Source organism: Holophagales bacterium, from assembly GCA_016719485.1.
Lineage (GTDB): Bacteria > Acidobacteriota > Thermoanaerobaculia > UBA5066 > UBA5066 > UBA5066.
In genome coordinates this window covers 57,672-115,342 of the sequence record JADJZB010000007.1, presented here as the reverse complement: position 1 = coordinate 115,342, position 57,671 = coordinate 57,672, and the positions used below count along the sequence as shown (strand labels likewise).

Annotated in this window: 44 protein-coding genes and 1 tRNA gene (2 of these 45 cut by a window edge); 19 read left to right on the top strand and 26 right to left on the bottom strand. The window is 71.2% G+C overall.

Translation table 11 applies throughout. The annotated features are described in order from the left end of the window. A protein-coding gene (locus IPN03_06360) for a cupredoxin domain-containing protein (GenBank protein ID MBK9373349.1) crosses the window boundary here: on the bottom strand, positions 1–379 show its 5' portion. Its footprint begins 14 nt before the window's first position; only the first 379 of its 393 coding nucleotides appear in the window; its start codon is at positions 377–379; its stop codon lies beyond the left edge, outside the window. A 147-nt stretch (positions 380–526) separates the two neighbouring features. Here IPN03_06360 and IPN03_06355 point away from each other — a divergent pair, with 147 nt between their 5' ends. The 4 genes from IPN03_06355 (at position 527) to IPN03_06340 (ending at position 7,120) form a co-directional block, all read left to right on the top strand. Further along, a complete protein-coding gene (locus IPN03_06355; protein ID MBK9373348.1) occupies positions 527–1,906 on the top strand; it encodes a TolC family protein in 1,380 nt (459 codons plus the stop codon). Next, the gene (locus tag IPN03_06350) at positions 1,906–3,201 is read left to right on the top strand and encodes a copper oxidase (protein ID MBK9373347.1); all 1,296 of its coding nucleotides are present in this window, start codon (positions 1,906–1,908) and stop codon (positions 3,199–3,201) included. Before IPN03_06355 ends, IPN03_06350 begins: the two co-directional genes overlap by 1 nt. A gap of 90 nt (positions 3,202–3,291) precedes the next feature. Further along, a complete protein-coding gene (locus IPN03_06345) occupies positions 3,292–5,496 on the top strand; it encodes a copper-translocating P-type ATPase (GenBank protein ID MBK9373346.1) in 2,205 nt (734 codons plus the stop codon). A gap of 49 nt (positions 5,497–5,545) precedes the next feature. Further along, on the top strand, positions 5,546–7,120 hold the full coding sequence (locus tag IPN03_06340) for an MFS transporter (GenBank protein ID MBK9373345.1): 1,575 nt from the start codon (positions 5,546–5,548) through the stop codon (positions 7,118–7,120). 154 nt (positions 7,121–7,274) lie between these two features. Here the strand turns inward: IPN03_06340 and IPN03_06335 are convergent, their stop codons facing one another. The 8 genes from IPN03_06335 to IPN03_06300 form a co-directional block, all read right to left on the bottom strand. Continuing rightward, on the bottom strand, positions 7,275–7,982 hold the full coding sequence (locus IPN03_06335) for a dimethyl sulfoxide reductase anchor subunit (protein ID MBK9373344.1): 708 nt from the start codon (positions 7,980–7,982) through the stop codon (positions 7,275–7,277). Further along, positions 7,979–8,596 (bottom strand): dimethylsulfoxide reductase subunit B, encoded by a 618-nt coding sequence (dmsB, locus tag IPN03_06330; GenBank protein ID MBK9373343.1) that lies wholly within the window; start codon positions 8,594–8,596, stop codon positions 7,979–7,981. The genes IPN03_06335 and dmsB overlap by 4 nt, the downstream gene beginning before the upstream one ends. Further along, positions 8,593–11,070: a molybdopterin-dependent oxidoreductase gene (locus IPN03_06325; protein ID MBK9373342.1), complete on the bottom strand. Its 2,478-nt coding sequence runs from the start codon at positions 11,068–11,070 to the stop codon at positions 8,593–8,595. The genes dmsB and IPN03_06325 overlap by 4 nt, the downstream gene beginning before the upstream one ends. Positions 11,071–11,125: 55 nt before the next feature. Further along, positions 11,126–12,544 (bottom strand): FAD-binding oxidoreductase, encoded by a 1,419-nt coding sequence (locus IPN03_06320; protein MBK9373341.1) that lies wholly within the window; start codon positions 12,542–12,544, stop codon positions 11,126–11,128. Further along, positions 12,541–13,566: a DUF1338 family protein gene (locus IPN03_06315; protein ID MBK9373340.1), complete on the bottom strand. Its 1,026-nt coding sequence runs from the start codon at positions 13,564–13,566 to the stop codon at positions 12,541–12,543. Before IPN03_06315 ends, IPN03_06320 begins: the two co-directional genes overlap by 4 nt. Before the next feature lie 93 nt (positions 13,567–13,659). Then, positions 13,660–16,806, bottom strand: coding sequence for an efflux RND transporter permease subunit (locus IPN03_06310; protein MBK9373339.1), 3,147 nt, complete (start codon positions 16,804–16,806; stop codon positions 13,660–13,662). Continuing rightward, complete coding sequence (locus IPN03_06305; GenBank protein ID MBK9373338.1) at positions 16,803–17,813, bottom strand: efflux RND transporter periplasmic adaptor subunit; 1,011 nt, start codon at positions 17,811–17,813, stop codon at positions 16,803–16,805. The genes IPN03_06310 and IPN03_06305 overlap by 4 nt, the downstream gene beginning before the upstream one ends. Positions 17,814–17,955: 142 nt before the next feature. Continuing rightward, complete coding sequence (locus IPN03_06300; protein MBK9373337.1) at positions 17,956–23,622, bottom strand: DUF3516 domain-containing protein; 5,667 nt, start codon at positions 23,620–23,622, stop codon at positions 17,956–17,958. A 207-nt stretch (positions 23,623–23,829) separates the two neighbouring features. Between IPN03_06300 and IPN03_06295 the strand changes: the two genes are divergently transcribed. Further along, complete coding sequence (locus IPN03_06295) at positions 23,830–25,281, top strand: IMP dehydrogenase (protein MBK9373336.1); 1,452 nt, start codon at positions 23,830–23,832, stop codon at positions 25,279–25,281. A gap of 23 nt (positions 25,282–25,304) precedes the next feature. Then, positions 25,305–27,131, top strand: a complete 1,827-nt coding sequence (locus tag IPN03_06290) for a M61 family metallopeptidase (protein ID MBK9373335.1) — start codon at positions 25,305–25,307, stop codon at positions 27,129–27,131. On the opposite strand, the gene IPN03_06285 is transcribed toward IPN03_06290, so the two are convergent. The 4 genes from IPN03_06285 to IPN03_06270 all read right to left on the bottom strand — a co-directional run bounded on the left by IPN03_06285 (position 27,092) and on the right by IPN03_06270 (position 30,473). Then, the gene (locus IPN03_06285) at positions 27,092–28,627 is read right to left on the bottom strand and encodes a B12-binding domain-containing radical SAM protein (GenBank protein ID MBK9373334.1); all 1,536 of its coding nucleotides are present in this window, start codon (positions 28,625–28,627) and stop codon (positions 27,092–27,094) included. The two genes, IPN03_06290 and IPN03_06285, sit on opposite strands and share 40 nt — an antisense overlap. Further along, positions 28,602–29,405, bottom strand: a complete 804-nt coding sequence (gene uppS, locus IPN03_06280) for a di-trans,poly-cis-decaprenylcistransferase (protein ID MBK9373333.1) — start codon at positions 29,403–29,405, stop codon at positions 28,602–28,604. The genes IPN03_06285 and uppS overlap by 26 nt, the downstream gene beginning before the upstream one ends. A gap of 77 nt (positions 29,406–29,482) precedes the next feature. Further along, positions 29,483–29,872, bottom strand: a complete 390-nt coding sequence (locus IPN03_06275; protein MBK9373332.1) for a transcriptional regulator — start codon at positions 29,870–29,872, stop codon at positions 29,483–29,485. Continuing rightward, positions 29,862–30,473: a hypothetical protein gene (locus IPN03_06270; protein ID MBK9373331.1), complete on the bottom strand. Its 612-nt coding sequence runs from the start codon at positions 30,471–30,473 to the stop codon at positions 29,862–29,864. Before IPN03_06270 ends, IPN03_06275 begins: the two co-directional genes overlap by 11 nt. Before the next feature lie 106 nt (positions 30,474–30,579). On the opposite strand from IPN03_06270, the gene IPN03_06265 reads away from it, so the two are divergent. Continuing rightward, entirely contained in the window at positions 30,580–31,515 is a 936-nt protein-coding gene (locus IPN03_06265) for a glycyl-radical enzyme activating protein (GenBank protein ID MBK9373330.1), read from the top strand. A 4-nt stretch (positions 31,516–31,519) separates the two neighbouring features. Then, the gene (locus tag IPN03_06260; protein MBK9373329.1) at positions 31,520–33,880 is read left to right on the top strand and encodes a glycyl radical protein; all 2,361 of its coding nucleotides are present in this window, start codon (positions 31,520–31,522) and stop codon (positions 33,878–33,880) included. A gap of 26 nt (positions 33,881–33,906) precedes the next feature. On the opposite strand, the gene IPN03_06255 is transcribed toward IPN03_06260, so the two are convergent. The 8 genes from IPN03_06255 to IPN03_06220 form a co-directional block, all read right to left on the bottom strand. Next, on the bottom strand, positions 33,907–34,299 hold the full coding sequence (locus tag IPN03_06255) for a type II toxin-antitoxin system VapC family toxin (GenBank protein ID MBK9373328.1): 393 nt from the start codon (positions 34,297–34,299) through the stop codon (positions 33,907–33,909). Beyond that, on the bottom strand, positions 34,296–34,502 hold the full coding sequence (locus IPN03_06250) for an AbrB/MazE/SpoVT family DNA-binding domain-containing protein (GenBank protein ID MBK9373327.1): 207 nt from the start codon (positions 34,500–34,502) through the stop codon (positions 34,296–34,298). Before IPN03_06250 ends, IPN03_06255 begins: the two co-directional genes overlap by 4 nt. Positions 34,503–34,929: 427 nt before the next feature. Then, positions 34,930–35,005, bottom strand: a tRNA-Thr gene (locus IPN03_06245). Between the two features lie 79 nt (positions 35,006–35,084). Then, positions 35,085–35,507 carry a hypothetical protein gene (locus tag IPN03_06240; GenBank protein MBK9373326.1) on the bottom strand — a complete coding sequence of 141 codons (423 nt, stop codon included), beginning with the start codon at positions 35,505–35,507 and terminating at the stop codon, positions 35,085–35,087. A gap of 131 nt (positions 35,508–35,638) precedes the next feature. Continuing rightward, positions 35,639–36,667, bottom strand: a complete 1,029-nt coding sequence (locus tag IPN03_06235; protein MBK9373325.1) for a hypothetical protein — start codon at positions 36,665–36,667, stop codon at positions 35,639–35,641. After that, complete coding sequence (locus IPN03_06230) at positions 36,664–37,263, bottom strand: sigma-70 family RNA polymerase sigma factor (protein ID MBK9373324.1); 600 nt, start codon at positions 37,261–37,263, stop codon at positions 36,664–36,666. The genes IPN03_06235 and IPN03_06230 overlap by 4 nt, the downstream gene beginning before the upstream one ends. A 120-nt stretch (positions 37,264–37,383) precedes the next feature. Next, a complete protein-coding gene (locus IPN03_06225; protein MBK9373323.1) occupies positions 37,384–37,830 on the bottom strand; it encodes an SRPBCC family protein in 447 nt (148 codons plus the stop codon). A gap of 13 nt (positions 37,831–37,843) precedes the next feature. After that, entirely contained in the window at positions 37,844–38,494 is a 651-nt protein-coding gene (locus tag IPN03_06220) for a hypothetical protein (protein ID MBK9373322.1), read from the bottom strand. A gap of 83 nt (positions 38,495–38,577) precedes the next feature. Here IPN03_06220 and IPN03_06215 point away from each other — a divergent pair, with 83 nt between their 5' ends. Together IPN03_06215 and IPN03_06210 are read left to right on the top strand one after the other, a co-directional pair. Beyond that, positions 38,578–39,261, top strand: coding sequence for a LysE family transporter (locus tag IPN03_06215; protein ID MBK9373321.1), 684 nt, complete (start codon positions 38,578–38,580; stop codon positions 39,259–39,261). Positions 39,262–39,377: 116 nt separating this feature from the next. After that, positions 39,378–40,505: a DUF11 domain-containing protein gene (locus tag IPN03_06210; protein MBK9373320.1), complete on the top strand. Its 1,128-nt coding sequence runs from the start codon at positions 39,378–39,380 to the stop codon at positions 40,503–40,505. Positions 40,506–40,618: 113 nt separating this feature from the next. On the opposite strand, the gene IPN03_06205 is transcribed toward IPN03_06210, so the two are convergent. The 4 genes from IPN03_06205 to acs are packed head-to-tail and all read right to left on the bottom strand — an operon-like array spanning position 40,619 to position 46,992. Continuing rightward, positions 40,619–43,069: a GNAT family N-acetyltransferase gene (locus tag IPN03_06205; GenBank protein ID MBK9373319.1), complete on the bottom strand. Its 2,451-nt coding sequence runs from the start codon at positions 43,067–43,069 to the stop codon at positions 40,619–40,621. A gap of 48 nt (positions 43,070–43,117) precedes the next feature. After that, positions 43,118–44,251 (bottom strand): acetoin utilization protein AcuC, encoded by a 1,134-nt coding sequence (locus tag IPN03_06200; GenBank protein MBK9373318.1) that lies wholly within the window; start codon positions 44,249–44,251, stop codon positions 43,118–43,120. Next, positions 44,239–44,868, bottom strand: a complete 630-nt coding sequence (locus IPN03_06195) for a CBS domain-containing protein (protein MBK9373317.1) — start codon at positions 44,866–44,868, stop codon at positions 44,239–44,241. The genes IPN03_06200 and IPN03_06195 overlap by 13 nt, the downstream gene beginning before the upstream one ends. A gap of 12 nt (positions 44,869–44,880) precedes the next feature. Next, positions 44,881–46,992, bottom strand: a complete 2,112-nt coding sequence (gene acs / locus IPN03_06190) for an acetate--CoA ligase (GenBank protein MBK9373316.1) — start codon at positions 46,990–46,992, stop codon at positions 44,881–44,883. A 129-nt stretch (positions 46,993–47,121) separates the two neighbouring features. Here acs and IPN03_06185 point away from each other — a divergent pair, with 129 nt between their 5' ends. Together IPN03_06185 and IPN03_06180 are read left to right on the top strand one after the other, a co-directional pair. After that, positions 47,122–48,957 (top strand): cyclic nucleotide-binding/CBS domain-containing protein, encoded by a 1,836-nt coding sequence (locus tag IPN03_06185; GenBank protein MBK9373315.1) that lies wholly within the window; start codon positions 47,122–47,124, stop codon positions 48,955–48,957. A gap of 14 nt (positions 48,958–48,971) precedes the next feature. Continuing rightward, positions 48,972–49,568 (top strand): 3'-5' exonuclease, encoded by a 597-nt coding sequence (locus IPN03_06180; protein ID MBK9373314.1) that lies wholly within the window; start codon positions 48,972–48,974, stop codon positions 49,566–49,568. A gap of 177 nt (positions 49,569–49,745) precedes the next feature. Here the strand turns inward: IPN03_06180 and IPN03_06175 are convergent, their stop codons facing one another. Beyond that, positions 49,746–50,165 (bottom strand): hypothetical protein, encoded by a 420-nt coding sequence (locus tag IPN03_06175; GenBank protein ID MBK9373313.1) that lies wholly within the window; start codon positions 50,163–50,165, stop codon positions 49,746–49,748. Between the two features lie 34 nt (positions 50,166–50,199). Here IPN03_06175 and IPN03_06170 point away from each other — a divergent pair, with 34 nt between their 5' ends. The 7 genes from IPN03_06170 to IPN03_06140 form a co-directional block, all read left to right on the top strand. Then, positions 50,200–50,853 carry a hypothetical protein gene (locus tag IPN03_06170; protein MBK9373312.1) on the top strand — a complete coding sequence of 218 codons (654 nt, stop codon included), beginning with the start codon at positions 50,200–50,202 and terminating at the stop codon, positions 50,851–50,853. 25 nt (positions 50,854–50,878) lie between these two features. Next, positions 50,879–51,136, top strand: a complete 258-nt coding sequence (locus IPN03_06165) for a DUF4212 domain-containing protein (protein MBK9373311.1) — start codon at positions 50,879–50,881, stop codon at positions 51,134–51,136. 10 nt (positions 51,137–51,146) lie between these two features. Continuing rightward, the gene (locus IPN03_06160) at positions 51,147–53,060 is read left to right on the top strand and encodes a cation acetate symporter (GenBank protein ID MBK9373310.1); all 1,914 of its coding nucleotides are present in this window, start codon (positions 51,147–51,149) and stop codon (positions 53,058–53,060) included. Positions 53,061–53,155: 95 nt separating this feature from the next. Further along, positions 53,156–53,422 carry a hypothetical protein gene (locus tag IPN03_06155; protein ID MBK9373309.1) on the top strand — a complete coding sequence of 89 codons (267 nt, stop codon included), beginning with the start codon at positions 53,156–53,158 and terminating at the stop codon, positions 53,420–53,422. Continuing rightward, positions 53,419–54,888 carry a HAMP domain-containing protein gene (locus tag IPN03_06150; protein MBK9373308.1) on the top strand — a complete coding sequence of 490 codons (1,470 nt, stop codon included), beginning with the start codon at positions 53,419–53,421 and terminating at the stop codon, positions 54,886–54,888. The genes IPN03_06155 and IPN03_06150 overlap by 4 nt, the downstream gene beginning before the upstream one ends. A gap of 10 nt (positions 54,889–54,898) precedes the next feature. Continuing rightward, on the top strand, positions 54,899–56,281 hold the full coding sequence (locus tag IPN03_06145; GenBank protein MBK9373307.1) for a sigma-54-dependent Fis family transcriptional regulator: 1,383 nt from the start codon (positions 54,899–54,901) through the stop codon (positions 56,279–56,281). Between the two features lie 87 nt (positions 56,282–56,368). After that, positions 56,369–57,671: the 5' portion of a magnesium chelatase gene (locus IPN03_06140; protein ID MBK9373306.1), read on the top strand. The gene runs 173 nt beyond the window's last position; only the first 1,303 of its 1,476 coding nucleotides appear in the window; its start codon is at positions 56,369–56,371; its stop codon lies beyond the right edge, outside the window.

The window sequence follows — 57,671 nt, the reverse complement described above, 5'->3', positions numbered from 1 at the left end:
TTCCCCCCTTCATCATCCCCATCCCGCAGGTGAACGGAACGATTCCGGCGGCCTGGGGCGGCAGGTCGATCGAGACCCTCTCCCCCGTCGGGAGCGCCCTGCGAATCCCGAGGCCCGGGAAGACCACCTCCTTCGAGCAGCCGGAGGTCTCGTTCCGGAAGAACGTGATGCGCACGGGCGCGCCGGCGCGCGCCGTGAGCCGGGCGGGGCGGTAGCCCTTCTCAACGGTCACTTCGAGCTGCTGCGTCGGCGCGGGGCCGGAGGCGCCGCTCGGGCGCTCGCAGGCCTCGTCGCCGTGGCAGCAGGAACCTCCGGTTTCGGGCGCCTTCGTGTCGGTCCTGGTGCCCAGGAGGGAACGGAAGCTGTCGGCGATCTTCATGTCGGTCTCCTTTCGTCGGTCGCAAGAGGAGACGACGGGCCGGACCGGACCTTACAGGGCGGCCCGGGCCCGGCCCGCGAGGGGTTCGCGGAAAGGGCGCTGTAAGGCCCCGGCCCGGCCCGCGTCTCCGGGTCGGAGGCCAACGACATGCTCCGACGACCCCTGCTCTCGCTTCTCGCCCTGGCGCTCGCCCTCCGTCTCGCGCATGGCGGGCTGCTCGCGGGCGCCCCCGCCCCCGCCTCCGTGGGTGCCTCCGCGAACGTCCCCGTTGAGATCCGGGCCCTTCTCGCTGAGCCGCTGACCGCCGGGAGCGCCGTCCGGCTCTCCTTCCTCGCCGAGCCGTCGCTTCGCGCACGGCTCCTCGAGACGGGCGTCGACGAGGGCCGGCTCGAAGAGGCCCGGCGCCTTCCGAACCCGACGATCGAGGTCGAGTTCTGGGGGCCTTCCGGAAAGGGCGACGACGAGGCGCGCACCGAGGCCTCGATCGAATGGGACGTGACGACCGCGCTCCTGACGGGCCGGCGGACCGCCGCCGCGAGCGCCGCCCTCGGGGCCGCGCGGCTGCGTGCCGAGGCCGCGACCGTCGCCCGGGCGTTCGAAGTGGAGAGTGCGTTCCACTCCGTCCGCGGGGCGAAGAGGAAGCTCGCGATTGCGCGGACCCGCGCGGAGCTGGCCGCGGTCGTCGCGGACACCGCGCGGGCGCTCGTCGACGCCGGGAACGCCGCCGCGCTTTCCGCGCTCCGGGAAGACGCCTCCCGAGAGAGAGCGGCGCTCGCACTGTCGGAGGCGGAGCTCGTGGCCGTCGATGCCGAGGAACGCCTCTCGATCCTCCTCGGCGCCGGCAGCGTCGAGGGCGTCCGCGAGGCCGTCGCCGCGATCGGAGACGAAGCTCCTCCCCTGCCCGCCGCGCTTCCCGCGACCTCCACTCTCGAGGATGCCGCTCTCGCGTCGAACCTCGAGCTGCGCGAGTTGGACGCCCGTCTCCGCGCCGTCGCCGCCCGGATCCGGCTCGCGAAGGCGGAAGGCCGCTGGCCCGACGTGAGCCTGCGCGTCCGCACGGAACGCGAGGAAGGCTCATGGCGGATCGGCGGGGGCGTGTCGATCCGTCTTCCGCTCGTCGATCGCGGCCAGGGTCGCCTCGCCTCCCTCCTCGCCGAGCGCCGCTCCCTCGAGGAGCGCCGGAGGGCGACCGAAGCGGCGGTGGGCTCCGCGGCCCGGAGGGCGGCGAGCCGGCTCTCCCTCGCCCACGCCCGCGCCGCGCGCTACGGCGCCTCCATCCTCCCCCGGCAGGAACGGATCACGGCGGAGACGCTCCTCCACGCCAACGCGATGCAGGTCGGGATCCCCGCCCTCCTCGCCGCCCGGGACGCCGAGCTCGCCGCCGCGTCGGCGGCCGCCGACGCCGACCGCGACTACGCCGTCGCCCTCGCCGCGACAGTCGCGCTTCGAAGCGGGCTGCGCGTCGACGCGCCCGCGAGTCCCTCGCTCTCCGGCAACGAACCCGCTTCGCCCGAAGGAGGTCACTGATGGACCGTCGCTCGCTCCTCCGCTTCGCCGGCCTCGCCGCCCTCGGCAGCGCCCTGCCTCTCTCCGCGAAGGAGCCGAACACGGCCTCCCGTCCGCTCGGTGCGCCGCGCCGCACGACCCGTTCCGCGCGCTCCGGCGTCGGCTCCGTCGTCACACCGAACGGCTCCACGCTGCCGCTGCGCCGCTCCGGCCGCGTCCTCGTGGGCCACCTCGTGGCCCAGGTCGTCGACCACGAGTTCGCCCCCGGCCTGAAGGCCCTCGTCTGGGGCTACAACGGCGGCACGCCGGGCCCGACGATCGAGGCGACCGAGGGGGACCGCCTCCGGATCTACGTCACGAACCGGCTCCCCGAGCCGACGACGGTCCACTGGCACGGGCTCGTCCTGCCGAACGGGATGGACGGCGTCTCGGGCCTCAACCAGGCGCCGATTCCGGTCGGCGAGACGTGGGCCTACGAGTTCGACCTCCACCGCCCCGGGACCTTCATGTACCACTCGCACTACGACGAGATGACGCAGGTCGCCCTCGGCCTCGTCGGAATGATCGTCGTCCACCCGCGCGTCCCGACGGGCCCGCCGGTCGACCGGGACTTCGTCCTGATGACGCACGAGTGGAGCCTCCCGGTCGGCGCCCGCCGCCCCGACCCGGGCGCCATGAGCGACTTCAACCTCCTGACGTTCAACGGGAAGGCGTACCCCGGGACGGCCCCGCTCGTCGTCGGGACCGGGGAGCGGGTCCGCATCCGGATCGGGAACCTCTCGCCGATGGACCACCACCCGATCCACCTCCACGGCCTCTCCTTCGAGGTGACGGGGACCGACGGCGGCGACGTGCCCCCGTCCGCACGCTGGCCCGAGACGACGGTCCTCGTCCCCACCGGCTCGGCGCGGGTCATCGAGCTGGTTCCGACCGAGCCGGGCGACTGGGCCGTCCACTGCCACATGACGCACCACGTCATGACGCAGATGGGGCACGGCCTCCCGAACGTCGTCGGCGCCGACCTCGCGTCCGTCGACGAGCGCCTCTCGCGTCTCGTCCCGGGGGCGATGGTCATGGGCACGACCGGGATGGGAGGGATGGGCGAGATGGCGATGCCGATTCCCCCGAACAGCCTCCCGATGAAGGGGGCTCACGGCCCGTTTGGTTACGTCGACATGGGCGGGATGTTCACCGTCCTGAAGGTGCGCGACGACCCGGGGTCTGCCGACTCCGAGGGCTGGTTCCGTCATCCCGAGGGGACCGTGGCCGGACCTGCCGACCCGGCCCGGCTCGCTGCGGACGGGATCGAGCCGTAAGGCGTGACCTGGCGGCGGAGCGAGGCGGGCCGGACTGTAAGGTCCCGGCCTGCCTCACGTCTCCTCCTGTGAAACCGACAGGAGGCGAGCATGAGAGCCCACGCAACCGCCCACACCCACCCGAGCCCGTCCGACACACCCGCCCCGGCCGCCCCCGCCCCCGCAGCCGGCGGCGCGGTCCGGTGGATCTGCCCGATGGACCCCGAGGTCGTCTCCGACGGCCCGGGCGACTGCCCGGTCTGCGGCATGGCGCTCGAGCCCGAGATGCCGACCTCGGACGTCGAGTCGCCCGAGCTCGCCGACATGACGCGGAGGCTGAAGGTCGCGACCGCGCTCGGCCTGCCGGTCCTCGTCCTCGCGATGTCGGACATGGTCCCGGGCCAGCCGCTCCAGCACGCCGTCTCGCCCTGGCTCCTCACGCTCGTCCAGGCCCTCCTCGCGACGCCGGTCGTCGCCTGGGCCGGGGCGCCCTTCTTCCGGCGCGCGTGGGCCTCACTCGTCAACCGCAGCCCGAACATGTTCACGCTCATCGGCCTCGGCGTCGCGGCCGCGTGGCTCTACAGCGCCGTGGCGCTCGTCGTCGCCGCGCTCCGGCCCGATCTCGTTCCCGACGTCTACAGGGGGCACGGCGGCGCGCCCCTCGTCTACTTCGAGGCGGCGGCCGTCATCACGGCGCTCGCCCTCCTCGGCCAGGTCCTCGAGCTCAAGGCCCGGAGCCGGACGAGCTCGGCCATCCGCGCCCTCCTCGACCTCTCGCCGAAGACGGCGCGGAGGATCGAGGCCGAGGGCCGCGAGGTGGACGTCCCCGTCGAGCACGTCGCGGCAGGCGACCGCCTCCGCGTGCGGCCCGGCGAGCGCGTCCCGGTGGACGGGACGATCGAGGACGGGACCTCCTGGATCGACGAATCGATGATCACGGGCGAGCCGATCCCGGTGGAGAAGACCCCGGGGAGCGCCGTCACCGGCGGGACTGTGAACGGGGCCGGCGGCTTCGTCATGGCCGCCGAGCGGGTCGGCGAGGGGACGACGCTCGCGCGGATCGTCCGGCTCGTCGCCGAGGCCCAGAGGAGCCGCGCCGCGATCCAGCAGCTCGCCGACCGCGTCTCGGCCTGGTTCGTCCCGGCGGTCGTGGCTGCGTCGTTCGTGACCTTCGCGCTCTGGATGGTCCTCGGACCCGAGCCGCGATTCGTCCACGCCCTCGCCTCGGCGATCGCGGTCGTCATCATCGCCTGCCCGTGCGCCCTCGGCCTCGCGACGCCCCTCTCCATCATGGTTGCCACCGGGCGCGGCGCCCTCTCCGGCGTTCTCGTGAAGAACGCCGACGCCCTCGAGCGCCTCGCTGCCGTGGACGTCCTCGTCATCGACAAGACCGGCACGCTCACCGAGGGGCGGCCCGCCGTCGCGGCTCTCGAAGCCGTCGCGCCGTTCACGAAGGACGAGGTCGTGCGGCTCGCCGCCGCCCTCGAGCGCGCGAGCGAACACCCTCTCGGCGCGGCCATCGTGGCCGCCGCGGGCGCGGGCCCGCTTCCCCTCGTCTCGGAATTCCGGTCCGTCACGGGCCGCGGCGTCGCGGGCCGCGTCTCGGGGCACGACGTCCTCGTCGGGAGCCTCCGGTTCCTCGAGGAGGCGGGCGTCGAGACGTCGGCTCTCGTCGCACTCGCGACGGCCCACCAGGAAGAGGGACGCACCGCCGTCACCGTCGCGATCGACGGCCGCCCCGCGGGCCTCGTCGCCGTCGCCGACCCAATCAAGGCTTCGGCCGCGGCCGCCCTCGCGGCCCTCCGCGCCGACGGCATCGAGATCGTCCTCCTGACGGGAGACGCCCGCCGGTCGGCCGCCGCCGTCGCGAAGACGCTCGGCATCAGCCGGTACGAGGCCGAGGTCCTCCCCGAGGAGAAGGGGGCCGTCGTCGAGCGGCTCCGCGCCGAAGGGCGCGTCGTCGCGATGGCCGGAGACGGCGTGAACGACGCCCCCGCCCTCGCCCGCGCCGACGTCGGCATCGCGATGGGCACCGGGACCGACGTCGCCATCGAGAGCGCCGCCGTCACCCTCCTCAACGGCGACCTCGCGGGCCTCGTCCGCGCGCGGCGCCTCGGTCGCGCCACGATGCGGAACATCCGCCAGAACCTCGCGTGGGCGTTCGGCTACAACCTCCTCGGCGTTCCTCTCGCGGCCGGCCTCCTCTACCCGTTCTTCGGCGTTCTCCTCTCGCCGATGGTCGCCGGCGCCGCAATGAGCCTCAGCTCGGTCTCCGTCATCGTGAACTCTCTCCGACTCCGCAAGCTCGAGCTCTGAAACGCCTCCGGCGAGACGGGGCCGCGCCTCCCCGTACAATCCGCCGGCCATGAGCGAGCCGGTTGCGGTGGCGCCAGAGGGCGTAAGGCGAGGGACGCTGTCGCGGGTGGCGGCGGTCGTGGCGCTGTCGTTCTCGTCGGGGTTGCCGCTCGGGCTCGTCTGGATCGCGATCCCGGACTGGATGCGCTCGATGGGTGTCGACATCCGCGTCGTCGGGCTCTTCACCCTCGCGCAGGCGCCCTGGTCCTTCAAGTTCCTCTGGTCGCCGCTCATGGACCGTTTCCGGCTGCCGTTCTGGGGCCGGCGGCGGGGATGGATCGCGGTGGCGCAGGTGGCGCTCGCGCTCTCGGGGCTGGGGCTCTCCGGCGTCGGGAGCCGTCCCGAGACGCCGTGGGTCGCGCTCGCCCTGACGCTCGCCGTCGCGCTCTCGGCCGCGACGCAGGACATCGCGATCGACGCCTACGCGGTCGACGTCCTCCGGAAGGAAGAGCACGGCGTCGCGGTCGGCCTGCGCACGGCCGTCTACCGGGCGGCGATGACCCTCTCGGGGGGCCTGGCGATCTGGGCGGCGGCGAGCCTCGGGTGGGGCGCGGTCAATCTCCTCCTCGGCATCGTCTACCTGCCGCTCATCCTCGTCACGTGGCGCTCGCCGGAGCCGGAGGAGCCTCCCGCCGGGCCGAAGACGTTGCGCGACGCGATCTGGCTGCCGTTCCTCGAGTGCCTCTCGCGTCACCGTGCGGTCGAGATCCTCGTCTTCGTCGTCCTCTACAAGCTGGCCGACGCGCTCTCGCAGTCTTTGCTCCGGCCCTTCCTCATCGACATGGGATACGGCGGGTTCGACCGCGGGTTCGTCCTCGGCACCGCGGGCGTCGCGCTGACGATCGCCGGCACGTTCCTCGGCGGCGTCGCGTGCACCCGGATCGGCCTCGGGCACTCGCTCTGGATCTTCGGCTTCTTCCAGATCTTCTCGAACATCGGCTACGTCCTGATCACCTACTGGCCCGGCGGGCGGCCGGTGATGTACGGCGCGATGGCCTTCGAGATGATCACGAGCGGCCTCGGCATGGGGGCGTTCGGCGTCCTCCTCCTGCGCATCACCGAGAAGAGGTTCTCGGCGACCCAGTACGCGCTCTTCTCGTCGCTCTTCGGCCTCCCCCGCATCCTCGGCGGCCCGATCACCGGCCTGATCGTCGACGCCGCCGGCTGGCGGACGTTCTTCTGGTTCACGATCGCCGCCGGCGTGCCGGGGCTGATCCTCCTCCAGCGCTTCGCGCCGATCGGCGTGCGCGAGCCGCGCTTCACGGCCGAGACGGTCGCCGTCCGGCGGCGGATGACCGGGCGGCAGATCGCCCGGCGCGGGGTCGTCGGCGCGCTCGTCTCGGCGGTCGTCGGCGGCGCCTGGATGATCGGGCTCGTCGCGATCAAGGCGTATCGCAAGGACCCGGCCGCCGGCTTCGACCTCGGCGGGGCGGCCGCGGCCTTCTTCCAGCCCACCACGGTCGGAGGGTGGACGCAGCTCGTCGCCATCCTGGTGGTCGGTGTCCTCGGCGGACTCGGCACCGCGGCGCTCCTCACCGCGCGCCACGGGGACCGGGAACCGGACGGCGGGAAAAGCGGCGCGTAGACGCCCGCTCAGAGCCCCGAGCGGACCCGCGCCTCGTAGAAGAGCACCCGGCCCGCCGCCTCCGCGGCGAAGGCGAGGACGAGGGCCGAGACGACGGGCCACGCCGCGTCCGGGGCGATCCGGGTCGCGAGGCCGGCGCCGACGGCGAACGCCGTCAGGGTGATCCGCGCCGCGACGAGCCCGCGCTGCTCGCGGCCCGTCCGCGCGAAAGCCTCGCGCTCGGCTCCGCTCCTTCCCGCGAGCCGCCGGAGCCAGAGGAGCCCGGAGACGAGGGCGACGACGAGGACGACGAGCCCCGTGGCGAGGAGCGGGATCGGCCCCGGGCAGGGTCCGTCGAGGCGGGCCCGCGGAGCGCGAGCCCCGCCGCGACGGCGAGGGCACCGAGCGCGACGGCCGTCGCGAAGAAGGCGACCGGCGTCGCGCGCTGATCCCAGGAGGGGACCGTCCGGAGACGGTAGGCCCGCACCATCGTCACGACGAGGCCGAATCCCGCGACCGCGGCGAAGCCGTGCGCGAAGCCGGCGGCGGAGCCCGCCGGGCCGGGCCGGAACCGGAGGAGGACCGTCGCGGCGAGGGCGGCGGTGAAGAGCGCCGCGAGGAGGATCTCGCGGCTCAGCCACGAGGAGCCCAGGTTCCCGAGAGCGCGGACCGCGTTGCGGGGGCTCCCGAGGTGGAGGAACGACGCCGCAAGACCGAGTAGGGCGGCGACGAGCGCGAACGAGAGGACCGGCAGCGCGGCCGCCTCCACGGAAGCGCCCGCGCCCGCGCGGACCGCGCGCCATTCGAACGCGAGGAGGAACGCGCACGCCCCGGCCGCCGCCTGCGTCAGGAGCGTGAAGGCGACGAGCGAGCCTTCCCTCACGGCTCCACCTCCTCGACGTTCGCGATCTCGCCGTCCGCCTCCGAACGCGGCGCGGCCGGGTGCGGCGTCAGGCGCAGCGCCGGCTCCGTCAGCCGCGGGTCGGGGAGCGGGAAGCCGGCGGCCTCCCCGTACCTTCCCACCATCTCTTCGCGCGGCCCGAAGTCGAGGGCCCGCATCGGGCAGGCGGCGACGCACGACGGCGCGAGCCCCTCCTCGAGGCGGTCGGCGCAGAGGTCGCACTTCGTCATGACGCCCCGCGCCGCGTCGAACCGCGGGGCGCCGTACGGGCAGGCCCACTCGCAGTAGCGGCACCCCATGCACTTGTCGGAGTCGAGGAGGACGACACCGTCCTCGCGCCGGCGGATGGCCCCCGTCGGGCAGACCTCCGCGCAGACGGGCCGCTCGCAGTGGTTGCAGGAGAGGGAGAGGTTCCAGGCGAAGACGTCGTGCGTCCACGCGGCTCCCGCTCGCATCCACCCGCCCCCCGAGACCTCGTAAACCCGCCGCCAGAGAATGCCGGCAGGGAGGTCGTTGTGGTCCTTGCAGGCGGCCTGGCAGGCCTTGCAGCCGGTGCAGGACGAGGCGTCGAAGTGGACGACGAAGGGGCCGTTCACCGGGACCCCTCCCGGCGCCGGAACGCCGCGGCCGCGGGGCGGGGCCGCTTCGCCCGGGCCGGCGTCTCGTTTCCCGTCTCCGCCCGCTCCACCTCTGCCATCGCCGTGTGCTGCGCGGTGCCGAAGGCGAGCGGCGTCCAGCGCTCGCTCGTCAGGACGTTCACGTTGCCGCGGCGGTCCTCGCCCCGCTCGTCGGGCGTCCACCACGCCCCCTGCGGGATGTCGATCACGCCCGGCAGGATCCGCGGCGTGACGCGGCAACGGAGGACCACGGCGCCACGGGCGTTGAAGACGCGGACCTCGTCGCCGTCGGCGACACCGCGCGCCTCGGCGTCGAGCGGGTTGAGGAAGACGCGCTGCGGGAAGGCCTCCTCCAGCCAGTCGTTGTTGTCGTGCGTGGAGTGGACGCGGTGGAGCGTGTGGTGCCCGATGACCTGCAGCGGGTACGCCGCCGCCTCGGGGCCGAACGGGCTCTCCCACTCCTCGACGTACTTCGGGACGGCCGGGATCTCGTCGGGCCTCCCCTTCTCGAGGAGCGCCTTCGAGAAGATCTCGATCTTCCCCGAGGGGGTGTCGAGCGGGTGTCCTTCCGGGTCGCGCCGGAAGTCCTCGAACGCCACCGCGGGGCGCGTCACCGGATTCGCCCAGACGCCGACGTTCTTCTCGAGGAGGTCGTCGAGCGGCGGCAGGTCGGGAAAGCGCGTCTCCCTGTAGCGGTCGAGGACCCACTCCACCCAGCCCCGCTCGTCGCGCCCTTCCGTGAAGGCCTCCTCGACGCCGAGGCGCCTGGCGAGGTCGGCGCAGATCCGGTAGTCGCTCCGGCACTCGCCGGGCGGCTCGACGACCTTCGGCATGAGGATGACCTCGTCGCCGTACTTCCAGCCGTCCTCGACGCCCCACGTCTCGAACTGCGTGCAGGCGGGGAGGACGACGTCGGCGAAGCGCGCCGTCGGCGTCAGGAAATTGTCCTGGACGACGAGGAACTCCACCTTCGACGCGTCGGCGAGGATCCGCGCCGTGCGGTTGACGTTCGCGTGCTGGTTGACGAGCGCGTTCGTGGCGACCGCGTAGATCAGCTTCACGTCGGTCCCGAGGCGGCGCGACGGAGAAGTTGCCTCCTCCTCACTGCTGGGGGGTCCGGGGGGTCGCGAATAGCACCCCCCGGCGCGCGCCGCGGCGTCGCGCCCCCGCGCGACGGTCCCCGAGAAGACGACGCCGTCCTCTTCCCCCATCTCGCGGCCCCTCAGGACCGCCTCGGTCCAGAGGAAGCACGGGATCGCCGCGCCGAACGGGTTCTCGCCGGTCGGGAAGACGGTCCAGAAGGGGCCGCCGTCGGGCGCCTGGTTCCCGAGGCCCGAGGCCCAGCCGCCCGGGATCCCGACGTTCCCCGCGAGCGCCGCGAGGACGCAGCCGGCCCGGACGACCTGCTCGCCGTACGCCCGCCGCTGCATCCCGTAGCCCTGGTAGAGGACGCCCGGGACCGTCGTCGCGTACTCCCGCGCGAGGCGGGCGATCGTCGCGCGCGGCACGGTCGTGATCGGCTCGGCCCACTCGGGCGTCTTCGGGACGCCGTCCCTCGCGCCGAGGAGGTAGTCGCGGTAGCTCTCCTCCCCCTCGCACCCCGGCGGCATCTGCGAGGCGTCGAAGCCGACGCAGTGGGTCCTGACGAACTCCGCGTCGTAGAGCCCCTCGGTCACCATGACGTACGCCATCGCGGTCATGAGCGCCGCGTCGGTGCCGGGGCGGATCGGGACCCACTCGTCGGCGAGCGAGGCGGCCGAGAGGCTGTGCCGCGGGTCGATGCAGACGACGCGGGCGCCCCGCTCCCGCGCGAGCTTCAGGAAGAAGTCGCTGTTCGTCCCGTCGCGCATTTCCGCCGGGTTCCAGCCCCACATCAGGATCAGCTTCGCGTTCAGCCAGTCCTGCCGCTGGTTGCCGGTCGTGAGGGTGCCGTAGACGGTCGGCGTCGCGACGTTGATCGCGGCCCAGGAATAGCTGTTCCATATTCCGAGGCAGCCGCCGGCGACGTTCATCAGCCGCCGCGCCACGTGCGAGCCGTTCGTCTGGTTGTACGAGCCGGTGCCGTACGGGACGAAGAGGGCGCCGGGGCCGTGCGTCTCCCGCACCCGCCGCATCTGCGTGGCGACGAGGTCGAGCGCCTCGTCCCAGGAAATGCGCGCGAATCTCCCCTCCCCGCGTTTCCCGACCCGCTTCAGCGGGTGGAGGAGCCGGTCGGGGTGGTACTGGCGGCGCAGGTAGGCCCTCCCGCGGGCACAGGCCCGCAGCTGCGGGGCTTCGAGGACGTCGGGACGGTCGTCCGCCTCGAGGCGGACGATCCGCCCGCCTGACACCGTCGCGAGGAGGACGCAGCGTCCGCCGCAGTTGTGGGCCGGGCAGCCGACCCGGACCATCGACTCCCCACGACTCGCCCCGTTTCGCCCTTCGCGGCCCGTCCGGGCCGGACCCCAGGTCATAGGCGCCGACCTCCGACCGGCCATGGTACTTCGGACGGGCCTGGCCCTCGCGCGCTCAGCCCAGCCGGACCGTCCCGAGAAGCCCCACAGGGTCGAGCCGCTGCTTGAGCAGGCGGCAGACCTCCTTCACGAGCTCCGGCGTGTAGAGGTCGTAGAAGGCCTGGTTGTGCGGGCCGACCCCGTGCTCGGCGCTGTAGCTGCCGCGGAAGCGGGTGACGGCGAGGTCGTAGAGCCGCGGCTGCAGCTCCGCTTTCAGCTCGGAGGTCGGCCGCGGCGCGTCCTCGGAACTCCAGACGAGGTTCACGTGGACGCCGCCGTCCCCCCAGTGGCCGTAGTCGCAGAAGCGGACGAAGGGCCAGCCGGCGGCCACCGTCTCGCGCGCGGCGTCGACGAAGGCGGCCATCGAGGAGCGCGGGACGGAGATGTCGAAGGCGAGGACCTCGCCCTCCTGGCGGAGGCTCTCGGAGACGTGGTGGCGGATCTCCCAGAGCTCCGACGGCTTCCCCGGGAAGACGTCCGTCATCTCGCCGCCGTCCGCGGCCTCGAGCTGCTCGGAGAGGGCCGACTCGAGGAGGTCGTCGAGCGCGAGGCGCGACGGGTCGAGCGTCGAGGAGAGCTCCACGAGAACCGTGTAGGCCGGGGGCCGTCCGCCGAACGGGTCGCGCAGGCGCGGCTGGTGGCGGAAGACCGGGGCGAGCGCGGCGGCGCCGATCGCCTCGAAGGCGGTGAGCACCTCGCCGAGCTGCGCCTCGAGGCGCGCAAGGAGGCCGAGGACGGCGGCCCCCGAGGAGAGCCCGACGAGCGCCGTCACCCTCTGGACGGGGCGCGGGACGACGCGCATCACCACCTTCGTCACGACGCCGAAGACCCCCGAGGTGCCGACGAAGAGCTGGCGCGCGTCGAATCCCGTGTTGTTCTTGCGGAGCGGCCGCATCAGGTCGAGGACCGTGCCGTCGGCGAGGACCGCTTCGAGACCGAGGAGGTTCTGGCGGACGTCGCCGTAGCGGAGGAGTCGGGTGCCGCCCGTGTTCGTCGCGACCATGCCGCCGATCGAGGGGTCGGCCCCGAGGTCGATCGGGAAGAGGAGGCCGTGCCCGGCGAGGGCGGCGTCGAGACTGCTGAGGAGGACGCCGCCGTCCGCAGTCACCGTCCGATCCACGGGGTCGACCTCGATCGTCCGGCTGAGCCTTTCGAGGCTCAGGACGAGCATCTCGCCGCTCCCGTCCGGCGTGGACGCCCCGACGAGGCCCGTGTTGCCTCCCTGGGGCACGACGCGAAGGCCGGCCACGGAGGCGTGGCGGAGGAGGCGCGAAACCTCCTCCGTGCTCGACGGCCGCACCGCCGCCAGCGCCTTCCCCCGGCCGTAGCGCCAGCCCTTCTCGTAACGCTCGAGCTCGTGCGGCTCGACGACCACGGCGCTCTCGCCGAGGAGGGCACGGAGAGAGGCGAGGACCTCTTCGCGCTGCACGGTCACGCGAGGACCGGCGCGGTCATCTGGAAGATCGCCTGCGCGTTGCTCGTGTCGAACCCGAGGTCGAGCCGGCCGTCGGCGTGGCGGTGCCTCGTGATGAACTCGAAGAAGGAGCCGGGCACCGGCCGGAGGACGAGCGCGCCCTCCGGCCCCACGAACGGCCGCTCGACGGGGGCGGCGCGGTAGGCCGTCTGGAGGACGCGTCCGCTCGCCGAGACCTCGACGCGGTCCTTCATCGGGCGCCCGAGGGCGAGCTCCTCGGCGGAGAGGGCCGCCACGTCGGCGACACGGTCCGTGGCGTGGTTGAAGGCGTTCCCCTCGGTGGCGATCCAGGCGGCCTCGGCGCTCTCCTCGAGGAGCCGTTCGTAGTCGGCGAGGGCCGGGACGCGGTGCGCGCGGTCGAAGGCGCCGGCGAGGTCGGGGAGGATCCGCCGTGCGGTCTCGGCGGGGAGCTCTCCCGCCGCCGAGAGCTCCTCGAGCCCGGCCAGCGTCGCGGCGGGCAGCGGGTCGCGCGAGGCGCCGAACACCCGCTCGGCGCTCTTTGCGAAGCGGGGCGAGAAACGGTCGACGTGGAGCTCGCTCACGAAGAACTGGGCGATCGATTCCGGGAAGTCGCGGTGGCGCCAGGCCCGGCCGGTCATCCCGAGCCGGTCGAGCGGGTAGACCTCGCCGACCTCGTAGCCGAGGGGAGCGAGGACGCGGGTCAGCGCGCGCTCGCCTGCCGGCAGCGCCCCGGTCTCGCCGAGGACGGTCCGGACGGCCCCGTGGTCGTGGACGACCTTCTCCCCGCGACGGACGCGGTCGAGGACGTAGAGCGCGCCCGCGGGGACCCGCCGGAGGAGGTCGTCGAAGAGGAGGAGGTTCAGCGCCTGCGCGAGCTCGGCGCGAGAGACCGTTTCGGAGGGCGCCCGGAGGAGCGCCGCGTCGATCTCGACCGCCGCCACGAGCGCCTCGGTGCGCGCCCGCCCCAGGATCCCCTCGACCAGCCCGATCACCCGCGACTCCGCCGGCCTCGTCGTCTCCATCGCGTCCTTCCTCCTGGCGGGGCCGCGCCGGGCCCCGCACGGATTATTGCAGCGCAGCAGGCCAGGCGTCCCGGGCCGCGGCGGCAGCCCGGGTCAGCCTTTCGCCCCGTCCACCAGGAGCCTCCGCCGCATCCGGTCGGCGAGGCCGGAGAGGGTCAGGTAGAGGCACGGGACGACGAAGAGGGTCAGGAGCGTCGAGAGCGTCAGGCCGCCGATCACGGCGACCGCCATCGGGTTCATCAGCTCGCCGCCCTCGGCGTGGTTCAGGGCGAGCGGGAGCATGCCGACGACCGTCGTGAGGACGGTCATGACGATCGGTCTCACGCGGAGCGGCGCGGCGGCGAGGACGGCCTCCATTCGCGGCGTGCCGCCGGCCCGGCGGATCTCGAAGTACTCGACGAGGAGGATGCCGTTGTTGACGACGATCCCCGCGAGGAGGATGACGCCGAGCATGACCGGCGCCGACATCGGCAGCCCGGTCAGCGTCAGCGCGAGGACGACGCCGACGAGGGCGAGCGGGATCGCCGCCATGATGACGAGCGGGTTGACGAGCGACTCGTACTGGATGGCCATCACCGCGAAGACGAGGAAGACCGCGAGGAGGACGACGGTGACGAGGACCCGGCGGTTCTCGTCGACCGCCTCCTGCTGGCCGCCGAAGCGGACCGTGTAGCCCTCCGGCAGGACCATGTCGGCGAGGGCCTTCCGTGCCTCCTCCGTCGCCTCGCTGATCGACCAGACCTGTGGGAGGACCGAGGCCCCGACGGTGACGAGCCGGTTCTGGTTCTCGCGCTGGATCGTCTGCGGCGCCGAGCTCTCGCGCACCTCGGCCACGTCGCGCAGGCGCAGGGCGGCGCCGCTCCGCGGGAAGAGGGGGAGAGAGGCCATCTCGGCCGCGTCCCTCACCTTGGCCGGGTCGAACCGGACCCTCACGTCGAACTCCCGGTCCCCTTCCGTCAGGCGCGTGGCGACCGAGCCGCCGACGGCCGTCCGGACCGTCCGCCCGACCTCGCCGACGTCGAGGCCGAGGTCGGCGGCGCGCCGCCGGTCGACGACGACGCGCAGCTCGGGGGCCGTCTCCTTGAGGCTCGTCTCGACGTTCGAGAGCCCCGCGAGCTTCCCGAGCCGCGCCTCGACCTCCTCGCCGAGCCGCTGGAGCGTCGGGAGGTCGTCGCCGAAGACCTTCACCTCGAGGTCTTCGGTACCGGTGGAGGTGCGCAGGCCGCGGATGCGCGGCGGCTGGACCCTGACGCGGGCGTCGGCGAGCTCGGGCAGGGCGGAGAGCTCGGCCTGGGCGCGCTGCAGCCACGCGGAGGCCGTCATGCCGCGGCTCCGCCGCGGCATGACCTCGACCTCCATGCTCGCGAAGCGGGGCCGGACCCACATGCCGCGCCCCCAGATGCCGCCGCCGGCCGCCGCGAAGACGTGCCGGACGGCGGGGAGCTCGCGGACGACCTTCTCGGCCGCCAGGGTCGCCCGGTTCGTCACGTCGACGGGCGTGCCGACCGGCAGCTCGATCGAGACGCGGAAGCGCCCGTCGTCCACCTGCGGGAGGAACTCGTTCCCGAGGCGGCTGGCGAAAACGGCGCTGCCGACGAACGCGAGGACGGCGGCGACGAGGACGACCGTCCGGTGCCGGAGGACACCGGGGAGGACGGCGCCGTAGGCCCGGGTCACGGCGTCCATCGCCGCGGGGACCGCCCGGAGGAGCCGCACGCGCTCGAGCCCCGAGGAGGCCTTCAGCTTGAAGAGCTGGGCCGCGAGCATCGGCACGAGGGTCAGGGCGACGACGAGCGAGACGACGATCGCGAAGGAGATCGTCAGGAGGAGCTCGCGGAAGAGGAGCGCCGCCAGGCCCGTGATCAGGAGGAACGGCGCGACGGAGGCGAGGTTCGTGATCGTCGAGGCGACGACCGCCGAGGCGACTTCGCCGGCGCCGACGTGCGCCGCCTCGACCGGGTCGGGGTGCTCCCGCTGGTGCCGGTCGATGTTCTCGAGCATGACGATGGCGTTGTCGACGAGCATCCCGATGCCGAGCGCGAGCCCGCCGAGCGACATGATGTTGAGCGTCAGGCCGGAGGAGCCCATCAGGGCCACGCAGCCGAGGATCGAGATCGGGATCGCCGTCCCGATGATGAGCGTCCGCCGCACGGACCGCAGGAAGAGGAAGACGACGAGCATCGCCAGGCCCCCGCCCAGCGCCGCCGCCTGCCCGACGCCGCTCACCGAGGCGCGGACGAAGAAGGCCTGGTCCTGAGTGACCTGCGTGATCACGTCGGGCGGGAAGAAGCCGTCGCGCTTCAGGCGCTCGAGCACCCGGTTGCAGCCGTCGACGACCTGCACCGTGTTGGCGTCGGGCTGCTTGGAGATGGCGACCTGGACGGCCGGCTTGCCGTCGAGGCGGGCGAAGACCCGGTCGTCGAGGTGGGTGTCGCGCACGTCCGCCACGTCGGAGAGGGCGACGTCGCCTCCGCCCGGCAGCGGCAGGCGGACCGCTGCGATGTCGGCCGGGGAGGTGAACTTCCCCTTCGTCTTCGACACGACGTCCCGGCTCGTCGACTGGAGGCGCCCCGCCGCGATGTCCTGGTTCTCCTCGCGGACACGCGTCAGGACCTCGGAGACGGTCAGCCGGTAGGAGCGGAGGCGCTCGGGGTCGAGCCGGACCTGGATCTCCCGGTCGAGGCCCCCCGCCACGTCGACCGAGGCGACCCCCTCGACGGTGAGGAGCTGGCGGGCGAGCTGGTCCTCGCACCAGCGCTTGAGCCACCCCTCGTCCCGGGTCGGCGAGGAGACGGCGAAGTTCAGGACGGGAATCTGCGAGGGGTCGCGCTTGCCGATCGTCGGCGGGTCGGCCTCCTCGGGGAGCGCCGAGCGGGCCTGGTCGAGCTTCGTCGAGGCGTCGCGCAGGGCGATGTCGACGTCGGTCCCGTAGGAAAAGTGGATGTCGACGTCCGTCTCCCCCTCGGACGACTCGGAGGTGATCAGGATCGCGTTCTCGGTCGTCGCGAGCCTGCGCTCGAGGAGCTTCGTGACCGTCTGCTCCATCACCTCGGGGTCGACGCCCGGGTTGCGGACGCCGGCCCCGATCTGCGGGTAGACGATCCGCGGCAGGAGGTCGACCGCGAGCCGGCCCACCATCGACACGCCGACGATGCAGATCGCGAGCGCGATGATCGTCGTGCCGACCGGGCGGGTGATCGACCAGTGGACGAGGCCCCGGCGCTCCCCGTTCCCGCTCACGACCCGCTCCCGCCGGCTGCGCGCTGGACCGGGCCGCCGTCGCGCAGGCGGACGAGCCCTTCCACGACGACCTCGTCGCCGGCCGCGAGGCCCTTGCGGATCACGACCCGCCCGTCCACCCGCTCGCCCGGCTCGACGGGACGGACCCGCGCCGTGTCGCCGTCGAGGACCCAGACGAAGTGGGGCACCTCCGACCCGCGCTGCAGCGCGGCCTCGGGGACGAGGAGGACGCCCTTCCGGTTCTCGAGGACCATCCCGGCCCGCGCGAGGAAGCCCGGCCGGACCGCGGCCGGGGGATCTGCGAGCGTGAGCTCGACCGTCACCTGCCGCGTCGTTCCCTCCGCGGCCGGGAAGATCCGCGCGATCCGGGCGGCCATCGAGACGTCCGGGAGGGCGTCGACCCGCACCGTCGCCGTGTCACCGGGACGGAGGTGGACGACCTCCAGCTCGGAGACGGGGACCCTCAGCATCAGGCCCGGACCGGCCGCCAGCTCGACGAGCGGCGTGCGGGGCGAGGCGAGGTTCCCCACCTCCACGTGCCGCGCGAGGACGACGCCGGCGACGGGGGCCGTGATCCGCGTGAAGGAGGCCCGGGTCCGGAGGAGATCGGCTCGCGCCTCCGCCATCGCCTCGGACGCCCGGATCGTGTCCGCTTCCGACGTCGAGATGAGGCCCTCTCCCTCGAGGGCCTTCGCGCGGCGCGCCTGGGCCTGGGCGTCGAGGAGCCGCGCCTGCGCCTCCGCAAGCTCGGCCCGGATCCGCCGGTCGTCGAGCTGGACGACGAGGTCCCCCGCGGCGACCCGGTCTCCCTCGCGGACGGCCACGGCGGTGACGACACCCTCCTCCTGGGCCGCGACGACCACGCGCGCCGAGGGTTCGAGCGTTCCGACGACGATGGTGGAGAGGACGACGTTCTCCGGGACGAGGCGGATCGTCCGGACCTGGGGCGGACCGGCGGCGGGCGCGGTCGCGCCGGCATCCGGACCACAGCCGGTCTGGAGGGACACGGCAGCAATCAGAGGGAGCAGTAGGGATCGGCGGGTCATCAGGCCTCCACGCCACTCCGTGCTGCACCCCGAAACGGATGCTGCCCGGCCGAAGCGTGAGGCGAGGCTAGCAGGGCGTCCGGAAGGTGTCGAAGCCGCAGTCTCAGCGATCGATCCGGGTGAGACGGAGGATCGGTCCGTCCGCGGCCGTCTCGTCTCGCAGGTCGATCCCGGCGACGACGGCCCAGGTGTTGTCCCCCTCGGGGTCGAGGAGCGTCTGGGTGACGGTCCACTGCCGCGGGCCGGCCGGGCGCAGGTTCGTCCACTGGTGGAGACGCGATTCCGGGCCCGCGACGAGCTCGGCGTGCTCCTCGAAGAACGGTGTCAGCACGGCCTCGAAGCGCTCGGGCGTCCAGGCCGTCTCCGCGGCTCCTTCCGTCCCCTCCAGCGGCTGCCAGACCCGCTCGGCGGCGTCCTCCCAGTCCCTGCGCGCGAGAGCGCGGACGAGCAGGTGCATCTCGGAACGGACACGCGCCGCGAAGACGCGCGGGTCGGAGAGGAGCTCGCGGAGCCAGGCGGCCTGCCTCGGCTTCTCCGGCTCGGCCTTCGCCTCGAGCAGCTCCTCGGGGTGCCGGAGGCTCTCCCACTCCTCGAGGAGGCTCGCGTCGGTCTCTCCGACGAGAGCGCGGAAGAACCCGAGGACGTCCCAGAGCGCGTCGGTCTTCGCCGGCTCGGGCACCGTCTGATCGAGCGTCCTGTAGAGCTGCGAGAGGTAGCGCAGGAGTACACCTTCGCTCCGCTCGAGGCCGTAGCTCTTCACGTAGTCGGAAAAGCCCGCGAAGGTCTCGAACATCTCCCGCCCGATCGACTTCGGCTTCGGATCGGTCCCCCCGGCCCAGGGATGCGCCTCGCGGAATGCCTCGAAGGCGCCGAAGAGGAAGTCGGCGAGCGGCTGCGGGTACGTCACCTCTTCCAGCTTCGCCATCCGCTCCTCGTACGGAACGCCCTCGGCCTTCAGCTCCTCGACGAGCTTCCCCTTCGCCCGGTCCGTCTGCTTTCGAAGAATGATGTCGGGGTTCTCGAGGATCGACTCGACGACGGTGACGACGTCGACGGCGTAGGTCGGCGAGGCGGGGTCGAGCCGCTCGAGCGCCGTGACGGCGTAGATCGAGAGCGCCTGGTGGAGGGAGAAGTCCCACTGCAGGTCGTCGGCGACGACGACCCGGCGGAAGCCGGTCTCCTCGACGGACATCCCGACGATCCCGGCCCGGGAGAGCGAGCGCACGAGGAGCGCCGCGTGCTTCAGGAGGCGCGCCTTCGCCGCGTCGTCCTCGTGGCAGCGGGCGACGAGGTCGCGCAGCGCCGAGAAGTTCCTCTCCGGCGGCGGGGCGTCGCGGTTCGTGTCGGCGTCGCGCTGCACGAGGTCGAGGACCATCCCGTGCGTCAGGTGGAAGCGCGACTTCAGCGTCTCCGGCGGCCGGGTGATGAGCCTCTGGAACGTCTCCTCGGTCCAGGAGATCTCTCCCTTCGCCGGCCCGCGGAACGTCTTTCCGACCTTCTTCCCCGAGGCGTCGGACTTCTTCGTCGCCTGCTTCTTCTCGACGATGTGCTCCGGCGCCTGCGCGACGACGCTCCCCTCGGTGTCGAAGCCGCGCCGCCCCGCGCGCCCCGCGATCTGCTTGAACTCGCGGACCGTGAGGAGGCCGACCTTCGTCCCGTCGAACTTGGCGAGCTTGGAGAAGAGGACGGTCCGGATCGGGATGTTCACGCCGACGCCGAGCGTGTCGGTGCCGCAGATGACGTGCAGGAGCCCCTTCTGCGCGAGCTGCTCGACGAGGAGCCGGTAGCGCGGGAGGAGCCCGGCGTGGTGGACGCCGACGCCGAACGAGAGGAACCGACGGAACTCCTTGCCGTAGGGGGTGACGAGGCGCCGCCCCGCCACGACCTCCCGGATCGCCTCCCGCTCCTCCTTGCTTCCGATCTTCACGCTCGTCAGCGCCTGCGCCAGCTCGGCGCACTCGCGCTGCGTGAAGTTCACGACGTAGATCGGGCTCTTCCCCTGCTCGAGGAGCTTCTCGATCGTCTGGTGGAGCGGTGTCTCGGCGTACGCGAAGTCGAGCGGGACGGGACGCTCGTCCGACGTGACGAATGCCACCTCGCGCCCCGTGTCGTGCTTCAGCCGCTCGGCGATCGCCGACGTGTCGCCGAGCGTCGCCGACATGAGGAGGAACTGCGTGTTCGGCAGGACGAGGAGCGGCACCTGCCAGGCGACCCCCCGCTCCTTGTCGGCGTAGTAGTGGAACTCGTCCATGACGACGTAGGGCGCGTCGAGCTCCTCGCCGACCCGGAGCGCCATGTTCGAGAGGACCTCCGCCGTGCAGCAGACGACGCCCCCCTCGGGGTTGATGCTCGCGTCGCCCGTCCGCATCCCGACGTTCTCCGGCCCGAGCTCGCCACAGAGGGCGAAGAACTTCTCGCTCGCGAGGGCCTTGATCGGGCTCGTGTAGAACGAGACGCGCCCCTCGCAGAGCGCCTTGAAGTGGAGCCCGAGCGCGACGAGCGACTTCCCCGAGCCGGTCGGCGTCCCGAGGATGACGTGCTTGCCCGCCATGATCTCCAGGAGCGCCTCTTCCTGCGCCGGGTAGAGCGTGAGCCCGGTGTCGGCCACCCAGTCGAGGAAGAGGCCCAGGATCTCGTCGGCGTCGCTCGTCCCGCCGGGCGGGATCCGGTCCGCGAGGGGGGTGACGATTCGCGTCTCGTTCGGGGGCTGCTCGGCGTTCGCCATGGCGTGCAGCCGGGGAGTTTCCCACTTCCCGGCAGCGACGGGCGAAACGCCTTTCAGGCGGTCAGAGCCCCTCCGGAATGCCCGCTCCCCTGGTCCGGAGCAGGCGGCGCCGCAGCCCCGGGCGGGCGCGACCTCGACGCGGTTTCGCCCTCCCCGCTTGGCGCGGTAGAGCGCCGCGTCCGCCGCGGAGACGAGCTGGTCCGGACCACCGGCCACCTCGGGAAGGGACCTGTCGGGGACGAACGTCGCGACGCCGAAGCTCGCCGTCACGGAAGGAGACGCTCCGTCGGGATGCGGGATCCCCAGCGCCTCGATCTGGGCACGCGCCGTCTCGGCGACGATCGCCGCGTCGGCGGCACTGGTGGCCGGGAGGAGGAGCATGAACTCCTCTCCCCCGTAGCGGGCCGCGAGGTCTCCCGCTCGCCTCGCCAGCGACTGAAGGACCCCCGCGACCTCGACGATGCACCGGTCCCCTGCCGGGTGGCCGAGCGCGTCGTTGTAGCGCTTGAAGAAGTCGATGTCCGCCATGACGAGCGACAGGGGATGGCCGAACCGGACGCCCCGTTTCCACTCCGATTCCAGCGTCTCGTCGAACCTTCGCCGGTTCGCGATCCCGCTCAGGGCGTCGGAGAACGAGAGCTCCGACAACCGCTCGTTCGCGCGGCGCAGCGCCTCCGTCCTCTCGGCGACGAGCCGCTCGAGCTTCGCCTGACGCCCCCGCAGCTGAACGGTGCGGCGCCGGATCGCGACGACGATGAGGGAGACGCCGAGGACCAGGGCGAGCACCCGGAACCATGCGGTCTGGTGCAGGGCTGGCAGCACCTTCACCGACAGGACGTCCCCCACCTCGCCCCACGGTCCATCTCCGATCCGGCTCGCGACCCGGAACCGGTAACTGCCTGGCGGAAGTCCGGTGTAGAAGGCCGACCGCCGCGTCTCCACCTCGACCCAGTCCCGGTCGAATCCGTCGAGCTGCGATCGGAAGCGGATCAGCTCGGGGGGCTGCAGCGTCGTCGCGGCGTATCGGATCTCCACCATCAACCGGCCGGGGCCGATCTCGATCCCATTCCGTGCGTCGCGCGGCGTCCCGTCGACGAGCAGCTCCTCCAGTCGGACCCCCGGGGGAGGAGGAGAAGGCGGGATCCGCTCGGGATCGACGACGACGACGCCGCGGTAGGACGGGAGCCAGATCCGCCCGTCGGGGCCGATCGACCCGGCCGGCTGCTGCCCGCTGGCGAAAGAGGCGCTCCGGAGGCCGTCGGCCAGGCCGAACGCGTGCGGGCGAATGGAGCCGGGGCGCCCCTCGGAGACGGCGATCAGCTCCCGCTTCAGGAGTCGCTGGAAGCCTTTGTTGCCGGTCAGCCAGAGCCCGCCGAGCCGGTCTTCGAGTATGACCTGCGCCCGCCCCTCGGCGAGGCCGTCCTCCGGCCGGATCGCGGTGAGCACCCCGTCCTTCATGCGGTTGAGGCCGCTCCACGCGCTCCCGATCCAGAGATCGCCCTCTTCATCCTCGTGCAGCGCGGAAATCCTGTCGCTCACGAGCCCGTCGCGGGTCTTCAGCACGCGGAACCCCGCGGCGTCGTACCGGACGAGACCGTCCCCCGATGTCCCGAACCAGAGGACGCCGTTGCGGTCTTCCAGGAGACAGACGACGGCGCGCAGCGACACGCCGTCGGGCGTCGCGAGCGGCTCGAACCTGCGACCGTCGCGCGACGTCGCGACCCCGGAGGTCGTCGCGACCCAGATCGTCCCACGCCGATCCTCGAGGATGACCCGAACGTCCAGGCCGGGCAGCCCCTCGGCCTTGCCGAAAGTGTCTATCCGGCTTCCACGAATCCTCGCGAGGCCCGACGTGTACGTGCCGACCCAGAGAGCGCCGGACCGGTCCTCGCACAGCCCCGAGATCTCGTCGCTCGGAAGGCCGTCGGCCTTCCGGAGGACTTCGATCCGCCCCTCGCGCAGGCGGTTGAGCCCGCCCCCGGCGGTTGCGAGCCAGACGCTTCCGTCGCGCCCGTGAAGGACGGAGCGGACGTTGTCGTTCGAGAGGCCCTCGGGGACGCCGAACGCGGGAAAGCCCCGGTCGCGCAGCCGGTTCAGGCCCCCTACCCACGTCCCCACCCACACGAAGCCCTCCACGTCCGGAAGGACCGACCAGACCTTGTCGTTCGAGAGAGGAGGCGACCCGAGACAGGAGAAGGCGTCCTCCCGCAACCGGCAGATCCCGCTCCCCCACGTGCCGACCCAGAGCGAGCCCGCCGCGTCGAGCGCGAGCGCCGTGAGCTGGTCGGTCGGCAGACCGTCCGCTTTTCCGTAGACGCGCCGGGACTCTCCGACGATCCGGACGAGACCGGCACCCGCCGTCGCGGCCCAGACGCCGCCAGCCGGATCGGGGAGGACCGTGATGATCTGGTCGCTCGGAAACCCGGTCCGGGTCGACCACGACGTCACGCGGCCGTCGCGCATCGCGACGAGTCCGGCGCCGCTCGTCCCGATCCAGAGCGTTCCATCCGTATCGACGCAGGTCGATCGCAGCCGGACGGCGGGAAGGCCGTCGCGCTTCGTCAGGAGGGTGGCCTGGCCGTCCTTCCAGCGCACGAGACCGTTCCCCGCGCCGGCCCAGACCGTTCCGTCGGGCGCCTCGGAGAGAGACCAGACGGTTCCCTGCCCCAGCTCGTCCCCGAGGACCTGCCGGAAGACGCCGTCCCTGTACTGAACGACGTTCTCGCTCCGGCCGATCCAGAGGGTCCCGCTGCGGTCCTCCATCAGGGCGAAGGCCGATCCGGTCGCCAGGAGGGGCGTCGTCTTTCCGTCGAAAACCGTGAACCGGGCCCCGTCGAACCGGACGAGGCCGTCGTAGGTCCCGAACCAGAGGTGGCCGTCGCGGGTCCTCAGGATCGACGTGACCGTGTTCTGGGGAAGTCCGTTCTCCGTCTGCCAGACGTCGACCTGGGCCTGGCTCAACGGCCGTTCCGGGCGAATCGCCGCCGAGGGCGCCGGCAGGAAGAGGGGCGACAGGAGCAGCGCGAACCGCAGGAGCCTTCCCATCGGTCGAACCGGGTCCTGTCCGTTCACTCCGTACTCTCGCCCTCGGTCCTGTCGTGGGGCTCGCTCGTCGGCCGCCTCTTCATGCCTCAGACCGCGGAAACGAGCTCAATTCTACGCGCCGAAATTCCAGGCTCGGGACCGTTCCCGACGGCGCGACCGGCGCCGGCCCTCGGCAGATCGGGGCGCGGGGTGGAACAATCCCCCACGATGCGCGAGCTGGAACCCCTCTTCCTCGGCCGTACCTTCGACGACTTCCTCTTCCGGCCCCAGCGGAGCCCGGTGACGAGCCGGCGGGCCCTCGACCTGACGATGCCGCTCGTCGAAGGGCTCGGCATCGGCCTGCCGATCGTCGGCGCGAACATGGACACCGTCGTCGGAGAGGAGATGGCGCGGGCGCTCGCCCTCGAGGGCGCGTTCGGCTTCCTCCACCGGAGCTCGCCGATCGACGTCCAGGCGGCGCGCGTGAAGTACGTCAAGACACGCCACTCCTACGTCATCGAGAGGCCGCTCGTCCTTCCGCGCCGCGCCACGATCGCCGAGGTCCGCCGCCTCATCGAGCGCCACCGCTCGAGCGGCATCCTGATCGAGGAAACCGAAGGCTCCGGGCTCCTCGCGGGCCTCCTCTCCCAGCGCGACCTGCCGCTCGGTCCCGGGAGCGGCGAGCGACTCGTCGAGGAGCTGATGACGCCCGTCGCGCGCCTCGTCACGCGCCCCCCCTCCGTCAGCATGGAGGAGGCCGAGCGGACGATGTGGGAGCGGCGGGTCGAGAAGCTTCCCCTCGTCGACGAGGGGGGGCTCATCCGCGGTCTCGTGACGATGCGTGATCTCCACCTCTTCAAGAGGAAGCCCTACTCGGTGAAGGACGAGCGGGGCCGCCTGCGCGTCGGCGCCGCGATCGGCGCCGCCGGCGACTACCTCGAGCGCGCCGCGGCGCTCGCCGAGGCGGAGGTCGACGTCATCCTCATGGACGTCGCCCACGCCCACTCCGAGATCCTCGCGAAGGCGGTCCCCGCCTTCCGCAGCCGCTTCCCGAACGTCCCGCTCGTCGTCGGCAACGTCGCGACGGGCGAGGGGGCGCGCTTTCTCGCCGACCTCGGCGCCGCCGCGATCAAGGTCGGCGTCGGCCCCGGCCGCGGCTGCCGGACCCGTCTCGAGACGGGCGCAGGGGTCCCGCAGCTCCAGGCGATCCGCGAGGTGTGGCTCGCGACGGAGGGAAAGGTCCCGATCATCGCGGACGGCGGCGTCCGCAACGACAAGGACGTCTTCCTCGCCCTCGCCGCCGGCGCCTCGACCGTGATGCTCGGGTCGCTCCTCTCGGGCACCGACGAGTCTCCCGGCATCGTCGTCGACGACCCGGCGACGCGGCAGAAGATGAAGCTCTACCGCGGCATGACGTCGCCCGAGGCGGTCGTCGACGGCGCGACGGACGAGGGTGTCGCCGACGCCCTCGCGACGCCGGCAGAGGGACAGTCCCTCCGCGTGCCTTACGTCGGGAGCGTCGTCGACGTCCTCGCGCGCATCGCCGGCCACCTCCGCTCGGCCGTCAGCTACGCCGGAGAGTCGACGCTCGAGGCGGCGCACCGCAAGATCGCCGCCGACCCCGGGCGCTACCTCGTCCCGCTCTCGGCCGCGGGGCGGGCCGAGTCGTTCGACCGCTGACGAGACGCGAGGCGGAACGAGCGATGCCGAAGAGTCGTCTCATGGTCCTCGCCCTCCTCGCAGGTCTCGCCGGACCCGCGGGTCTCGCGGCCCCGGCCGCCCCGGCGGCAGGCCCGGCCCGTGCGGCCTTCACCGTCTCCATGCCGAGACCCGAGACGCGCTACCTCCACGTGGAGGCGACGTTCGAGGGGCTCGGCGGGCCGACGGTCGAGCTGAAGCTGCCCGCCTGGTCGCCCGGGTACTACGTTCTCCTCGACTACGCGAAGAACGTCGGATCCTTCTCGGCGCGCGACGCCTCGGGCCGGCCCCTTGCGTGGAAGAAGAGTGCGAAGAACGCCTGGCGCGTGAGCACGGACGGCGCGAGCTCGTTCCACGTCGCGTACGACGTCTACGCCGCGGGCGGCTCCATCGCCGAGAGCGCGCTCGACGAACGTCAGGCCTTCCTCTCCCCGACGGGACTCTTCGTCCACCCCGCGGGGCGGATCGAAACGCCCACGACGCTCACCGTCGAGCGGCCGAAGGAGTGGGCGCGGATCTCGACCGGCCTCGACCCGGTCGAGGGGCGGCCGGGGACCTACTCCGCCCCGGATTTCGACGTCCTCTACGACAGCCCGCTCCTCGTCGGGAACCAGGAGATCCTCTCGTTCGAGGTGGACGGCATCCCGCACACGTTCGAGGGAGCCGGCCTCGGGTCGCTCGACCGCACCCGCTTCGTCGCCGACCTCGAGGCGATGGTGACGGCCACCGTCCGGCTGATCGGCGAGATCCCGTACCGGCGGTACGCCTTCATCTCCATCGGCCCCGGCGGCGGCGGCCTCGAGCACCTGAACTCCCAGCTGATCACCTTCGACGCGGAGAAGATGGCAGACCCAGCCGGGTACGCCCGGACGCTCCGCTTCATCGCCCACGAGTACTTCCACCACTTCAACGTGAAGCGGATCCGCCCCATCGCCCTCGGCCCCTTCGACTACGACCGGGAGAACCTGACGCGGATGCTCTGGTTCTCCGAGGGAGCCACGGTCTACTACGAGGACCTCCTCCTCGCGAGGAACGGCTTCTACACCCCGGAGGAGTACCTCCGCCAGCTCGCATCGGGCCTCTCTTCCTACGAGAGCTCCCCGGGCCGGCGCTTCCAGTCGCCCGCCGAGGCGAGCTTCGACACGTGGTTCGGCTACTTCGACCGGAGCGAGCACCTCCGGAACATCACCGTCTCCCCGTACGACTCGGGGCTCGCCGTCTCGCTTCTCCTCGACCTCGGAATCCGGCACGCGACCTCGAACCGCCGCTCCCTCGACGACGTGATGCGGACGCTCTACCGGACCTTCGCGAAGGAGAAGGGACGCGGCTTCACGGACGCAGAGTTCCGGAGGGTCTGCGAGGAGACCGCCGGGACGCCGCTCCCGGAGATCTTCGACCGGTACGTCGCGACGACCGCGGCGATCGACTGGCCGAGGTACCTCGGGTACGCCGGCCTCGAGCTCGGGCCGGAGGCCGGGTCAGCCGCGGGAGACCTCGGCGCCGACCTCGAGGAGCGGGGCGGGAAGGTCGTCGTCACGCGCGTCGGGATCGGATCACCTGCCTCTCTCGGCGGGCTTTCCGCGAGAGACGAGCTCCTCGCGGTGGACTCCGTCCGCGCAGAGCTGCCCCGGCTCCGCGAGCTCCTCGCCGGAAAGGCGCCCGGCGGCCGGGCCGAGCTCCTCGTCGCCCGAAACGGAACGGTCCGGACGCTCGACGTCACCCTCGGCCCGCCCTCGGGGCGAACGTTCCGCCTTCGGCGCGTCGCGAGCCCGACACCACTTCAGGCTGCGATCTACGAAAGTTGGCTGAAGGTAACGCCGGCTCCGAATTGAGGAGGATGCTTTACGGCTCCCCCGGGTGAGGGCTCCGCTTCGCCAAGCCTCCTCCGGAAGGCCAGGTGCCGCCGCCGGGTCGCCTCGACGAGCGGCCGCCAGGCTCGCGCCGTCAGGCGATGGCGGATGAGGAAGGTCCAGAGCGGGTTCGCGCGCTTGTAGAGGACCGACATCGCGAGGTAGGGAGCGACGGCCATCGGGTCGAGCGGCCTCCGCCGCCAGATCGACCCCGCCGAGAAGAGGCGCTGGTAGCAGGACGCGTAGCCCTCCGCGAGCTCTTCGGCGGTCATCCGCGCCGGCCGGAAGACGACGTGCGACGTGTCGTAGAGGCTCCAGTCGCGGTGGAGGAGGCGCCCTTCGGCCTCCATCCGCCGGAAGAGAGGCGTTCCCGGGTACGGCGTGAGGATGTGGAACGTCGCGCACTCGAGCCGGTTCGCCTCGATCCACGAGACGGTCCTGTCGAAGACGCCGGGGCCGTCGTGGTCGAAGCCGAGGACGAAGCTCCCGTTCACCTGGATGCCGTTGTCGTGGAGGATGCCGACCCGGCGCGCGTAGTCGGCGACCGGCGGCGTCCTCTTTCGCGCGTCGGCGAGATTCGGGTCGGAGAGCGACTCGAGGCCGACGAAGACGCCCGTGCAGCCCGAGAGCGCCATCTCGCGCACGAGGCGCGGGTCGTCGGTCACGTCGATCGAGACGGCCGCGCTCCAGATCCGTTCGAGCGGCGCGAGCGCCCGGCAGAGGCGGCGCAGGTGCTCCGGGTCCGAGCCGAGGTTGTTGTCGAGGAACACGGCGTAGGGCTCGCCCGTCGCGAGCCACTCGGCGACGACCTGGTCCGGCTCCTTCACGCTCCAGGGCACCTTCACGCCGCGCGTCGCGAGGTAGCAGAAGTCGCAGCGGTTGTGACAGCCGCGCGTCGCCATGAGGCTCGCCGTCGTCAGGAACGAGGCACGCGGCACGAGGTCGCGGCGGGGCGCCGGCGCGTCGCGGTAAGGAGCTGTCGAATCGGCCCGGTAGACGGGTTCGAGTCGCCCGCTCTCCACGTCGGCGAGGATTCGCGGCCAGAGCGGGACGCCGTCGCCGATGGCGATCGCGTCGGCGTGCGGGGCCGCCTCGTCGGGGCAGGCTGAGAGGTGGAGGCCGCCGAGGACGACGAGGGCTCCCCGCTCGCGGTACCAGCGGGCCAGCTCGTAGGCCCGCTCTGCGAACGTCAGGTGGACGGTGATCCCGACGACGTGCGGGAACGGGTCGTGCGGTGGAGCGCCCTGGAGCAGGTTCTCGTCCCAGTACCGCACCTCCCAGCCGGGTGGCGTCGCCGCCGCGATGCTCGTGAGCGCGAGCGAGGGTGTGAGGACGTGCTTGCCGAAGCTCGCGTGGGGGTCTTTCGGATAGAAGGGGTTGACGAGGAGGGCGAGCCGGGGACGCACCGGCCCGGGCCGGCAGGTCGGCTCGAGGAGCGGGCCTTCGCGCAGCTCACGCGGCGTGGACGGGCGTTGCACGGGCGCCTCCGGATGGCGGAGCGGGGATCGACACGGTCGACGGGAGTCCGCCGAAGCGTCTCTCGCGGCGGGAGAACCAGGCGAGCGCCTCGTCGAGGTCCGCATCCGTGACGTCGGGCCAGAGCCGATCGGAGAAGAAGACCTCGGCGTAGGCGCTCTCCCAGAGGAGGAAGTCGCTGATCCGGTGCTCGCCGCCCGTCCGCACGAGGAGATCGACCTCGGGCGGCCCGCCGCACCCGGCCCAGCCCAGCGCGGAGAGGAGATCCAGCCGTGACGGGGGGATCCCGGCCGGCAGCAGCGCCACCGCCGCGAGAATCGCGTCGCGACCCGAGTAGTCGACCGCGATCCGCAATTCCATCGCCTCGCCGTCCGCCGTGAAGGCCTCGGCGGCGTCGATCGCGCGGACGAGCGAAACGCCCAGACGGTCTCGCCGGCCGATCACCCGGAGGCGAATGCCGTTCTCCTCGCACCGGCGAGCCTCGCGAGCGAGGTACCGTTCGAAGAGGCGCATCAGGGCCTCCACCTCGGCCGCGGGACGCCGCCAGTTGTCGGCCGAGAACGCGAAGAGGGTGAGGGTGGCGATGCCGCGGCGACGCGCCGACTCCACGATGCGGCGCACGGCGCTCGCCCCGGCCCGGTGACCGATCGCGCGGGGCAGGCCGCGCCGCGTCGCCCACCGGCCGTTGCCGTCCATGATCACCGCCACGTGCCGCGGTCCGGACACCGCCTCTTCCTGCGGGCCGCCGCCGCCTTCCCCGTGAGCCTGCTCGATTCGCATGTCGCCTCCACTCTGAGAAAGTACTTTCCGTTACAAAGCAACAGAAGACAGGGAACCCTCGCGTCCGCGCATGCCTCTCAGGCCGGATTCCAGCCGGGTTTCAGCGCGGGGGGTGCGCCTTCGGCCCTTTCGAGGGCCCGGGCCTTCCGCGCGTCGTGCAGGACCTTCTCCAGCTCTCCGAGGTAGTCGAGGAATCGGCGCCGTCCCTCGACGCTGAGCCGCACGAGCGTCTGCGGCCGGCGCCCCTCGAACCTCTTCCATATCTCGACGAGGCCGGCGCCCTGCAGCACCTCCAGGTGGCGGTTGAGGTTGCCGTCGGTGAGGGCGCAGAGCTTTCTCAGGTCTCCGAAGAGGAGGCCCTCCGGCCGCGTGGAAAGGGAGGTGAGTATCCCGAGCCGGGCCTTCTCGTGTAGGACGCGGTCGAGGCCTTCGTACGCGAAGCGGCCTTCGCCCGGATCACTCGCCACGGTCCACCCTCGGGAGGTCGAGGTAAAGGACCACGGCCGCCGCCAGAAGGCCCACGCCGAAGACCGCTCCGTGCAGGGTGCCGAGCCTGGCCAGATCGGCGGTCGGAAAGGCCAGGAGGGCGGTCCCCGCGAGGAGGAAGAAGAGCGCCACCCAGCCCGTCGCGCGGGCCAGGTACGGGCGCGACGCGAAGATCCCGAGGCCGAGGAGCAGCGCCCAGATACCCGGAAGGAGCCGGACGAGTCCAGGATCGAGGGCCGGAAGGCCGAGGCTCACCGCGGCCCCGGCGGCCAGGCAGGGAACGAACTGCCCCACCACCCGGCGCGTGTGGCGCCGCGCGAAGGGATCCCGCTCCCTGACGTGGGCCACGCCGACGACGCCTCCGATCAGGACCCCGTTCAGGGCAGCGACGACGAGCCAGTACCAGAGAAACGCCGTGCCGTCGTCGCCGCTCGCCAGGAGTCGGGGCTGAAGCCACCCTGCCAGGAGCCCGATCGCGCCCGCGACGGCGACCGGCAGCGGCCGGTAGCCGCGGAAGACCTCGCCCTTCGCGATCTGGGCGTGGATCTCTTCGATCCGGTCGAGGGCGTTTGTCAGGTCCATGCGGCAGATAGTGGCTCTGCGTTACAGAGTTGTCAAGAGACGGCGCCGACGCGACGCGAGAAGATACGGTCCGCGAGGAGCCGGGATGCCGACCACGGCCGGAGGAATGGGGACGACGGGCACGGTCTTCAACGTGCAGAGGGGCTCGTTCCACGACGGGCCCGGCATCCGTACGACCGTGTTCCTCAAGGGCTGCCCGCTCCGCTGCCCCTGGTGCCACAACCCGGAAGGGATCTCCCCCGCGCCCGAGGTCCTCGTCTCCGACGCGCGCTGTCTCGCGTGCCAGGGCTGCGCGGAGGCCTGCCCGCGACCCGAAGGACCGCTCCCCGCCGGAGGCGCTCTCGGACGCGAGGGGTGCGTGGCGTGCCGCGCCTGTGTCGAGGCCTGCCCTTCCGCGGCCCGCGAGGTGGCCGGCAGAACGGCGAGCGTGGCGGAGATCGTCGCGGAGGTGCTGCGCGACCGGCCCGTCTACGAGGAGTCCCGTGGAGGCGTCACGTTCTCGGGCGGCGAGCCGCTCGCCCAGCCGGCATTCCTCCTCGCCGCCCTCGATGCATGCCGGAAGGAAGGGCTCCACGCGGCAGTGGACACGTGCGGCTTCGCCCCGCGCGAGACCGTCCTCGCTGCCGCGGCCCGGGCGGACCTCGTCCTCTGGGACGTGAAGTCGCTCGACGCCGGCCGTCACCTCGCCCTCACGGGCGTTGCGCTCGCGCCGATCCTCGAGAACCTCGACGCGGTGAGCCGGACCGGCGTCCCGGTCTGGCTGCGGATACCGGTGATCCCGGGCGTCAACGAAGACGACGAGAGCATGGCCGCCGCGGTGGCGCTCGCGGCGCGGACGCCGGCGGTGTGCCGCGTGAGCCTCCTGCCCTACCACCGGACCGCCAGCGGCAAGAGGGCACGCCTGGGACGGGGTGTCTCGCCGTCCGTCGTCGAAGCCCCCGCGACTGGGCCCACGGCTGCGACCTCTCCCACCCCCGAGCGGCTGGCGACCCTCGCCGCCCTCTTCGCCGCCACCGGCATCGAGACGACGATCGGAGGATGAGCCGATGAACCCCCGCACCGCCCGCCTGAGGCAGGAGAGCCTCGACGCCGTCCCGACGATCTCGGCCGAGCGCGCCCTCCTGCTCACGGACTTCTACCGCGAGAACCTCGGCCGGCTCTCGACACCTCTCTTGCGCGCGCGGTCGTTCCGCCACCTCTGCGAGAAGAAGACGCTCTTCCTCGGTGAGGGCGAGCTGATCGTCGGAGAACGGGGTCCGCTGCCGAAGGCCGTCCCGACGTACCCCGAGCTGACGTGCCACAGCGTCGAGGACCTGCGCATCCTCGATTCGCGGCCGAAGACCTGGTACCGCGTGCCAGAGGACGTCCTCACCGCCTACGAGGAAACGGTGATTCCGTACTGGCGCGGCCGGTCGATGCGCGACCAGATCTTCCCGCTCCTCCCTCCCGAGTGGCACGCGGCCTACGGCGCGGGCGTCTTCACCGAGTTCATGGAGCAGCGCGCGCCGGGGCACACCGTCCTCGACGACAAGGTCTACCGGAAGGGGATGAACGACTTCCGGAGGGAGATCGCGGCGGCCATCGGCGCGCTCGACTTCGTCCGGGACCCCGAAGCGCTGGACCGGCGCGAGCAGCTCCGCGCGATGGACGTCGCCTGCGAGGCGCTCGTCCTCTTCGCCACGCGCCACGCCGCGCTCGCCGAAGAGGCGGCTGCGACGGAGCCCGACCCGGCCCGGCGCGCGGAGCTCCTGAAGATCGCCGACGTCTGCCGGCGCGTCCCCGCCGAGGCGCCGCGCGACTTCCACGAGGCGCTCCAGATGTACTGGTTCTGCCACCTGGGCGTGATCACGGAGCTGAACGGGTGGGACGCCTTCAGCCCCGGCCACCTCGACCAGCACCTCCTCCCGTTCTACCGGCAGGGGCTCGCGGACGGGACGCTCACGGAGGGCTCGGCCCGCGAGCTGATCGAGTGCCTCTTCGTGAAGTTCAACAACCACCCGGCCCCGCCGAAGGTGGGCGTCACCGCCGCCGAGAGCGGGACGTACACCGACTTCGCGAACATCAACCTCGCCGGGCTCCTCGCCGACGGCTCGGACGGGTCGAACGAGGTGACGCACCTCCTCCTCGACGTCATCGACGAGATGCACCTGCTCCAGCCCTCCTCGAACGTCCAGGTCTCGCGCAAGACGCCGGAGACGGTGCTCAAGCACGTCCTGCGCGTCGTCCGGAAGGGGTACGGCTTCCCTTCGATCTTCAACGCCGACACCGTCGTCGAGGAGCAGCTCCGGCAGGGGAAGACGCTCGAGGACGCGCGCGCCGGCGGCTGCAGCGGGTGCGTGGAGGTGGGCGCCTTCGGCAAGGAGGCGTACATCCTCACCGGCTACTTCAACCTCGCCAAGATCCTCGAGCTGGCGCTCCACGACGGCGTCGACCCGCGGACGGGGACGCGCCTCGGGCCCGCGACGGGAGACGCCTCCTCGTTCGTTTCGTTCGACGGCCTCTACGCGGCCTTCGAGGCGCAGCTCCTCCACCTCGTCGAGGTGAAGGTGCGCGGGAACCAGGTCATCGAGCGGCTCTACGCGACCCGGATGCCGGCCCCGTTCCTCTCGGTCCTCACCGACGACTGCATCGCGAAGGGGCGCGACTACAACGCCGGCGGCGCGCGCTACAACAACACGTTCATCCAGGCCGTCGGCATCGGCACCGTGACCGACGCGCTCGCCGCCCTCGGGCGCCTCGTCTACGAAGAGAGGACCCTCCCGCTCGCGGACCTCGTCGCGGCGATCGACGCCGACTTCGAAGGCCACGAGCCGCTCCGGCAGCGCCTCGTCCACAAGATGCCGAAGTACGGCAACGACGACGACGCGGCCGACGACCTGATGGTCCGCGTCTTCCGCAGCGCCTTCGCCGCGATCGACGGCCGCCCGTCGGCCCGCGGCGGCACCTACCGCCTCGAGATGCTCCCCACGACCTGCCACGTCTACTTCGGCGAGGTCTGCGGCGCGACGCCCGACGGCCGCCACGCGGGCAAGCCGCTGTCGGAGGGCATCTCGCCCGTGCAGGGGGCCGACCGCCGCGGGCCGACCGCGGTCTTCCGGTCGGCCGGCAAGATGGACCACGTGAAGACGGGGGGCACGCTCCTCAACATGAAGCTCGCGCCGTCGCTCCTGGCGGGCGAGGAGGGCGTCTCGCGCCTCGCCCAGCTCGTGCGCACCTACTTCCGCTCCGACGGCCACCACGTCCAGTTCAACGTCGTCTCCCGCGAGACGCTCGAGGCGGCGAAGGCCGACCCCGAGTCGCACCGCGGCCTCATCGTCCGCGTCGCCGGCTACAGCGACTACTTCTGCGACCTCTCCGACGCGCTGAAGGACGAGATCATCGCGAGGACCGAACAGACGGAGATGTGACGGAGGCCCCGCGTGGGCATTCGCCGTCACTCCCCCCTGCGCGCCCCTTTCGCCGCACGGTAGCGGACCCCGGGAAGCCCTTCGAAGTGGGCATCCTGCGTCCAGACCGTCGCGCCGTGCGCGCGAGCCGTCGCCAGGATCACCGAGTCGGCAAGGGAGAGCTTCTGCTCGAGGCCGAGGTCGGCGGCGTCGAGGGCGATCGCCGCGTCGAGGTCGACGACCGTCCCCTGCTGCATGAGGGCCGCCACGTCGAGCGCCGCCTCTTCTCCTCGCTGCTGGAGGGTCTTCTTGAAGACCTCGAGGAGGCAGATCGTCGGGACGAGGAGCTTCTGCGTGTCGGTCAGCGCGCGCGCGAAGAACCCGGCGTTCGGCCCGTCGGCGAGGTACTCGAGCCACCCGCAGGAGTCGACGAGGTTCATACCCGGTCCGGCTCCCGCTCGACGGTCGTCTCGATTCCCCTCAGGAAGCCCCGCATGGAGGCGACCTTACGGACGGGGACGAGCTCCAGCCGGTTTCGGAACCGGAAGACCTGGACCTTCTCGCCCGCCTTCAGCTTCATCGCCTCGCGGATCTCGCGCGGAATCACCACCTGGAACTTCGGGGAAACCGTGACCGTTGGCATGAGCGCCTCCATCGACCGGATGATCGTATAACGCACCATCGATCGATGCCGGGCGTACGACCGGCCACCCGTTTCCGGGTAAAGCGGCGAGCTCAGGTCCTGCGCCAAGTTCGGATCCAACGAGCGTCGTCATTCTCGGAGTCGAGACGAAGACGTCCCGGACGACTCCCGGGCGCATCTTGAAGAGCTGCTCCGCCAGGCTCCGGCAGTTCGAGGAGTTTCTTCGGAAGAGAAGGAAGGGGAGCGGCTTCTCGCCGCCGGCTGGAAGGTCTCGACGGCCGCCAAGTTCTTCGACCCTTCTCCCGAGGAGGAGGCCCTCGTCGAAGCGCGGATCTCCCTCACGAGGCGCTTCCGATGGGACCGGGAGGAGAACGGGAGAGTGCGGGGAGCGCGGTACGCTCGACCCGGGGACGGAAAAAGGGATAAGTGGAGCCGAAAGGCGGACTTGAACCGCCGACCTACTGATTACGAATCAGTTGCTCTACCAACTGAGCTACTTCGGCCCGTACCCTTCCAAAGACCGCGGCGACACGCCGCAAGGGAGGCGCATTCTAGGAGCGAGCCCGGCCGCCGGTCAAGCGATCAGGGGTCGACCCAGGGGAGCGACGGGAAGCAGAGCGGGCCGATCTTCCGCTCGAGCTCGTAGACGACGTTCTCGCGCGCGTCGATGGAACGGTCCATCAGCTCCTTGCGAAGGGTCGAGTCGGGGACGCGGCGGATGGCGGCCTCGGCCTCGTCGAAGAGCGGCCAGGTGAGGGCGTGGAGCACTTCGTGAAAAGCGTGCCGGCGGAGCGCGGCGAGCGACTCCTGCGAGACGAGCTCGGGGTCGTAGCTGACGATCCAGACCTTCCGGTCCTCCGTTCCGCGGTCGGAGCGCTCGATGTCGAGAAGGCCGAACTGATCGTGGACCTCGCCCGGCTGAACGACGAACTCGAGGTCGAGCTTCAGCCGCCTCTTCACGTATTCGAGGGCCTTGCGAACCCGAGCCGTCTGCGTCCTCTTCACGATCGTCCCCCGTTGCAGGCCCATTTTGCCCGATGGGAGGGACGCACGGGACGCGATTCAGTGCATGCCGTAAATCACTCTACGACATATACTTAGGTGTAACTAATCGTCCGGCCAGCGAGCCCCGGAACCTACGGAAGCCGGACTTTCACGTCCACTGTGCCCGCCGTCCTCGCGGCGTCTCCGGGCGCAAAGGAGAGATCCATCAGCCGCGGAGAGGCCGGAAGGCTCCGAACCGGAGCCACCGGCGAGGCGAACGACGCGGGTGACGCGTCCGGTCCCATCGAGATCGAGGCGATAGGAACCTCGTACGGTCCCGGGAGACCGTCGAGGCGAGCGGGTGCCGCGAGGCGGAGAGTTCCGGTGGACGGGCCGACGACCTGGGCCGAGGCGAGGGCACGAAGGCCACCCGCGGCCTGAGGCGCGGGAGCGGACGCCGCGCGGAAGGCGGTGTCGCGTTCGGGCGCGAAGGCGAGGTCCTCGTTCTTTGCGAGAGGGGCTTCGGACGACGCGACGAGCGTGGGCTCCTGACGGTTGAGCTTCTTCTCGTCGTCCGCCCGGCCTTCCGCGAGAGCGTCCGCCAGAGGAGCCGCCGAGCGGGCACGGGCGGCGGCGGGGGCGGGAGCAGCGGGAACCGCAGGAGCTGCGGCGGCCAACTCTCTGGCCGGGGCCGATCCGTCCTTTTTCCTCTCGGGCTCCGCGAAGTAGGCGTTCACGCGCCCGTCGTCCTCGGGAGCCGCGGCCGGCTGGGCCTTCGCCTGCTCCGACACCGCCGCGATGGTGGCCGCCGGCTTCGGGGGCGACATGACGGAATAGGAGATAGTGACGGCGGCGATCCCGGCGCGATGAGCGCCGACCGTGGCGGGCCGGAAGTAGAAGCCGAACCTCTGGAGCGAGGCCGTGAACCCCTTGGTGTCGTCCTCGAGCTGCGAGTTGATACGGGTGGACATCGCGAAGGGGGGTTCCGGGTCCGGGAGCTCCTCGAGGCGCCCGACGACGCGGGCCATCGCCTCGTAGCGGGCGCGGGCGGACGGGTCGGCGGCGAGGAAGCTCTGCAGCTCGCGCTCTTCCTCGCCGGGAAGGTCCCCGTCGAGGGAACGCGAGATCAGGAGGTCGAGGTCGCCCGTCACGAAGGACCGGGGCTGGGGGTTGGCGCTCACGACAGCTCCTCCACGAGGGCGGCCCGACCGCGGGCGATCCGGCTCCTCACCGTCCCGATCGGGACGTTCAGCACGCGGGCGATGTCGTCGTAGGAGAGCCCTTCGAGGTCTCTGAGGACCACGGCGTGCCGGAACTCCTCGGGGAGGTTCCGGATCGCCTTGCGCAGGTTCGCTCGCTGCTCGAGCTCGACGGCCTGCTCCTCGGGTGAGGCGGAGGGGTCGGGCGCCTCGTCTCCGGGCCAGGGCTGGTCGTCCTCGGCGTTGGTACGGGGCGACGCGAAGACTTTTCGCATGCGGGCCAGGGTTCCCTGGCGCGCCCTCGCCCGGTTGAGTGCGATGGTGTAGAGCCAGGTCTTCAGGGAGGCGTCGCCGCGAAACGACCCGAGCCCGCGCCACGCCCTCAGGAAGGTCTCCTGGACGATCTCCTCGGCTTCCCACGGGCCGACGAGCCGGGCCGCCAGGGCGTAGACCATGCCGGAGTAGTGCCGGACGATCTGCTCGAACCCGGTCGGGTCGCCGCCCAGGAAGCGCGCGACGGCCTTCTCGTCTCCGGGCCATTCACGGCTCTCGCTGTGGAAGCTCGCGGGCATGATCACGTCGGCCATTCTCCCACGGCGACTTCCCTTCGATCCGGGATGGAAAGCGAGGAGCCGGGCTGTCACGTGAGTGCCTCCACGCCTCGGTGAGACCCGGCTGGAGGGTCGGAAGTTCCCGGATCACCGCTTTCCGAGGAGCCTCTGGGCCGTCGCCTCGTGACGGAACCGGAACATGCGGCGCAGGTCGGGCCTCACGAGGGCGAGGTCGACGAGGCGGCCGCCGAGAAGGGCGAGCGGCACCTCGTAGTCGACCCGGTCGACGAGCGCTCCGTCCTCGAAGAGGTGCTCGTGCCGCCAGCGGGCGAACGGCCCCTTGACCTGGACGTCGACGAAGCGCACGGGGGGCTCCCATTCCTCGATCCGCGACACCCAGCGGATGGGCAGGCCGAACGGGGAGGCCTCGATGACGATCCGCGCCCCCTCTTCGATCCTGTCGGGCCGCTCGACGACCCGGACCTTCTTTCCCGGAGGCGAGAGCCACTCGAGGACTCTCGGGTCGGCGTGAAACGCCGCGATGGCGTCCCGCGGGACGCCCGGCAGCTCGAGACGGAAGTCGAGGCGAGGCACGGCGGTCCGGCCGTCAGTTCGACGTCGGACCGGGGGTCTCGGTCGGGGTCGGAGTCGGAGTCGGCAGAGGAAGGAGCGGAAGGGACGGGATGATGATCGACCGCTGGGTCGGGGGTCGCGCGGTGAGGAGGAACCCCGCCGACCCCATCCCACGGGTGGCGGCCGATGCGGCGTCGTTCGTGATGACCGCCGGAAGCGGCCCCGGAGCGGACGGCTCGCCGATCGTCAGGACGTCTCCGTCACCGAAGGAAAGGACCCGCCTCGCCTTCGTTTCGGGTTTCTCGCCGCCTTCCGGAATCGGCTCGGAGTAGCCGAAAACGTCGATGGCCTCCTTCAGGCCGATGAGCTTGGGGGTGTTGACCATCGACGGCCCGGCCACGATGAACGGAACCGAGCTCCGGGCCGAGGCCTTGCCGCCGACGCCCGCAACGACGAACGCGCTCCCCACCCCTTCGGGGACGATGAAGCTCGGAGACCGGCCCGGCTCGACGAGAAGCGGGACCACGCGGTTCCCGAAGCGGACGACCGCCCCTTTCGGGAGGGGGCTGGTGATGGTGACGCGCGTCCCCGTCGTGCCGACCTGCGGCTCGAACTCCAGCCCGGCCTCCTGGCCCACGGCGGGGAGAGCGAGCGCGAGCGCGACCGCGCAGGCGAAGACCTTCATGTCCGTCACATTAGCCCTACGCTCGAAGGGCCGCAACAGACGTGAGACGATCCCGGCCGCATGACGCGCCGGAGCCGTCGGGCGTGAAGGAGCTGCCGGTGGCCCTCCTCGCGGGCTTCGCCGTAGGCCTGTTCGGGGCGATTCCGCCCGGGCCCGTCAACGTCAACATCATCCGAAAAGCGTCCCTGAACCAGACGCGCGAGGCGCTGCGGGTGGGGCTCGGGGCCGCGCTCGTCGACACCGTCATCTGCGGTTTCGTGGCGATGGGGTTCGGCTGGGTGCTGGAGAAGGTCGTCAGCAACCCGTGGACGCGCCTCGGCCTCGCACTGTTCCTTCTCGCGAGCGGGCTGAAGATCCTCGTCTTCGACAGGCGCAGGGACGCGGAGCGCGACGCCACGGGGCGCGGCCTGACGGCGCCGCCGAAGGAGGTCTCGGGCTTCCGCTTTCCCCTCCTCGTCGGCGTCCTGCAGGGAGCGGCGAACCCGGCGCTCTTCGTGAACTGGACGCTCATCATCTCCTTCCTCGTCGGACACCGGATCCTCCCCACCGGCCTCCTCGCCGGCGCGACCTTCGCGGTCGGCGTCGGCGTCGGCGTCTTCACCTGGTTCTTCATCCTCACCGAGCTCGTCGAGCGGCTGAAGAGCCATCCGGCCGGCGAGTGGATCAAGAAATCCACCTTCGCCGCCGGCGTCCTCCTGCTCGGCTTCGGTCTCTACTTCAGCTGGAGGACGGTCTCCGAGTTCGTGTCGGGCGACTGGATTCCGTAGCAGCCCACAGTGCGCACGGTGCTTTTCGGAGTAGCCTAAGAACTCGGCCTCCAGTCGGCCCGACGGCGGCCGTAACGCGCGACGGGGTCGCTCGAATCAACGAGGAGGAGTGACACATGGGTCTGACCCACTTGAAAATCGCGGCGCGAGCTTCGGTCGCGCTCCTGCTCCTGCAGGGATCGACGGTCCTCGCCCAGGCCGCGGCAGGACGGAACGACGACGGCACCCCTCGGCGGGCGACGTCGTCCCTCACGGCGACGGCCCCGAGGCTCCCCGAGGCCTCGAGCCGCGTCGCCGCGCTTGCCCCGGGCTCGCTCACGACCCTCTTCACCGCGGGCAACAGCTTCGCCGGCAACACGTTCGACCTCGTCCCCGCCGTCGACCTGACGATCACGAGCTTCGACGTGAACCTGGGCGCGGGGACGAACACGACGATGGCGATCTACTGGCGCACCGGCACGGCGAGTGGCTTCGAGAGCAACCCGGCGGGCTGGACTCTCATCGGAACCGCCGTCGTGACGCCTGCCGGCGTGGGCCTCCCGACGCCCGTTCCGATCGGCGGGCTCACACTGGCCGCCGGCAATACCTACGGCATCTACGTCGACGTCCAGAGCTACCCGTCGGCCGTCCTGCAGTACACGAACGGCGGCCCCACGACATTCTCGAACGCCGATCTCAGCCTGACGACCCATCACGGGAAAGGCAACCCCGCCTTCACGGGGACGAGCTTCTTCCCCCGCCAATGGAACGGGACCGTCTACTACGACACCGTCGACCCCGAGGCGGACCTCTCCCTGACGAAGACCGCCGACTCCCCCGTCGTCGCACCAATGGGGACGGTGACCTGGACCCTGACGGTCACGAACAACGGCCCGAATTCCGCCTCGAACACCGTCGTGACCGACACCCTGCCCGTCGGCTTCGACTGGACAGCCGACACCTGCGCCGCGGGGCCGCCGGCCGGGAACACGCTCACGTGGAACGTCGGCACCCTCGCCAACGGCGCATCCGCCTCGTGCCAGGTGATCGGTCAGGTCTGGGCCAGCTCCGGACAGGCCGTGGTCAACACCGCGACCGCCTCGAGCGACGCGACCGACCCGACGGCGGCCACCGCCGCGGCGACGGTGCTCGTCGACGGCAGCCTCGCCGCCATCCCGACAACGTCCCCGGCGGGCCTGGCGGCGCTCGCCGTCCTCCTCGCCGGGGCCGCGCTCCTCGCCCTCCGGCGCGCTCCAATGGCCTGAGACCCCCGAGAACTTCCCGGCAACGGACGCCCGCGACCCTTGCGTCGCGGGCGTCCTCGTTTCCGGGTTCGACCATCGCACCAGGCCTCGGACCCCCGCGCCGGCGCACGTCGCTATTTCACCGGGTTCTCGCGGCGCGACAGGGCGATCCTCACCGCCGCCTCCAGGACGACGCCGCAGCTCCCCGGGGCGTGCTCCACCCTGTGGATCCGGGCCTGCATGGCCCAGATCCACGGGAGCTCCTCGATGAGCTGGGACATCCGGCCGAGGAGCTCGTCGACCCCGCACTCGAGCGGAAGGCCGGCCGTCTCGACAATCTCCTTCACGTCGTGGTCGGTCAGCGGCGTGATCCTGACGACCGGCGGCAGCCCCGGCCGCGAGAGGCGAATGAGGGGGCCGAAGCTCGGGTCGGAAACGACCTCCACGAGGGCGTGGTCTGCCGCGGCCGAAGTGCCGGTCTCCTTCACGGCCCCCGTCGAGATGCCGAAGCGCGCCAGGAGGGACTCCGCCTTCTCCCCTTCCAGCCAGACGACGTCTTCGGCCCCGTCCGCCAGGAGGGCCGTCACTTCCTGTCGGGCGGCGCCGGCATCGACGTCGTCGTACCAGACGAAGTGTCCGCCCGGACGTTGCCGGTGGGCGGCGTACTGGACGGCGCGCGAGAGGGCGAGGGCGGCGGACTCGGGGAAGCGGTAGGACGGGAAGGCGTGGCGCGACGCGGTTCCGACGGGGTCCGCCGCCCCTTCACCGTGGAGGCGAACGATCCCCGCCTGGCCCATGAGACAGAGGAGAACGGGCTTGGCGACGCCGGTCTTCCGCTCGGCGCGCAGGACCCCGCGCCGGATGCCGCGCCCGACGACCTTCGGGTCGCAGCCGCCGATGCACGCGAAGATGACGACGAGAGCGTCGACACCGTCGTGCTCCACCGCCTCCTGGACCGCCTTCTCGTATTCCTCGACCGTGGCGAGGGCGCCGAGGTCGACGGCGCCCGTCCCCTCGACCGAGAGGCCGTTGGCGTCGCAGGCGTCGGCGCAGATGGTCAGGACGCCCCCCGAGTTGCTGATGATGGCGACCCGGTTGCCGCGCGGGAGCGGCTGGCTGGAAAGGAGGAGCGAGACGTCGAACATCTCCTCGAGCGTCTCGGCCCGGATGACCCCCGCCTGCCGGAAGAGGACGTCGACGTTCGTGTCGCTCATCGCGGCCGCCCCGATGTGGGCGCGCGCGGCGGCGCGGCCGGCCCGGCTCCGGGCGCTCTTCACGCAGAGGATCGGCTTCTTGTACGACAGGCGCCGCGCGACGCGGGCGAAGCGGCGCGGGTTTCCGAACGTCTCGAGGTAGAGGAGGGCGACGTCGGTCGAGGCGTCCTCCTCCCAGTACTGGAGGAGGTCGTTGCCCGAGACGTCGGCGCGGTTCCCCGCCGAGACGAACGTCGAAAAGCCGAGGCCGCGTTCGGCGGCGTAGTTGAGGATGACGAGGCCGAGCGCGGCCGAGTGCGAGAAGAAGCCGATCCTCCCCTCGGGGACGAGCTCCGGCGCCAGGCTCGCGTTCAGGCGGATCTCGGGGTGGGTGTTCATCACGCCGAGGCAGTTCGGGCCGACGAGCCGGGCGCCGTGGGAACGCACGAGGGTGACCAGCTCGCGCTGGCACGCCGCCCCCTCGGGTCCCGTCTCGCCGAAGCCCGAGGTGAGGACGAGAAGCGCCTTCGTCCCGGCGCGAAGGGCCTCCTCCGCCACCTCCAGGACCTTCGCCACCGGGACGGCGACGACCGCGAGATCCGCGCGCTCGGGGAGCTCCTTCACGGACGGGTAGGCGCGAACGCTCTGAACGGAGGCCGTCTGGTTGTTCACGGGGTAGACCGTCCCGGTGAAGCCCCCGCGGAGGATGGCGCGGAAGATCATGCTCCCGACGGCCGTCGGGTCCCGCGACGCCCCCACCACCGCCACCGAACGCGGCTTCAGGAGGGGAACGAGCGAGTTCGCCGCGGCGATCCGGTCGCGCAGCTCGACACGTTCCCTTAGCGACGCGACGCCCGAGACGGGGAACTGCACGTGGATGCAGCCGCCCCCTCCCTCGGCCTGGCAGACCTCGAACCCCGAGCCCGTGAAGACGTCGATCATCGCCTGGTTCTCGTAGAGGACCTCGGCTTCGAACCCGATGAAGCCGTATCCCGCCGCGATCCCGGCGAGCCGCTCGAGGAGCAGGGTGCTGATCCCCCGGCCCTGGAACTCGTCGTGGACGAGGAAGGCCACCTCGGCCTTGCCGCCGACACCGAGCGAGGTGTAGCTGCCGATGGCCATGACGCGCGCGTCGGGCTCCTGCCCCACGATGACGAGGACGCTCAGGCGATCGTGCGGCTCCCCCGAGCACATGAACTCGACCGTGCTGCGGGCGACGTAGGCGACGGCGCCCATGAAGCGCATCTGGAGGGACGCGCGGGAGACGCCCTGCATCAGCGCTTCGACGGCGGGGACGTCCGCTGGCGTGGCGACGCGCAGGAGGACGCTCTCGCCGTCGCGCAGCAGCGCGTATTCGCTGAAGCTCTTTCCGTCGGGAATGATTCGGAACATCCAGCGGGAAATTATAGGTGCCGGCTGGGGAACGGACTCCGGCCTCTCTCAGAGCCAGTAGGGACGCGCGGCCTCGAGGAGCCGATGCGCCACCTGGAGGTTCCGGTGCCGGATCTGGGCGCGGTTCGGGATGTCGACGCGGAGCGGTGAGGGGTCGTGGAATTCCGGCGGGGGCTCGGGGCCCAGGACGTGGCTCCACCGCCTCACCCACTCCGGCGGCAGCTCCTTCGGGACCGGCAGGCCGTTCACGACGAGGTAGAGGAGCGCCCAGACCCGCGGCGTGGCGCGCAGCGAGTAGCCCCCGCCGAGCGTGAAGAGGACGCGCCCCGCAGTGAACGTCTCCGCCCACCCGAGGATGCGGTCGAAGATCCTCTCGTAGTCGCGCGTTCCGAGCATCAGGTCGGCGAGCTGGTCGTCGTAGTGGGCGTCGGCCCCCGCCTGGACGACGAGGACGGCCGGTCCGAAGTGCCGGAGCGCGGCGGGGACGACCGCCTCGAGGATCTCGAGGTAGCTCTCCCCCTCGGTGTGCGGCTCGAGGGGGACGTTCAGCTTCAGCCCGCGACCGACTCCCGAGCCCAGCTCGTGGACGTCGCCCGTGCCGGGGTAGAGGTACTTCCCCGACTCGTGGAGGCTGATCGTCATCACCCGCTTGTCCTCGTAGAGGATCTGCTGGACGCCGTCCCCGTGGTGGACGTCGATGTCGAGGTAGGCGACCCACAGGCCGCGCCGGGTCAACGAGCGGATCGCGACGGCAAGGTCGTTGTAGACGCAGAATCCCGACGCGAAGTTTCGCCGCGCGTGGTGGAGCCCGCCCCCCAGCTGGAGGACCCGCTTCGCGGTTCCCTCCAGGATCTGGCGCGCGCCGAGAAGCGTCCCTCCCACGTGCCAGCGGGCCGCTTCGTCCATCCCCGGGAAGGCGGGGGTGTCGGGAGTGTCGAGGCCGTAACTCTGGGCGTTGGGAACCTTCCGGCCCGCGCTCAGCGATTCCACGTGGTCGACGTAGTAGTCGTCGTGGACGGAGAGGAGGTCCTCGCGGCGGGCGGGCTCGGGGGCGATCGCGTCGACACGGTGCCCGAGCGCCTCCAGGAGCTCCAGCGCCATTCGTACCCTGAGGGGGCTGAAGGGGTGGTTCTCTCCGAAGGAGTAGTTCGCGTACTCGGCACGGTAGATCAGCGAGGACATGGCTTGTCGGGTGGCCAGACGACCTCGAACCCCGCCTTGCGCAGGTCCTGGGCTACCAGGCGCGTTTCGATCGAGCCGATGCGCAGAACGGTCCGGACGCGCTCCGTCCCTTCGGGGTACGTGAGGATGGAGTGGATGTTGAGCTCCCGCTCCCCCATGAATGCGGTGAGCCGCGCAAGCTCGCCCGGCCGGTCCGGGAGATAGACCTCCAGGCGGCCGGAGGGCTTGTCGACGCCGGTCATTCTTATGAGGGCGTCGAGGAGGTCGATCCCGGTGATGATCCCGATGACGCGCCCGTCGTCGACGACGGGGAGGCACCCGATCTTCCGCTCGCGCATGACGCGGGCGGCGTCCTCCACGGCGTCGTCCGCGTTCGCCGTCAGCGGCTCCGTGCACATGATCGCGGAGACGGCGCTGTCCGCGGGGAACGGGACGGGAGCGAGCGCCGAGGTCGCGAGCCTGAGGTCGCGGTCGGTGACCACGCCGGCGAGGCGCTCCCCGTCGAGGACCGCCAGGTGCCGGAACCCCTTCTCCCTCATCGTCCGGTAGGCGTCCTGCAGCGTCGTGGCGGGCGACACGCCCACCACGGGAGACCTCATGATGTCTCGAACGAGCATGACCCGGCCTCGCTACTCTTCCTTGCCGAAGAGCTTCAGGTCTTCCGGGCCCTCCTTGATCGCCACCTTCTCCTTGCCCTGGACCGTCTGGCGGATCTGCTCGACGACGTCCGGGTTGGCGAGCGTCGTGATGTCTCCGGTGTCGAGGGTGTTCGAGATGGCGGCCAGGACGCGCCGCATGATCTTGCCCGACCTCGTCTTCGGCATGTCGGAGACGATGTGCACCGCCTTGGGCCGCGCGATCTTTCCGATCATCGTCTCGATCGTCGCGACGATCTTGTCGGTGATCTCCTTCGTCGCCGCGTAGCCCGGCTTGAGCGAGACGTAGATCTCGGGGACGCGCCCCTTGACCTCGTCGACGACCGGGACGACCGCGGCCTCGGCGACCTCGACGACCGTGAGGCAGGCCGACTCGAGCTCCTTCGTCCCGAGCCGGTGCCCGGCCACGTTGATGACGTCGTCGACGCGGCCGAGGATCCGGAAGTAGCCGTCGGCGGCGTGCAGCGCTCCGTCCCCCGCGAAGTACGGCCAGTCCTGCCACCTCTTGCTCGTCTTGTCCTTGCAGTACTTCGCGTAGTACTGCCGCGCGAACCGGTCGTGGTCGCCCCAGATCGTCTGCATGATCCCGGGCCAGGGGTTCTTGATACAGATGTTGCCGGCCCGGCCGGTGCCGGGGCTCATCTCCCTGGCGTTCTCGTCCAGGATGACCGGGTAGATGCCCGGCATCCCGGGCCCGGCGCTGCCCGGCTTCATCAGGTCGAGCGCGGGCTTGGTCGAGCAGAGGAAGCCCCCGGTCTCCGTCTGCCACCAGGTGTCGACGATGACCGCCTTCCCCTTGCCGACGACCTCGTAGTACCAGCGCCAGACCTCGGGCTCGATCGGCTCGCCGACCGTCGTCATGTGCTTGAACCTGTAGTTGTACTTCTTCGGCTCGTCGGCGCCGGCCTTGCGGAGCATGCGGATCGCCGTCGGCGAGGTGTGGAAGATGTTCACGTCGAGCCGCTCGGCGATCCGCCAGGGCCGGCCGGCGTCGGGGAAGTTCGGAGTGCCCTCGAAGATGACCGCGGTCGCGCCGACGGCGAGAGGCCCGTAGACGATGTACGAGTGCCCGGTGATCCAGCCGATGTCGGCCATGCACCAGTAGACGTCTTCCGGGTGGATGTCCTGGATGTACTTGGAGGTGCCCGCCACGTAGGCGAGGTAGCCCCCCGTCCGGTGCTGGCAGCCCTTCGGCTTGCCCGTGGTGCCGCTCGTGTACATGAGGAAGAGCGGGTGCTCCGCGTCCAGCGGGACCGGCTCGACGCGGGCGCGGTGGTAGTCCTTCAGGACCTCGTCGACGAAGAAGTCGCGCCCCGCGACCATCGGCGTGGCCGACGTGTACTTCTCGGGATAGCGCTTCCAGACCAGGACCTTGTCGATCTTCTGGCCTTCCTTCTCCGCGGTCGCCACGGCGATCTCGGCGCTCGCCTTGTGGTCGATCATCTTGCCGCTGCGGTAGTAGCCGTCCATGTAGATGAGGACGCGGCTCCCGGAGTCGGCGGCGCGCAGGCCGCACGCCTCGCCGCTGAAGCCGCCGAAGACGACCGAGTGAATGATGCCGAGCCGGGCGCAGGCGAGCATGGTGATCGGGAGCTCGGCGACCATCGGCATGTGGATCGTGACGCGGTCCCCGGCCTTCAGGCCCGCGAAGTCGCGCAGGAGCGCCGCGAACTCGTTGACGCGCGCGTAGAGCTCCTGGTAGGTGATGGCGGTCGGGTCCTCGTCCTCCGGCTCCGGGACGAAGATGAGCGCCGCCTTGTTCTTGTACTTCGCCAGGTGCCGGTCGACGCAGTTGTACGAGGCGTTGATCTGGCCGCCGACGAACCACTTCCAGAACGGCGGGTCCTGGGTATCGAGAACGGTGTGCCAGCGCTCGTACCAGGTGAGGAGCTCGGCGTACTCCTCGTAGCACTTCGGGAAGTTCTTCTCGGCGAACCTTTCGTTGACCTCCGGGTCGGCCATGTTCGCCTGCGTGACGAACGTGACGGGGGGCCTGTACGTGTCCTCCTCTTTCCAGTGGGACGCGATCTGGGCCTCGCTCGTCTCGGTGACAGCCGGTGCCTTCTTCTCCTCGCCGTCGTTCATGGGCCGATCCTCCTCGCTTGTCCTTGGAGCCCGCAATTTTGTCCGAACCCGCCGGTCGCCGTCTACCGCGCTAACGCGTTTCGGCCCGCGCGCCCCTTCCGCCGGCATCCGCCCGCGTAGACTGTTCGCGTGCCGAACGACCTCGCCACACCGCCGGTCGAGCCTCACCTCGACCCCCGCTCGTTCCTCCGCGCGACCCCCCCGTTCGACGTCCTCACCGCCGAGGCGTTCGAGCAGGCGGCGGGGGCCCTGGAGATCGCCTACTTCCCCCAGGGAACGCGCATCCTCTCCGCCGACGGCGCGCCGAGCGACGCGCTCTACGTCGTAAGGAAAGGGCTCGTCCGCCTCGAGAGGAACGGCGAGACCTCCGCCGTCCTCGAGGAAGGCGATTTCTTCGGGTACTCGGTCATGACGGGCCAGGTGTCGGCCGACGTCGTGGTCGAGGAGGACCTCCTCGCCTACCGGATCCCCGAGGCCGTCTTCCGCCAGCTCCTCGCCTGGGCGCCCTTCGCCCGCTTCTTCACGCAGGGTCTTGCGGCACGGCTCAGGCACCAGCCGGCCTTCAGCGCGGAGCCGGCCCTCGGGGGAGACGTCCTCCTCCCCGTCGGGTCGCTCCTCGATCGCCCGCCCGTGACCGTGCCGGCCGGGGCCTCCGTCCTCGAGGCCGCCCGCCTCATGCGGGACGAACGCGTCAGCTCGGTCCTCCTGCTCACCGACCCGCCCGCGATCGTCACCGATCGCGACCTGCGCAACCGGGTCCTGGCGGCGGGGCTCGGCCCCGAGACTCCTGCGATCGACGTGTCGAGCCGCCCGGTCCGGACGATCCCGCACGGGACGCCGGTCTACGGGGCGTGGCAGGCGATGCTCGAGCACGGCATCCACCACCTCGCCGTCGAGCGCGGGGGGAAAGTCGTCGGCGTCGTCACCTCGACCGACCTCCTGCGCCACCACTCGCACGGCCCGGTCCTCACCTTCAGGAAGGTCGAGCGGATGAGGGGCCGCGAGGCGCTGGCCAGCTACGGCACCGACCTCGCCCGGATGGTGGCGATGCTCGTGAGGAGCGGCCTCCCCGCCACGCACATCGCCCGGCTCGTCTCCCACCTGAACGACGCCCTCGTGCGCCGGCTCCTCGTCTGGGCGGAGCGCGACCTCGGCGAGCCCCCGAGTCCCTACGCGTTCCTCGTCTTCGGGTCGGAAGGCCGCTTCGAGCAGACCCTGCTGACCGACCAGGACAACGCCCTCGTCTACCGCGACGGCGACGAGGCGACCCGCTCGTACTTCCGCCGGCTCGCGCACAAGGTCGTCGCCGACCTCGTCGCCGCCGGCTTTCCCCCCTGCCCGGGCGGCTACATGGCGACGAACCACGCCGGCTCGCTCTCCGAATGGGTGGACCGCTTCGGCGGCTGGATCGACACGCCGAAGGCGGAGGCGATCCTCGCCGCGGGGATCTTCTTCGACCACCGGAGCGCCGGAGGCGGGCTCGACCTCGCGCCCCTGGCCGACGTGCTGGCGCGGGCGCAGCGCAACGCCCCGTTCCTCTCCCACCTCGCGAGGGGCGCCGTCGCGTTCCGCCCGCCGCTCGGCGCGTTTCGCCGGCTGGAGCTCGAGAACGGCGGCGTCGACCTGAAAAAGGGCGGGATCGCACCCATCCAGGGCCTCGCCCGGCTCTGGGCGCTCGACGCCGGCGTCCGCGCGACGCCGACCGTCGAACGGCTCCGGGCCGCAACCGCCGCGGGGCTCCTCGACCCGGAGTCCGGGGAGGCGCTCGAGGAGGCGTACGTCTTCCTCCTCGGTCTCCGCCTGCGCGAGCAGATCCGCGCGCTCTCCGAGGAACGCGCCCCCGGGAACCACGTGGCCGTGGACGCCCTTTCCCCCTCCGAGAGGCGTCACCTGAAGGAGGCCTTCCTCGCCGTCCGCAACGCCCAGAAGGACGCGATCGCGCGCTACCAGGTCACGACGGCGTGAGGCTGCGGGACCTCCTGCCCGCGCGCTCGCCGCGATACACCGACGTCGTCTTCTGGTCGCTCGACCTCGAAACGGAAGGCCTCGACTCCCGGCGCGACGCCATCCTCTCGGTCGGAATGGTCCCCGTGAGGAACGGCCTCGTGCGCCTGGGGGAGGCCTTCTCCTCCCTCGTTCATCCTCCCGAAGAACGCGCCCCGTCCGTGGGCGCTCTCGGCGCCCACCACCTTCGCCCCTTCGACACCCGCAACGCGCCGGCGCTCGGCGCCCTCCTCCCCGAGATCGAGCGGCGCCTCGCCGGGAACGTCCTGCTGGTGCACCACGCGCCGATCGACGTCCGGTTCCTCGAGGCCGCCTTCCGGTCCGCGGGCCGACCGTGGTCGCCTCCCCCCGTCGTCGACACCGTGCGCCTCCTCTATCGCTGGGCCGACGCGAAGCGATTCCTCGGGAATCCCCCGGGCGACCCCGAGCTGAACCTCTTCGCCGCCCGCGACCAGCTGGGCCTGCCGCCCTACCCCCCGCACGACGCGCTCGTCGACGCCACGGCGACCGCGGAGCTGTTCCTGGCCCTGCGTGCCCGGCTCGGCGCCGACCGCCTCCGCGAGCTCCTCTGATCCCCGGAAGCGCGTAAACGCGTTTACGCCGAAACGCACCCTCCGCAGCAAATCGTTGACATGCGGGCGGAGAGTCCTATGCTCTCGCGCTCAGATGCCCAAAACGTACGCCCTTGCGGCGCGCCCTGCGGCGCGCGACCGGAACCGTGCAGCGCTTTGCCGGCCCTGTGCCGGATCTCACAGTCCGTTCGCGAAAGGAGAGGACCGATCATGAAGAGAATCCTCCGGCCCGGGGCGATCGCCGCGCTGGCGCTCGTACTCCTCCTCCCTGCGGGGCGCGCACCCGCGCAGGCCGTCATCAAGGTGAACGACGACGTGAACTTCAAGTTCGGGTTCCTGCTCCAGGGCCAGGGCGACTGGACGCAGAACGCGAACGACACGACGTCGCAGAACCTCTTCCTGCGCCGGGTCCGCGTCCTGATGGGCGGGCAGATCGCGAAGAACGTGACCTTCTTCTTCGAGACCGACAGCCCGAACCTCGGCAAAGGTCGTCGGCGGCTCGAAGGTCACCTCGGGCCTCATCGTCCAGGACGCGTTCGTCTCCTGGAAGCTCTCCGAGGAGTTCATCTTCGACGGCGGGCTCATCCTGACCGGCATCGCCCACAACTCCCTCCAGAGCGCGGCCTCCCTGATGCCGGTCGACTACGGCCCGCACTCGTTCCTCTTCAGCGGCCCCGAGCAGAACGTCGTCGGCCGCGACACCGGCTTCCAGCTCCGCGGCTACCCCGCGAAAAAGAAGCTGGAGTACCGCGTCGGAATCTGGCAGGGGAACCGCGACGCGGCGAGCCGGCAGTCGCTGCGCACGACGGCGCGGCTCCAGTACAACTTCCTCGACGCCGACACCGGGTTCTTCTACACGGGGACGAGCCTGGGCAAGAAGAAGATCTTCGCCATCGGCGCCGGGTGCGACGCCCAGAAGGACTACAAGTCGTACGCGGCCGACGTCTACGTCGACCACCCCCTCGGGCCGGGCGCGATCAGCGGCCAGGTCGACTGGATCCGGTACGACGGCGGGACCTTCCTCGCGGCGCTTCCCGAGCAGGACGTCATCTATGCCGAGGCTGGCTATTACTTTCCCAAGGTGAAGGTCATGCCCTTCTTCACGGTCTCGAACAAGAACCTCGCCTCGACCGACACCGGCGACGAGACCCGCTGGTCCGTCGGGCTCGGCTACATGGCGTTCGGACACAACGTGAACCTCAAGGCGGCGTACGGAAAGATCGATCCCAAGGTCGGCAAGAGCGCGGATCAGTTCACCATCCAGCTGCAGGCCTTCTACTTCTGAAGAGGGGCGAGGAGCGAGCATGGCCATCCTGACCGAAGACCAGAAGCGCGAGTACTGGAGGTACAACCTCCGATTGACCGTCATCCTCCTGGCGATCTGGTTCGTCGTCGCGTACCTCCTCGCGGGGTACTTCGCGGCGACGCTGAACCACATCAGCTTCCTCGGCTTCCCGTTCGGCTACTACATGGCCGCGCAGGGGTCGATCATCATCTTCGTCATAGAGATCGCCCTCTACGCGAAGCTGATGAACAAGAAGGACCTCGAGTACGGGATCCAGGAGTAGGGGGACGAGCATGACACTGCGCAAGATCTTCACGCTCTACACCGCCTGTTTCCTCGGCGTGACAGTCCTTCTCGGGATCGCCGAGTCGGCCTTCGGGCTCTCCCAGCGGTGGATCGGCTGGCTCTTCATGGGCCTGTCGCTCGGCATCTACATCGTCATCGGCATCATCACGAGGACGTCGAACGCCGACCAGTACTACGTCGCGGGGCGGAACGTCCCGGCGATCTACAACGGGATGGCGACGGGCTCCGACTGGATGTCGGCGGCGTCCTTCATCTCGATGGCCGGGACGCTCTCCGTGCAGGGCTTCAGCGGCCTCGCCTACATCATGGGCTGGACGGGAGGCTACCTCCTCCTGGCCGTCCTGCTCGGGCCATACCTGAGGCAGTTCGGGGCGTACACCATTCCCGACTTCCTCGGCGCCCGCTACGAGGGGAACGCCGCCCGGATCATCGGCGTCGTCGCCGCCATCACCTGCTCCTTCACCTATCTCATCGCGCAGGTCACGGGCGTCGGCCTCATCGTCTCCCGGTTCATCGGCCTCGACTTCAAGATCGGCTGCTTCGTCGGCCTGATCGGCGTCCTCTTCTGCTCCGTCCTCGGCGGGATGAAGTCCGTCACGTGGACGCAGGTCGCCCAGTACATCATCCTGATCACCAGCTACCTCGTTCCGGTCGTCTACCTCTCCTTCAAGCTCTTCATGGTGCCCGTGCCGCAGGTGATGTACGGCAAGGTCATGCAGCAGAACAGCGCCCGCGCGATCGAGATCACCGCCGACCCGGCGGAGAAGGCGACGCGCGAGCTCTGGAAGAAGGACGCCGACGAGGTCGCCGCGAAGCTGAAGGCGGCCGACCTCTCCTACGCCGAGAAGGAGAAGCTGACGGGCGCCAAGAAGAAGTTCGACGGCCTCGCGACGGCCCCGGCCAAGGAAGGCGCGAAGGTCGCGAACTACCTCGAGGTCCCGAAGGGCGTCAAGATGTGGAACTTCCTCGCGCTGACCTTCTGCCTGATGGTCGGCACGGCGGGGCTCCCCCACATCCTGACGCGCTACTACACGACCCCGTCCGTGCGCGAGGCGCGGACGTCGGTCGGGTGGTCGCTCTTCTTCATCGCCCTCCTCTACATCACCGCCCCCGCCTATGCCGCGTTCGCGCGCAACGCGGTCTTCACCAACCTCGTCGGCTCGTCCGTCGACAAGCTCCCGGCCTGGGTCAACCTCTGGCAACCGGCCGGCCTCTTCTCGATCGTCGACAAGCTGAAGGACGGCGTCGTCCAGTTCGCCGACTTCGTCGTCACGTCGACGGACTTCGTCGTCCTCGCCACGCCCGAGATCGCCGGCCTTCCCTTCGTCATCACCGGCCTCGTCATGGCGGGCGGCCTCGCGGCGGCCCTCTCCACGGCCGACGGCCTCCTCCTGACGATCTCGAACGCCATCTCCCACGACCTCTACTACAACGTCATCAACCCGAAGGCCACGCTCACGAAGCGCCTCATCATCACGAAGATCCTCCTCGTGGTCACGGCCCTCATCGCGGCGTGGGTCGCGACGGTGCGGCTCGGGATCATCGTCGAGATGGTCGCGTGGGCCTTCAGCCTGGCGGCGGCGTCGTTCTTCCCCGTCCTCGTCCTCGGCATCTGGTGGAAGCGCGCGAACCGCCCCGGGGCCGTCGCCGGGATGCTCGTCGGATTCGGGCTCACGCTCTACTACCTCATCGGCAGCCGCTTCTTCGGCGTCTCGTGGTTCGGGACGAACACCGTCGCGTGCGGCGTCTTCGGGATGCCGGTCGGCTTCCTCACCACGATCGTCGTCTCGCTCATGACGGCCCCCCCTTCGCAGGCCGTCATGGACCTCGTCACCTCCGTCCGCTACCCGAAGACGGGCCAGGCGAACAAGGGCCGCGTCTCCTTCGGCGTCGAGGGCTGAAGGCCACCCACCCCGATTCCCCGAGAGGGGGGAGCCCGGCGGGCTCCCCCCTCTTCTTTTTCGCCAGGCCCCGGCACTGACGGAGAATCCACCCGATGGACACGACCTCGACGAAGCTCGTCCTGATGATCCGCTTCGTCGCCTTCCTCGCCTTCTTCTACCTCCTCCTCGACTTCCTCGTCTCGCGGCTGATCCGCAATCCCGCGAGCAAGGTCCGGGGCTTCTTCTCCCTCGTCGCCTCCCCCCTGACGCGCCCCGTCCGTTCCTTCCTCCCGCCCTCGGCGACCGACGACCAGGTCCGTTTCGCCGCAATCGGTCTCGTCGGCCTCGTTTGGGCCGCTGTCTTCTTCCTGTCCCGATGAGGGTCGGCGATCTCTTCCGCCGGCTCAGCCTGACCACGCGGCTCGGCCTCGCCTTCACGTTCATCCTCGCGGTGGCAGCCGTTGCACAGACCGTTCTCTACCTGAGGTTTCAGGACCAGATGCTCGGGGAGGCCGACGCCTCCTACAAGACGCTCGCCACGGCCATCCAGGCCGCCGCCACGCGGATCGGTCCCGGCGGCTCGAAGGACCCGAAGGCTCTCGAGGAGTTCCGCGAGAAGCTGAAGGAGAAGGGGGTCCGCGAGATCCGGATCAAGCAGGGGGGCCGGCTGCTCACCGGGGAGATGCCCGCGGAGGCTCCGCCGACGGGACGGAGGCGGCCGCGCAGCGCGCCGGTGCCGCAGGACATCGAGATCGAGGGGGTCGTCGGCGAGGGGCCGGGGTCCGGCGAGATCGTCGTCCCGCTCGTCATCGAGCGGCGATACCTCGGCCAGGTCACGATCAAGTACTCGCTCGAGAACATCCGGGCCGAGCTCGAGGGGAACTTCCGGAGCGGCCTCTACGCCCTCCTCGGCGTCTTCGCCGTCGGCCTCGCCGTCATCCTCGTCGTCACGCGGAACGCGACGCGGCCCGTGGAGGCGGTGGCCGAGGCGGCCCGCCAGGTGGCCGACGGGCACCTCGACGTCGTCGTACCGGTCGACCGGGCCGACGAGATCGGGCAGCTCGCCGTCGCCTTCAACCGGATGACCTCCGCGCTCCGCGAGCGGCAGGACCTCCTCGCCCGGCTCTCGGCCGCGGAAAAGAGGGCCGAGATCGGCCACCTCGCCGCGGGCCTCGCGCACGAGATCAAGAACCCGCTCAACGCCCTGTCCCTCGGCCTCGACGTCCTCAGGCGCCGCCACCGCCCCGCCGACGAGGCCGCGGCCGCCGACCAGTCCACGCGCATCGAGGCGCTGCGGGGAGAGATCAACCGGCTCGCGACCCTCATCAACAACTTCCTCGCCTTCGGGCGCCCGCTCTCGCTCACGATCGCCCCCGTCGATGCGCTGACCCTCGTCCGCGACACCCTCGCGGAGCTCTCGGAGACGGCGGAGCGGGCCCACGTCGCGATCGACGCCGACCTGCCGGCAGAGCTTCCCCGCGTCCCGGCCGACGGCTCGCTGCTGAAGTCCGCCGTCTGGAACCTGGTCCAGAACGGCATCCAGACGATGGAGCGGGACGGGGGCAGGCTCGCGGTGACGGCGCACGTCGCCCCCGGGACCCCGGAAGAAGCTCCGCGCCTCGTCTTCTCCTTCGAAGACGAGGGTCCGGGCATCGAGCCCGCCCACCTCGCGCGCCTGTTCGAGCCCTGGTTCTCCACGAAGGAGGGGGGCGTGGGGCTGGGCCTGGCGATGGTGAAGCGGATCGTCGAGGAGCACGGGGGCCGGGTGGAGGCCGGGAACCGGGACGGAGCCAGGGGCGCCGTCTTCCGCATCCGGCTCCCCCTCGCGATCGCGGCTTCGGAGTAACCTCGCCCAAGTGAACGACCGCGCGCCGCTCGCGACCCTTCTCGTCGTCGACGACGAGAAGCACCAGCGCGAATCCCTCCAGATGATCCTCGAGGACGAGGGGTACCGCGTGTCGGCCGCGGCCGACGGCCGGCAGGCCCTCGCCCTCGCGGCCGAGACGCACCCCGAGGTCGTCCTGACCGACCTGAAGATGCCGGGCCTCTCGGGAATGGACCTCGTCCGCGCCCTCTCCGAGCACCCGTCGCCGCCCCGCGTCATCCTCATCACCGCGCACGGCTCGGTCGAGCGGGCGCGCGAGGCGCACCGGCTCGGCGCGTTCGACTACATGAGCAAGCCCGTCGTCGCCGACGAGCTCCTCTTCCGCGTCGAACGCGCGCTCGAGAGCCACAGGCTCGCCGAGAAGGCGCTCCGCCTCGAACGGCGGCTCAGGGGGGACGGCCTCGAGGCGGCGGTCGGCGAGAGCGCCGCGATGCGCGAGGTCTTCCGCCTCGTCGAGAAGATCGCCCCCACGCAGTCGACCGTCCTCGTGAGGGGCGAGTCGGGCACCGGCAAGGAGCTCGTCGCCCGCGCGATCCACTCGCGCTCCGGCCGCTCGGCCCGGCCGTTCCACGCCATCAACTGCGCCGCCATCCCCGAGAACCTCCTCGAGAGCGAGCTCTTCGGGCACGAGCGGGGGAGCTTCACCGGCGCCGACGCCCGAAAGGCCGGGCTCTTCGAGGCCGCCTCGGGCTCGACCCTCTTCCTCGACGAGATCGGCGACCTCTCGCTCCCGCTGCAGGGAAAGATCCTCCGCGCGCTCCAGGAACGGGAGGTGCGGCGCGTGGGTGGCAACGAGACGATCGCCGTCGACGTCCGGGTCGTCGCCGCCACGAACCGCGACCTCGAGGCGATGATGAAGGCGGGACAGTTCCGCGAGGACCTCTTCTACCGCCTCAACGTCATCCCCATCGTCCTGCCGCCCCTGCGCGAGCGGTCCAGCGACATCCCGGCCCTCGTCCACCGCTTCCTGGAGAAGGCGAACGCCACGCACGGCACCGGCGTCGCGGAGATCGACCCGGGCGTCCTCGACCTCCTCGTCCGCCACCCCTGGCCGGGGAACATCCGGCAGCTGGAGAGCGTCGTCGAGCGGGCCGTCCTCCTCTGCGAAGGGTCGGTCGTGAAGCCCTCGGACCTCCCTCTCGAGATCCGCCTCCAGACCGCTCCCGCCGCACGCCCCTACGGCTTCGAGATCCCGCAGGAGGGAATCGACATCGAGGAGCTGGAGCGCCAGCTCATCGTCCAGGCGATGGAGCGCTCGGGCTGGGTCATCGCGCGGGCCGCGCGCCTCCTCGGCCTCACCTACCGCACGCTCCAGTACCGGCTCGAGAAGTTCGGGATCCGGAAGCCCGCCTGACGCCGGGGAAGCGGGCGTCTCGTCCGGCGGGCGGCCGACGTACCATCCCAGAAACCCGACCCGGCACTGGAGGCGTAGACGGTGGAGATGACGTACAGACCCACGACCCTCGGAGAGCTCGTCGAAGCCGGCTACCGCCACCGCTCCGTCCGCGACGAGATGCGCGAGAACCTTCTCGCGATGCTCGCCCGCGGCGAGAACCCCTTCCCGGGCATCCTCGGCTACGACCGGACGGTCGTCCCCGCCCTCGTCAACGCCGTCCTGGCCCGGCACGACCTGATCCTCCTCGGCCTGCGCGGGCAGGCGAAGACGCGCATCCTGCGCGCCCTCGTGAACCTCCTCGACGAGGAGACGCCCGTCATCGCCGGCTCCGAGCTGAACGAGTCCCCCTTCGCCCCGTTCACGAAGTACGCCCGGAGCCTGGCCGCCACCGCCGGCGACGACGTTCCCGTCGCCTGGCTCCCGCGCGAGGCGCGCTACCGCGAGAAGCTCGCGACGCCCGACGTGACGATCGCCGACCTCATCGGCGACGTCGACCCCGTGAAGGCGGCGACGCTGAAGAAGACGTTCGCGGACGAGGAGGTGATCCACTACGGGATCGTCCCCCGGACGAACCGCGGCATCTTCGCCATCAACGAGCTGCCCGACCTCGCCCCGCGCATCCAGGTGGGCCTCCTGAACATCCTCGAGGAGCGCGACCTCCAGATCCGCGGCTTCCCGGTGCGGATCCCGCTCGACGTCGTGATGGTCTTCTCGGCGAACCCCGAGGACTACACGAACCGCGGGAACATCATCACGCCGCTGAAGGACCGGATCGCCTCGCAGATCCTCACCCACTACCCGCGCGACGTCGCCACCGCGAAGGCGATCACCGACCAGGAGGCCTGGAGCGAGCGAAGGCTCGACGGCATCGAGGTGCGGCTGCCCGACTCCTTCAAGACCCTCGTCGAGGAGGTCGCCTTCGCCGCCCGCCGGAGCGACCTCGTCGACCAGGCCTCGGGCGTCTCGGCCCGGATGCCGATCGCGATGCGCGAGCTCCTCGTGTCGAACATGGAACGGCGTGCCGTCCTCACCGGAGAGAAGGTCGTCGCCCCGCGCCTCGTCGACCTCTTCGCGACGCTCCCTGCCATCACGGGGAAGGTGGAGATGGTCTTCGAGGGCGAGCAGCAGGGGGCCGAGATCGTCGCCCGCAGGCTGATCGGCGACGCGGTCAAGGCCCTCTTCGACGCGACCTTCCCGCCCATCGACGGCCCCCGTGCCCGCGGCGATCGCTCGCGCCGCCGCGAGACCGAGGAGGACGAGGCCGGCCCGTTCGGCCGCGAGCGGAACCCGCCCCCCATCGCCGGCCCCTACGGGCCCGTCGTGAACCATTTCCGCAGCGAGAGGAAAG

Coding starts and splice junctions, on each gene's coding strand:
- IPN03_06355 (MBK9373348.1), top strand. CDS start 527: ATGCTCCGACGACCCCTGCTCTCGCTTCTCGCCCTGGCGCTCGCCCTC.
- IPN03_06350 (MBK9373347.1), top strand. CDS start 1,906: ATGGACCGTCGCTCGCTCCTCCGCTTCGCCGGCCTCGCCGCCCTCGGC.
- IPN03_06345 (MBK9373346.1), top strand. CDS start 3,292: ATGAGAGCCCACGCAACCGCCCACACCCACCCGAGCCCGTCCGACACA.
- IPN03_06340 (MBK9373345.1), top strand. CDS start 5,546: ATGAGCGAGCCGGTTGCGGTGGCGCCAGAGGGCGTAAGGCGAGGGACG.
- IPN03_06325 (MBK9373342.1), bottom strand. CDS start 11,070: ATGACCTGGGGTCCGGCCCGGACGGGCCGCGAAGGGCGAAACGGGGCG.
- IPN03_06315 (MBK9373340.1), bottom strand. CDS start 13,566: ATGGAGACGACGAGGCCGGCGGAGTCGCGGGTGATCGGGCTGGTCGAG.
- IPN03_06300 (MBK9373337.1), bottom strand. CDS start 23,622: ATGGGAAGGCTCCTGCGGTTCGCGCTGCTCCTGTCGCCCCTCTTCCTG.
- IPN03_06295 (MBK9373336.1), top strand. CDS start 23,830: ATGCGCGAGCTGGAACCCCTCTTCCTCGGCCGTACCTTCGACGACTTC.
- IPN03_06290 (MBK9373335.1), top strand. CDS start 25,305: ATGCCGAAGAGTCGTCTCATGGTCCTCGCCCTCCTCGCAGGTCTCGCC.
- uppS (MBK9373333.1), bottom strand. CDS start 29,405: ATGCGAATCGAGCAGGCTCACGGGGAAGGCGGCGGCGGCCCGCAGGAA.
- IPN03_06270 (MBK9373331.1), bottom strand. CDS start 30,473: ATGGACCTGACAAACGCCCTCGACCGGATCGAAGAGATCCACGCCCAG.
- IPN03_06265 (MBK9373330.1), top strand. CDS start 30,580: ATGGGGACGACGGGCACGGTCTTCAACGTGCAGAGGGGCTCGTTCCAC.
- IPN03_06260 (MBK9373329.1), top strand. CDS start 31,520: ATGAACCCCCGCACCGCCCGCCTGAGGCAGGAGAGCCTCGACGCCGTC.
- IPN03_06255 (MBK9373328.1), bottom strand. CDS start 34,299: ATGAACCTCGTCGACTCCTGCGGGTGGCTCGAGTACCTCGCCGACGGG.
- IPN03_06250 (MBK9373327.1), bottom strand. CDS start 34,502: ATGCCAACGGTCACGGTTTCCCCGAAGTTCCAGGTGGTGATTCCGCGC.
- IPN03_06220 (MBK9373322.1), bottom strand. CDS start 38,494: ATGAAGGTCTTCGCCTGCGCGGTCGCGCTCGCGCTCGCTCTCCCCGCC.
- IPN03_06210 (MBK9373320.1), top strand. CDS start 39,378: ATGGGTCTGACCCACTTGAAAATCGCGGCGCGAGCTTCGGTCGCGCTC.
- IPN03_06205 (MBK9373319.1), bottom strand. CDS start 43,069: ATGTTCCGAATCATTCCCGACGGAAAGAGCTTCAGCGAATACGCGCTG.
- IPN03_06200 (MBK9373318.1), bottom strand. CDS start 44,251: ATGTCCTCGCTGATCTACCGTGCCGAGTACGCGAACTACTCCTTCGGA.
- IPN03_06195 (MBK9373317.1), bottom strand. CDS start 44,868: ATGCTCGTTCGAGACATCATGAGGTCTCCCGTGGTGGGCGTGTCGCCC.
- acs (MBK9373316.1), bottom strand. CDS start 46,992: ATGAACGACGGCGAGGAGAAGAAGGCACCGGCTGTCACCGAGACGAGC.
- IPN03_06175 (MBK9373313.1), bottom strand. CDS start 50,165: ATGCCGGTCAGGATGAGCCCGCCGTCGAAGATGAACTCCTCGGAGAGC.
- IPN03_06170 (MBK9373312.1), top strand. CDS start 50,200: ATGCCGGTCGACTACGGCCCGCACTCGTTCCTCTTCAGCGGCCCCGAG.
- IPN03_06160 (MBK9373310.1), top strand. CDS start 51,147: ATGACACTGCGCAAGATCTTCACGCTCTACACCGCCTGTTTCCTCGGC.
- IPN03_06155 (MBK9373309.1), top strand. CDS start 53,156: ATGGACACGACCTCGACGAAGCTCGTCCTGATGATCCGCTTCGTCGCC.
- IPN03_06150 (MBK9373308.1), top strand. CDS start 53,419: ATGAGGGTCGGCGATCTCTTCCGCCGGCTCAGCCTGACCACGCGGCTC.